Raw genomic sequence first — 57,671 nt, 5'->3', positions numbered from 1 at the left:
CGTGCATTTCGCAGCATTCAAGCGAACCGGGTTATTCGTCATGAGCAAGAGCAATTCATTCTTCATGGTAAACTTAGCCATTTAGATGAACAGCGAAACGACCTTTCACTAGGTTTAAGCAAAAACCGTGATGGTGATAGTAAAGTTCGAATAGACGGTACTGATGGCCATAAAATTGCAGAGCTAGCAAAATTATTGCCAATGCAACTGATTACCCCTGAAGGGTTTACTTTGCTAAATGGTGGTCCTAAATATCGACGTGCTTTTATTGATTGGGGTTGTTTTCACAATGACCCGCTGTTTTTTTCAGTATGGTCAGATTTAAAACGGTTATTAAAACAACGCAATGCCGCTTTACGGCAAGTTACTCGTTATGAGCAAATTCGTCATTGGGATAAACAACTGGCACCGCTTTCTGAGCAAATAAGCCAATGGCGCCATGACTATATTGCAGGTATTGCCGAAAATATCGAGCAAACTTGCCAACAATTTTTACCCGAATTTTCACTCTCAGTATCCTTCCAACGCGGTTGGGATAAAGAAATTGATTATTCAGAACAATTAGAGCGCCAATTTGAGCGTGATAGAGCGCTAACCTATACCGCTTCAGGGCCACATAAAGCTGATTTGCGTATTCGAGCAAATGGAACACCTGTTGAAGATATGCTTTCACGAGGCCAATTGAAGCTACTTATGTGTGCATTAAGATTAGCGCAGGGTGAGTTTTTCACCCATCAGAGCGGGCAACGATGCCTGTATCTACTGGATGATTTTGCTTCTGAACTTGATGCTGGCCGTCGCCAATTACTGGCAGCCCGCCTCAAAGCTACACAAGCGCAAGTGTTTGTCAGTGCCATTACACCTGAGCAAGTTAATGATATGATAGATGCAAATAGCAAGATGTTTAGTGTAGAACATGGCAAAATAGAAGTTCAACCTCAGGAATAGAAAGAGCAGGAAACGTTGATGTCGAATACATATGACTCCTCAAGTATCAAGGTATTAAAAGGACTGGATGCGGTGCGTAAGCGCCCGGGCATGTATATCGGTGATACAGACGATGGAACAGGTCTTCATCACATGGTTTTCGAGGTTGTCGACAACGCTATCGACGAAGCCCTCGCAGGCTTTTGTGATGATATCGTGATCACTATCCATGCCGATAACTCTATCTCCGTACAGGATGATGGACGTGGTATCCCTACAGGTATCCACGAAGAAGAAGGTGTATCAGCCGCAGAGGTTATCATGACCGTTCTGCACGCAGGCGGAAAATTTGATGACAACTCCTATAAAGTCTCCGGTGGTTTACACGGTGTTGGGGTTTCCGTTGTTAACGCCTTATCTGAAAAATTAGAATTAGTTATCCGCCGTGATGGCAAAGTTCATGAGCAAATCTACAAACACGGTGAGCCTCAAGGGCCTCTGACTGTTGTCGGTGAAACTGACCAAACAGGAACACGCGTTCGTTTTTGGCCAAGCATGGACACCTTTAAAGGTGTGACTGAATTTGAATATGATGTCTTAGCAAAACGCTTACGTGAGTTATCGTTCCTAAACTCAGGTGTTTCTATTAAGCTCGTCGATAAACGCGATGGCAAAGAAGACCATTTCCATTATGAAGGCGGTATCAAAGCCTTTGTTGAGTATTTAAGCCGTAATAAAACCCCTATCCACCCTTCTGTCTTTTATTTTTCAACTGAAAAAGACGGTATTGGCGTTGAAGTTTCAATGCAGTGGAATGATGGGTTCCAAGAAAATGTATACTGCTTCACCAATAACATTCCTCAGCGCGATGGGGGTACTCACCTCGCTGGTTTCCGTGCAGCAATGACACGCACATTAAATAACTACATGGAAAAAGAAGGCTATCAGAAGAAAAGCAAAGTCAACGCAACCGGTGACGATGCACGTGAAGGCCTGATTGCAGTTATTTCAGTAAAAGTTCCCGACCCTAAATTCTCATCACAAACCAAAGAAAAATTGGTCTCTTCCGAAGTGAAAACGGCGGTTGAAACGATGATGAACGAAAAACTGGTTGAATATTTACTGGAAAACCCGAACGATGCAAAAATCGTTGTGGGCAAAATTATTGATGCCGCACGCGCACGTGAAGCGGCGCGCAAAGCTCGCGAAATGACTCGTCGTAAAGGCGCATTAGATTTAGCTGGCTTGCCAGGTAAACTGGCTGACTGCCAAGAACGTGACCCTGCACTATCTGAACTGTACCTTGTGGAAGGGGACTCCGCGGGCGGCTCTGCAAAACAAGGCCGTAACCGTAAGAACCAAGCCATTTTGCCACTGAAAGGTAAAATTCTAAACGTAGAAAAAGCGCGTTTCGATAAAATGCTATCTTCACAGGAAGTTGCAACCCTGATTACGGCATTAGGCTGTGGTATTGGCCGTGATGAATACAATCCTGACAAACTGCGTTATCACAGCATTATTATCATGACGGATGCGGACGTCGATGGTTCGCACATTCGTACGTTACTGTTGACCTTCTTCTATCGCCAAATGCCTGAAATCGTTGAACGTGGCCATATCTTTATTGCTCAACCACCACTGTATAAAGTGAAACGTGGTAAACAAGAGCAGTACATTAAAGATGACGATGCGATGGACGATTACCTGATTTCTATCGCCCTTGATGGCGCAGAGCTGCATTTAAGTGCCGAAGCGCCAGCTATGAAAGGTGAAGAACTCGAAAAACTGGTTGTCGAATATAATGCCGCACACCGTATTATTCGTCGTCTTGAGCGCCTTTATCCTCAAGCCCTACTTAACAGCCTGGTTTATCAGTCAACCTTGACTGAAGATGATTTAAAAGTCAGCGAAAAAGTGGAAGAATGGGCTAAAACGCTGGTTAAGCGCTTAGAAGATAACGAACAATTCGGTAGCACTTATAGCTATGTCATTAATGAAAACCGTGAACGTCAATTATTCGAGCCAACAATCCGTATTCGTACCCATGGTGTTGATACCGACTATAACCTCGATTTTGACTTTGTTCATGGCAGCGAATACCGCCGTATCACTCATTTAGGCGACTTAATCAGCGGCTTAATTGAAGAAGGTGCTTATATCAAGCGCGGTGAACGTCGCCAAGATATCAGTAACTTTGAAGAAGCTCTGGCTTGGTTAACACGTGAGTCTCGTCGTGGCCTATACGTACAACGTTATAAAGGTCTTGGAGAAATGAACCCAGAACAACTTTGGGAAACCACCATGAACCCAGAAACGCGCCGTATGATGCGTGTGACGGTGAAAGATGCGATTGCAACAGACTTACTATTCACCACATTAATGGGTGATGCTGTTGAGCCACGTCGTGCATTTATCGAAGAAAATGCCTTAAAAGCAGCGAATATTGATATCTAATTATTCAGCTAACTAAATAATATTTAATAACCCCATCCGAAAGTTTGGGGTTATTTTTTTGATTTTTTCTATAATTATTATCTTATTTTTATGATTTAATTAAACCAATAATAAAAAACAAAAAAAACGAAACTAATCAATACAAAACCACTTTACAAAGGAAAAAACAATTAAAAATAAAGCTTAACGCTCTAATTAATAAGATTTTTTTATTTTCAAAACTGTCATAAAAAATAAACATATTATAAATAAACTCCGCAAAATAAAATTTTTACCAATAGCATCGGCGGAATTATAATGAGAAAAACTTTTATTTCAGCATCAATGACTTTATTGCCATTCATATTCATGAATACTCTAACAGCTAAAACTAATATTTTAGAATTAGAGAAAAATATTATTGATACAAGAGGTGTATGGCTTGAAGACATTAAAAATAATATTATTAATAATACGCCTAAAGAAGGCAGCGAAGTTGCTGAGCAAGATAGGCTTATTAGTAACGAATACATCAATATCACTGGTGAGCGGGAAAGTTTAGCACTCGCAGATAAATCCCAAGACTCAGGTTATTTATTTAACAGTTATCAAACGATACTGTTTGGTAAACATGATATTAATCTAAGAGATCATAACCAATATAAAGCAATCAGCTTATTACATGATACAAGTACTCGTGCCTATGATGAAAAAAAACAACGTACTAGGTCAATTGATTTTATTCTAAAAGATCATTTTAAACGCGGTCGTCCTTATCAAGTATTGGATGAAGAAGGTCACTATATTGCAGGCTATTCACAAATACAGGGCTCATCTTACCCTAGTGGCCATACGTGGAATGGTTTTAAGCAAGCTGCGGTATTGGCGATGATTTTTCCTGAAAAAGGCAGTGAAACTTTCAATCGAGCTATTGAATATGGTGAAAGCCGTGTGATTGTTGGCGCACACTTTGCCACTGATACAATCGCTTCTCGTGTAGGTAATTATTATTTATTGTCACAGCTCCTATCCGATGAGAAAAATACCAAATTCATTGTTGATTCGGCAAAAAATATTCGTAATGATATTTCATCATCATGTTCAAATAACATACTAAATTGCCTAACAGCTTCTACTCCTATAACCAATGACCACATGGGTTATTATGGAAAAAAAGAAATACAAAATATATCAATGATCGAGCCTAAAAATATACCTAAAACGGCAGGTTATTTACTTCGATTACGTTTCCCTTACTTGAATAATGCACAATGGGATCATATTTTAGCCAGTACCGCATATCCAAGCCAATCAATTGCAGGTTGGAATATCAAAGAAAATGACCCAAACTCCTATTGGGGATTAATTAACTTACCTGCGGCTTATCAGGGTCCCTCTTATTTATATGAAAATTTTATCATTAATCAAGATACTAATGACTTTGATATTGCCAATTTTGGAAAGTTAGATGAATGGAAAAATAATATTCAAGGGACTGGAAAGTTAACGAAACAAGGCCAAGGGACATTAGTATTGTCAGGTAATAATACCTTTGCTGGCTTCACAGTAAATCAAGGCCATTTAGTCTTAACCGGCGAAAATAAATATTCGCAAAAATCCGACATTAATGGCGGAATGGTTACCCTTAAAAAACACTTAGACTCCGCAGTTGATATCCAAAAAGGAACGTTAGTTCTAGATGATGGAAAAATCGGTGCTTCTGTTAATATTAACCGCCACGGTTTACTTATGGGCAATGGAAGCATTCGACAATTAACCGCCAACCAAGGTGCTGCCGTTGCACCCGGCCACTCAATTGGCACAATTAACATTGTTGATTCTGTGACTTTTGCTCCGGGCAGCCATTATGTGGTTGAAATCAATCCAGCAGGTCAAAACGATCAGATCATCAGCCAAGGCTCTGCTTCATTAAAAGGCGGTACCGTCAGTGTCACTCTTGAAAATCATAATAGTCCGCTCTCTAAACAAGATATCAACCGCTTATTTAATACAGAATATACAATATTAAGTGCTCAAAAAGGGGTTGATGGCCAATTTGATGGCGTTGTGCCTAATTACCAGTTTATTGGAACGACACTAAATTACACTCCCAAAGAAGTCACTCTTAAAATAGGGCGTAATAACACTGCATTTTCTAGTGCAGCTGCAACGCAAAACCAAATCGCCGTGGCTAAGGCTATTGAAACGCTTCCTACGTACCATACGCTTTATGACCGCACATTGAAAAGCCAAACAAAACAACAAGCTCGAGCAATATTTCACGATGTCACTGGGCAAATATACGCTGACATATTATCCAACCAAATAAATAATAGCCGTCAGATTAAAGAGGCACTCCTTGATCAAGCTCGATTGTCTGAATCATGGAGTAGCGAAAACAAGGGCAATGTATGGGCAAAAATGCTCTATGATTGGGATAAAACAACTGGCGATAACAATGCCTCTGGGTATCAATCATCAAATTATGGTCTATTGCTTGGGGCAAATAGACGTTTTATTAACGACAAAATGACTTTCGGTATCGCCGCAGGCTTTAGCCAAAGTGACTTATCTGGCCATCTTGGCCACGGTAATAGTAATAACTACCATGCTGCCATTTATGGTAGCGCTTTATGGCAGCCGCTTGCGGTTCGTGCAGGGCTTAGTCACACTTCACACCTCATTCATACTGAACGTACAATCAGTAATGGTACGAGTCACTCTGCAAGCTATTACACTAATACCCATCAGGCATTTATGGAGCTGGCCTATCCAATCCAATCAAATTGGATGAATATTGAGCCATTTACCAATTTCACTTATATTAGTGCGATGAACCATGCAATTAATGAGAATATTAGCAGCACATCACTGCAGGCGCGTAAGCAACGCATCAATACAACGCTTTCAACTGTTGGGCTACGTCTTGATAATCAATGGAAACTAGGTAAAACATCAAATATTGGTTTGCATGGTGAGCTTAACTGGCAATATCAATATGGGAATCTGAATAGAGGTATAAAACTGAATTTTTCCGATACCACGAGCTCATTTATGACACAAAGTGTTCCTACATCACGCCATGGAATGGCATTAAAAGTCGGTACCGATATCAATATAAAAGAAAATACTAAGCTATCAATTAATTATAATAAATTTTTATCAAAAAATTATAGCGATAACAATATTGATGCCAAAATTGCGGTAACTTTCTAAATCAATATCTCACCTCCCCTCGCAAGTTGTGAGGGGCAGGTCATGACTAAACATCACGAGATTTTACAGTTTTTTACGCCATTATTTTGATTACCTTACCTTTTTTTATGTTATAAACGAACAATGTCTTAAGTTAATTAGATGTTAACTTATTATTTTTAATTGCCTCTATAACCTCAGGTAAGGTCAAAAATACTTAAAATAACACTATGATACGCCAAATTATTATTTTAATTTATGCATTATTGATATCTATAACTCCTGTGTTTTTCAGTGGAGATGTTAGCAATATCGCGGATATTGCCATCGTAATTTCAGGAGCGCTGATAATACTGTTATGTGCAGGTATCTATCGTTTTTTGCTTGGCAAAATTTTCACGGTGTTTGTTTCACTCCTGTGGGCTCTCAATTTATCTGTTTCATTTTTCTTTTATCAAAAGCACGATATCCGCTTTTCTTCTTCGATTGCAGAAACTTTTATCAATACCAATAGCAGTGAAACGGTAGGAATGCTTTCCTATAACATTGGTTATGTTATATTTTATCTTTTTGTTTTTTCAGCTTATTTAGTATGTATTCATCAATGCGCAAAATACATGAATCGCCGTATCACAGCGATAAGTATGGCGCTAATTTGTGGCTATCTATTAGCCATTCCAGCCTATTACGCATCATTATTTAATAAACCTGATAGCGCGTTATTGATCACGGAAAAATACTTCTTAAATACTCCCTTCTACAATGCCGCGGCTTTAGTCAAAAACTTATATGAAAACCGGGGGATAAAAAAAATATCATCACAGAAAGTTGCTTTTAATTACCAGAAAAAAACCTCTGATACTGAAATCTATGTACTTGTCATCGGTGAATCATTACGCCGTGACCATATGGGCTTTTATGGCTATCAATATGATACAACACCTAATTTAAATCAGCGCAAATCTCAGATATTGGCTTTTCAACAAGCGTATTCTCCAGCACCAGTGACTATCTTGTCGGTTCCTATTTCACTGTCTAATATTCGCTTTGAACAAATGCAGGATAAATCACACTATTCAGACAATATCATTTCATTGGCCAATCATGCGGGCTTTAAAACCTACTGGATCAGCAACCAAGGCAAAACCAATAAACGTACCAGTATCATTTCTGCTATTGCCTCTATGTCGCAAAAGAAAACTTGGAACGAATTTGTCGGCTATGACGAAGAGCTACAAGATGACTTCAAGAACGCTATCAATGACCCCACTGATAAGAAAAAACTTATTGTTTTACACACTTATGGTAGCCATGAACCAGCCTGTAACCGCTTTCCTGAAACTGAGCTAAAAACATTTAGTGGCCAAGAAGATGACGATTGCTACGACAGTTCAATTGCTTATACCGATAAATTTATCGAAAATCTTATGCAGCAACTCGAAGGTAAACCTGCAACTTTGATGTACTATTCAGATCACGCATTGCAACGCTTAGACAGTGATAACAATATTCACTACCATCATGGTGTTAACAACCCAAGAAAAGAAGCCTATGAAATCCCCTTGCTGATTTGGTACAGCCAAAGTGCGAGTAAACCAAGTATCAACCCAGAAAATTTGCAGTCCTCCTATTCTACGGCGAATAATTATTGGCTAATCAGTGATTGGCTTAATATACAACAAGGCGCAGAGCAAGCTTGCTTATCGCCTTTACGTAAATGTTATCAACCCAACAAAAATATTCAGGTAATCGATGGAAATCGAAATATTTTATCCATTAGTCAATTACCTTCAGAAACCATAGACCCACAATAAAACTCGATATTTTGCCAATATTTGCTCATAGTTAACAAATATGAATCCAGCTTACTTATCGAGTCGAGGTCTTAATGTTCGATTTAGTTTTTTTACGTGAATTACTGGTGTCTAGTGTTCACGTACTCCAGTTACTTTTAGAAGCTATTTCAGTCATCTGCGTGGTGATTGGGTTAGTAAAGACCCTGATAGTCTGGATACGCACCCAGAAATCACGTAAGGCTCGTTATTGTTTTGGTGATTGGTTAGCAACTGCATTAGAGTTCCAGCTCGCTGCTGATATTTTAGCAACGACCGTCGACCCAGATTTAGATAGCCTTATCAAATTAGGTATCATTGCCGTGATCCGTACATTCTTAAACTACTTCTTAGCAAAAGAGTTAGAACATCAGCCTCCGCAGAATGACCCCGCTCGTCATTAATTTAGACACAAAAAAACCTGCACATTTTAGTGTGCAGGTTAATATAAAATTACTGATTACAGTTCAGAAACTATAGCAAAATACGTAACATACGACGAAGCGGCTCAGCGGCGCCCCACAGTAATTGGTCACCAACCGTAAAGGCAGATAGGTATTCAGGGCCCATATTCAGTTTACGTAAGCGACCAACAGGGGTGCTAAGCGTACCAGTTACTGCCGCAGGTGTTAACTCACGCATGGTGATTTCACGGTCATTAGGAACTACTTTCACCCAGTCATTATGTGAGGCAAGTAATTGCTCAACTTCATTCAACGGAACATCTTTTTTCAGCTTCAATGTGAAAGCTTGGCTATGGCAACGCAACGCACCAATACGTACACATAAACCATCAACAGGAATAATATGACTTCCTGTCGCAAGAATTTTGTTAGTTTCTGCTTGGCCTTTCCACTCTTCGCGGCTTTGGCCGTTTTCTAATGCTTTATCAATCCATGGGATCAGGCTACCTGCTAATGGTACGCCGAATGCATCCGTTGGCATTGTGCCACTACGAGTGAAGTCTGTGACTTTTTTCTCGATATCTAAAATAGCTGAGGCCGGGTCTTGGAGTTCTTTAGCAACTTGTGTGTGCAAAGACCCCATTTGAGCCAGAAGCTCACGCATATTACGTGCCCCAGCCCCTGATGCCGCTTGATACGTTGCCACAGATGCCCATTCCACTAAATTATTAGTGAACAGCCCACCTAAAGACATCAACATCAAACTTACCGTACAATTCCCACCGACAAAGGTCTTAATGCCTTTATTTAAGCCGTCTTGGATATGTTGGTTGTTCACAGGATCAAGAATAATAATCGCATCATCTTTCATACGTAATGAAGACGCAGCATCAATCCAATAGCCATTCCAACCTGATTCACGAAGTTTAGGATAAACTTCGTTGGTGTAATCGCCACCTTGGCAGCTAATAATGATATCCAATGCCTTTAGCGCATCAATATCAAAAGCATCCTGTAAAACACCACGATGACCACCGTAGACAGGGGCTTCTTCACCCTGTTGTGATGTGGTAAAGAAAACAGGATGAATCGCATCAAAATCACGTTCTTCTACCATTCTCTGCATCAATACTGAGCCGACCATTCCTCGCCAGCCAACAAACCCGACATTTTTCATTTTTACTCACCCTGTTCGTTTAAATTTTCACCAAAAAATTTCCAGTTCCGACTTTACAACATGGATACTGTCATTTTTGTCATTCACCCAAATTGAAACTAGAAATTTTTCGGATGTATCTTGCGTTATATCATTCGAGTTGCAGGTAAGCGACAAGTGAAGAGAGTCCGAATCACATACATATGTATGTGATTCGTCAGTCTGAGCGCAGTCAACACCCATGCAACTTGAAGGATGATAAGTATAAACTTGACAAAATATGCACCAGTGCGCAAGTGAATTTCATCACTAATAATAAGAAGATTAGTAATCATGCTAATAATCGAAGAAATCAGTGGATAAAAAACAAATAAAAAAAAGCCACGGCAGAGAGCAATAATCTGCAATGGCTAAGCAAATAAAATATAAAGCGATACAGGAAAAATTTTATAATTATGTGTGAATCAAATAGCTAGCGTTTTTTCTTACAACCTTGCACCGCTTTAAAGCGCGGGTTTGTCTTGCATATCACATACACTCGACCACGGCGGCGAACAACTTGGCAATCTGGATGACGGGTTTTTGCCGTTTTTAATGAACTCAGTACTTTCATCTTTATTTACCCTCTGACTGTAAAAAACGACCAAAACGCTTCTGGAACTGTGCCGTTTTACCTTCCTGAGAAATCATTTTCTGTTTACCGGTATAAAACGGATGTGACTGAGAAGAAACATCAAGCGTGACATATGGAAATATTTCACCTTCATATTCAATTGTTTTTTCAGTCTTTATTGTTGATCCTACTTTGAAATAGGCATCAGCACTTGTGTCATGAAAAACCACGGTACGGTATTGTGGATGGATCCCCTGTTTCATAATAACCACCTAAATGTAATGTTATAATATAACAATAGCTCATTTAAAATAGTGGTGCAATTATTTTTTATTCAAAAATATTTAAGACGAAAAATGATGAAAAAATTTCACATAAAAAATAAATACCAAAACAGTAATTTATCCTCCAATGAACTTTTGTATAATTAGATTAGTAGATTCCATCATTTATTATTTATCAAATAGATACATTATCTTTTTAATAAATAAACCATTAGGGGAAGATGAAAATGTATTACGGCTTTGACATGGGCGGGACAAAAATTGAACTTGCCGTCTTTGACAACGAACTAAATCAGGTCTGGCAAAAACGTGCCCCCACACCTAAAGATGATTACCAAACGCTCTTAAATACGTTTCTCGAACTCACACTGGAAGCAGATGAAAAATTTAACTGCCAAGGAAAAGTGGGTGTTGGTGTTCCTGGTATCGTAAACCACGCTGAAGGAACCGTTTTTACAACCAATGTCCCTACCGCTCAATATAAGCCTTTAATTCATGATCTTGCTAATATATTACAGCGCCCAGTAAAAGTGGAAAATGATGCCAATTGCTTTGCATTATCAGAAGCTTGGGATCCTGATTTCAAACGCTATCCAACTGTACTTGGCTTAATTTTAGGTACCGGTGTAGGCGGTGGGTTCATTATCAATGGTAAAGTTTTATCCGGTAAAAATGGAATTGCAGGGGAAATAGGCCACATGAACCTCAGTGTTCGTGGAGCAAAATTGTTAGGGGAAAAAGTTCCTGAAATAACTTGCGGCTGTGGCCAAACTGCTTGCTTTGAAACCTACCTATCAGGCCCAGGTTTTGAGCGCATTTATTCCTCATTCACCAATGAAAAACGTTCAGCTATCGAAATTATCGAGCAATATAAACAAGGCGATATTCAAGCAAAAGAACATGTTAACCGCTATATGTCATTACTTGCGATGTTTATGGGGCAAATTGTCACTGTTTTTGACCCCGATTTAGTGGTGATTGGCGGAGGATTATCGCAGTTTGAAGAGATCTATAAACAACTACCAGAAGTGCTTCCACAATACCTCTATGGCATAGCGACATTACCAGCAATCGAAAAAGCACGTTATGGTGACTCTGGAGGCGCAAGAGGTGCTGCATTCCTCAACTTGATAGACTAATCTTACTTTTTTGCGCTTCATAACGGTTTTCATCCATGAAGCGCGAATTTATCACTTTAATCTTATTTATTTTCCCCATTTTGTACTTTAAACACGCTTATTATAGTTGAGAATGATTATCATCAACTTAGTTATTAATGGTAAAATCCTATCTCATTAATGGCTTACTATTATTGATAACACTTTAGGAATAACTTCATCAAATAAAACTGGATAAACAACCAGTGCTATAAGAGACTTCAAAAAATTAAAAGTGCTTATAGACTAGTCTGATACTGCTATTAATTAAAAAATATATTATTAAGCTAAATTATTTTATGGTGATAAATTAAACAAACATTCCTTTTCGCATAAGCTCAATAATGCATTAATAATAAAGAGAAAACCCTATGAGTTTGTTTTTCCATAACAGTTTGATGTTCCCAACAATTATCTTTAGTGGTTTACTAATCATTGTTTTATTTTATTGGTTATGTGCCGCTTTTGGCTTATTGGATATCGACGTATTTAATCTTGATACTGAATTTAATGCTGGTATTGATGCAACTGGTTTTGCTGGCTGGTTAACCAAGCTTGGCTTAGCCGGAATCCCTGTCACCATTATTGTCACACTATTTACTCTTTTTGGTTGGATAATCAGTTATTTCAGCGTACATGTCTTCATTCGCTTCATTGATACTGATTTATTACGCTATCTCGTCAGCTTCGCCGTTTTTGCGATCACCCTATTTATCTCTCTTCATTTAACCGCTTTGTGTTTAAAACCTGTGCGCAAAAAATTGGTGAGTCTCAATAAACCCAAAACAGTACAACAGCTTATTGGTAAATACGCCACTGTACGTTCGGGAACAGTAAGTGAACAAAATGGTGAGGCGCTATTAGAAGATGGTGGAGCTGGGTTAATTTTACAAATACGAGCGCCATCTTCCGAACAGTTAAAACGCGGTGATCATGTTGTCATCATTAGCTATGACGCAGCATCGCACAGTTATCAAGTTGTCAGTGAAAATGAATTTCGCCACGGATAACTTCTCTTTTTAAAAATAAATATCTTGCTTGCATAATCGAAATGACGTCATCGTCAGAACCAATGGAGAATCAATATGGACTTGGCTGCACTAATGCCCTTTTTAACAATTATCGGGGGGATCATCCTAGTTATTTTAGGGTTCTTTGGGTTATTCAAAGCCTTCTATATCAAAGTTCCACAAGGTACTGCTTTGATTGTCAATGACATGTCATCACAACCTAAAGTGCATTTTACAGGGGCATTAGTTTACCCTGTCATCTACAAAAAAGAATTCATGCGCATTTCATTGTTAACACTTGAAGTTGACCGTCGAGGTAAAGATGGCTTGATTTGCCACGATAACTTACGTGCTGATATCACAGTTGCTTTCTATTTGCGTGTAAACGAAACGACGGAAGATGTCCTAAAAGTTGCGAAAGCTATCGGTGTTGACCGTGCATCAGACCATCAAGCAGTCAGTGCTTTATTCAGCGCAAAATTCTCTGAAGCCTTAAAAACAGTAGGTAAGCAACTGGATTTAGCGACCTTATTTGAAAACCGACAAGATTTCCGTGATCGCATTGTTGATGTGATAGGAAAAGATCTTAACGGCTATGCTCTTGAAGATGTGGCGATTGATTACCTAGAACAAACACCAAAATCAGCGTTAGACCCAAACAATATCTTTGACTCCGAAGGTATTCGTAAAATTACTGAAATCACTGCGATTCACAATATTGAAACCAACCAAAAAGAACGTGACCAAGAGCTGGCTATTCAAAAGAAAAATGTTGAAACTCGCGAAGCAAGTTTGGCCCTAGAGCGCCAACAAGCCGATGCCGAAGCGCGTCAAAAACGTGAAATTGATAATATTCGTGCGCGTGAACAAGCTGAAACTTTACGTGTTCAAGAAGAAGAACGTCTAAAATCAGAACAAGCTCGTATCCAAACTCAGCAAGAGATTGAAATTCGTGAAGAAAACCGCATGCGCGAAGTTGAAGTCGCCCAACAAAACCGTACTCGTGCAGTCGCCATCGAAGAAGAACGAGTGAGCCGCGCACGTGAGCTCGAAATTGTTGCCCGTGAAAGAGAAGTTGAATTACAGCGTATAGAAAAAGAAAAAGCTCTCGAAGAAGAACGTAAAAATATCTCCAACGTTATACGTGAACGTGTAGCCGTTGAAAAAACCGTGGCACAAGAAGAAGAACGAATCAAAGAAGTTCGTGAAATATCTGAAGCTGAACGCATGCGCCAAGTCACCGTGATTAACGCACAAGCAGAAGCCGAAGAATCATTAGTTCGCCAAGTGAAAAAAGCCGAAGCGGATGAGGCCAGCGCTAAGCACCGTGCAGAAGAAATAAGCACCATGGCACAAGCAGAGTTAGAAGCATCGGCAAAACAAGCCGAAGCCAAAAAACGCTTAGCTGAAGGAGTAGAAGCCGAACACGCGGCATTAGGTTTAGCAGAAGCTCGAGTTCGCCAAGCAACCGCAGAGGCAGAAGAAAAAGAAGGGCTTGTTCTTGCCAATATTACGGCTGAGAAACTGTTAGCAGAAGCTCGTGGGCTGAAAGAAAAAGGCTTAACGGAAGCTCAAGTAATGGAAGCCAAAGCCAAAGCAGAACAACAACAAGGGTTTGCTGAAGCAAAAATCCTTGAAGAGAAATTAGCCGCCCAAGCTCGTGGTGAAGAACAACAAGCAAATGCCAAAGAAAAACTAGGCTTGGCTGATGCGAAAGTACTGGAAGAAAAACTGGCAGCACAAGCTCGAGGGGAAGGCCAATTAGGTTCGGCACAAGCAGAGGTTATCCGCCAACGCCTGAAAGCTGAAGCCGATGGTTTAACTGACAAATTTAAATCAATGGATCACCTCAGTGATACCGCTCGTTCTCACGAAGAGTTCCGCATGCGCCTTGAGAAAGAGTTTGAACAAGCCATGGCCTCTATCGACGCTAATAAAGAAATTGCCCGAGAGCAAGCTGATGTATTGGCTGCAGCACTTAGCAAAACTAATATTGAAATTGTGGGTGGCGATGGCAGCTTCTTCAATACTTTCTCTAAGGCACTAAGCCTCGGCAAAGCCGTTGATGGTTTTATGGATAAAAGCAGCTTTGCAAAAGAAAATGTAGAAAAACTCATTAATCGTAGCAAAGAAGACAAAAAAGTTGATATTGCCACATTATTGAAAAATCCTGAAGTTCAAGATCTTATAAACGGTTTTATGGCAGCTAAAGGGGCTAATCAGCCAGCAAAAAATGTCATATCAAAACCGATTCCACCAACGGATGACCAACTGTAAACCTTTGGTACATTGGGGTAGTGAACCTACCCCTCATTGTTTTCCATTTTTATTGTCTTAGTTAAGGGAATTCGCTGCGCAATGTCAGATATTCAGGATACGGATCGCGAACAAGAAATACTCGATAGTGCCGTTGCAGAAGGTGGTGCTTATGAAATATTACGCAAACGCCTGACCGACCAAGGGCAACAACTTCATCAAAAAGCTGCACAACTCAATGAAATGCGGTTAGATGAATTCGGCCAAAGCCAAATGGATATTATTGGTCGCATTCGCATTCGTACTGAAAATAATTGCCAAGCAAGGGATATTGTCCGCGTAGGTAAATGGCTTTTATTTGGCTATAATGTCTTCCTCGGCCTGAAAAAAGAGACACACCTCGAAGATGTGTTTTCACTATATCGGTTAATTGAAAACGACGATGAATTTGATGTTGAAGCTGTCCCTTATGAAGATACCTTCTTAAGCAATAATCGCTTTGTTCAAGATTTCACTGAACTCTATACCTACTATAAGAACACACAGTTACTGCAACTTGTTGAACGGGACGGCAAACTTCTTGCTAGTTTTCAAATTGGCGATCGCATCACGGACGTGCGAGTTTTTCGCTGGTCAATCTCCAGCGACAAGCGCAAAATTGAGTATATTGATAACCGGGGTGAACGCGATATTGCCCTCCCTCCAGCCTATGACTTTGAATGGCAAAAAACCACACGAGAAGACACTGTTAACGGTCGATACCCTCACATCAATATTCTTGACACTGTATTCATTGAAACTATCGGCGGTGATCTAACCATAAAGTGTGAAAATAATACTGAAGACGGTTTAGGGATTTACCGAGAGGCGGTTCTTGATAAAAACCAATCACTAGACGACGCGCAAATTGAATATGCACAAACCGGCAGTTTAATTATCCTAAAAGTATTACCTTATCGGGAAGAAACTTGGCGTTACTTAGTTTACAACACGCTATCTCAATCAGTACAACGCATTGATGCCATCGGGCAAGCTTGTGTCCAGTTACCAGAAGACCACGGCATTATTTTTCCTGGCGGCTATTACTTACAAAATGGTGACTATAAAACGTTTGAACAACCTATGGATGGAATGCGTTTTCGCCGTTTGCGCCGCTCTCCGAATGGGGAAGATGTTCTATATGTTTTTTATTCACCAAATCAAGGGCGCATAGCTCTATTCAATTATAATTTAATTGAACGAACACTTTCAATTCCACTCATTGGCCATGGTTACGCCATGCTTGAAGATGGAAAAATGGTACTATTTGAAGGTGAAGGGGAAGAAGCGACTCGCGTTCACCCTATGCAAGTTTGGCAAACCCCGTTTTACTCAGAAGAATTTGCCGATCAACAGCCGACTCGTAGCGGTTTTTTAGGACGTATAGGCAATGCAGACTTAGTTCGTGGTATTTCTGAAATATTACATGTTTCCAAAGAAATAGAAGGCAGCCAAATTTCTATCGCTCGCTACGAACAACTCAGCCAACAAGCAAAAAATTTACTGGATATTTATTACTGGTTTGGTGATGAGCAATGCCTTGGTATTGGCAAATTACTCAAAGAAATCACCCAAACCAGTGAACTGGTTCTTGATGAATATGAAAAGGTCGAAAGCATACGGCAGCAATCTGCCAAATCAATGAATGAGGCCATTAACCGCCAAAAATCACTGATTTCACTTACGTTGCCTGAAAGCTGGGCCGATATTCAACAATTTGTTGATGGCTTAAATGCCCTAAGTGCTCAACGCGGGCACTTGATTTCACTACGTGAATTTCGCTATATGGATTTAAAAAAGCTTAGCGAAATGGAAGCTGAAATAGAAAAAAATCAACAATATGTCTCACAAGAAACCGCTGTTTTCCTTGCGAGTGATAAAGCTTTACACCCCTTTAAAACACAGTTAACTGTTTTCGAAGAACAAATAGAAAAAGCCCAAAACAGTGCCCAGTTAGACATTCCCATGAAAGATATGGAAAAAATGTCTGCTGACTTAGATATGCTTTCAAACCTAATGGCTTCACTGAGTTTCAATGATGTCACACAACAAACTCACATTATTGATGCTATTTCGCAAATCTATGCTCAACTAAACCAATCCCGAGCCCGCTTACAACAAAAACGAAAATCACAAAGCAGTGTGGAAACTGTCGCACAATTTGGTGCTCAATTCCGGCTGTTTAGCCAAGGCATTACCAATGCACTGTCTCTTGCTACTGACCCTGAACGTTGTGATGATCAGCTATCAAGATTACTCGTTCAGTTAGAAGAGCTCGAAAGCCAATTTAGTAGTCATGATGAATTTCTTGATGATATCTTATCTAAACGGGAAGAATTACTCGAAACCTTTGAATCTCATAAACAAGTTCTTATTGATGACCGCCAACGACGTGCACAAAATTTAGTCACTGCTGCAGATCGTCTACTAGACAGCCTGCAACGACGAACAACTCGTTTACAGTCTCAAGATGAACTCAATGCCTTCTTTGCTTCCGACCCTCTCGCAATTAAAACGCGTGAAATCATTGAAAAATTAAGGGAAATTAACGATAACGTTAAAGCTGATGATATTGATGCACGACTCAAATCCTCTCGGGATCAAGCCATTCGAGTTTTACGCGATAAAACAGATATTTTTGAAGATGGTGGGAATGTCATTAAACTCGGGCGCCACCGATTCAGTGTCAATACCCAAGAGCTAGACCTCACCATTTTACCGAAAAATGAACAACTATGGATTTATCTCACAGGGACAGATTTCCAAGAACCAATAGAAAATGAACGACTATCACAGCTCAAACCCTATTGGAGCGCCTCATTAGAATCTGAATCTGATACAGTTTACCGTGCCGAATACCTTGCCTATTCAATTATCTATGCTGCAACAAAACGCCAAGAAGGACTAGATTTTGGCGTACTAAAAAACGCGTTAACATCTACGGAAAAACTTGAAAAAATTGTCCGTGATTTTGCTAGCCCCCGTTATAAAGAGGGCTATGAGAAAGGTATCCACGACCATGATGCCATTGCTTTACTGAAAAAACTAATTCCAATCGGTGAAAGTGCAGATTTATTACGGTATAGCCCAACAGCTCGTGCTATCGCAGCTATTTATTGGCAGCAAGTTCAAAACGATGATTTTCCTGCACTATGGCCTGAACGAGCAAGAACAGCCATGAATATTCACCAGTTATTCCATAATGACAATGCATTACTTGACCTACAAGCCGAAATTGAAGCTGGAGTTAGCTTGTTTTTGCAAGATAACCCCATTCAATGTCAAACCTATGAGCAAACTCAAGCTGCTGAATACCTTAGCTTTGCACTAGCAAGAACCCCGATAGAACTCGTCTATAGCAAATACGCGAGGGAGTTAGTTTTAGCACTCCAAAGCCGCTTAGAAGAAGCTCATATGTGGGTTGATTTTAATCGCTCACAACAAAATTTAGGGACTCGTTACGCCCAGCGCTGGTCATTAGTTCAAAACTGGTTACAAGGGCTGTGCTCGACCCCTGAATTTGCTCATCTTGTTCCATACATACCGGGTGCTATTGCTATTATTATCTTAGATAAAGTAGCTTCAGCACGCTTTAGTGAAGTTGATCTTTACTTTAAAGTTAACGGGTTACTTGGTGAACACCCGACTATTGAAAACCAAACTCTATCATTGAGCTTAGATAACTACTTCAGTCGGATGCGCGGACAACGGAAACGTTTTATTCCTGAATTTCGTCAATATCAATCCCTGCGCCAACAGATTGTTACTGAAGAGCGTAGCCGTTTAAAACTGCATGAATATAAAGCAAAACCATTAAGTTCTTTTGTGCGTAACAAGCTGATAAACGATGTCTATTTACCTATCATTGGCGATAATATGGCAAAACAAATTGGCGCTTTAGGGGAAGGTAAACGCACAGATCTCATGGGGCTGCTATTAATGATTTCACCTCCCGGATACGGTAAAACCACCTTAATGGAATATACCGCTGATCGTTTAGGGCTCATTTTTATGAAGGTCAATGGCCCTGCACTTGGCCATGATGTACTCTCTCTTGACCCTGAACAAGCACCTAATGCAACAGCAAGACAAGAGTTAGAAAAACTCAATCTAGCCTTAGAAATGGGTAATAATGTCATGTTATACATCGATGATATTCAGCACACCCACCCTGAGTTTTTGCAAAAATTTATATCCTTATGTGATGGAACAAGGCGAATTGAAGGCGTTTGGAAAGGCAAAACCAAAACGTATGACATGCGGGGTAAAAAATTCTGCGTCGTGATGGCGGGTAACCCCTATACCGAGTCAGGGGAAGTTTTCCGAATTCCTGACATGCTTGCAAACCGCGCCGATATTTATAACCTTGGTGAAGTATTAGGCGGTATGGATGAAGCATTTGCTCTAAGCTATATCGAAAACAGCCTGACATCAAACCCAGTATTAGCCCCTCTTGCATTACGAGACCTGAACGACCTGTACTTATTTGTCGATAAATCAATGGGGAAATCTGTCTCTACCAACACTTTAAGTTACCCATATTCTGACGCAGAAATTAATGAAATTACTTCGGTAATCAGTAAATTAATCAAACTACGGAATGTTGTATTGAAAGTAAATCAACACTATATCGCCAGTGCTGCGCAATCCGATAAATACCGAACAGAACCTGCATTTCGCTTGCAAGGTAGCTACCGTAATATGAATAAACTCAGCGAAAAAGTCTCTTCTGTTATGAATGATGATGAACTGGAGAGGGTACTGGATGACCATTACCTTGGAGAAGCACAACTTTTAACGACTGGCGCAGAAGAAAACTTATTAAAACTTGCAGAGTTACGTGGCACGTTAACAGAAAAAGACGCAGCACGTTGGCAACAAATTAAGAAAGACTTTATGCGTAATAAGGCTCTTGGCGGTGATAATGCAGATATTGGTGATCGCGTTGTGGGGCAATTGGCCTCATTAGTCGAAAGTGTTCAAGCGCTTGGTAACCCCTAATGAACTATTTACAAGGGCATCCTCGCATTAAGCTATTAGTCTGTATTGTTGCAATTTTTATTATTGCTCAACTAATTAACAGTTTAACCGCGGGGGGACTCATTCAATTTGGTCTCATTCCTCGCACTGAATGGGGGCTATTAGGTATCTTCTTTGCCCCATTTATCCATGGCAGTTGGCAGCATTTAATCAGTAACTTACCCCCATTTATCATCTTAAGTGCGCTATTACTGCATCGCACCATAAAAGCTTACGTATTGGCATCACTGTTTATCATCGTTGCTGGGGGTTTAACTGTTTGGTTATTTGGCCGAAATGCAGTTCATATTGGTGCCAGTGGCTGGGTTTTTGGGTTATGGGGCTTACTCATCGCCCAAGGTTTTTTCCGTCGAAACTGGGTTGATATAGCTATCGCGTTATTAGTGCTATTCTATTTTGGCACAATGGCCAGCGGCTTATTACCTACTCACTTATACATCTCAACAGAGTCACATATAGCTGGGGCTATTGCTGGAGTTATCTATGCATGGCTAAGTCATCATTACCATAAAAAAAACAGCAATCACTCACCTTAAAATAGTATCCAATACAGTTATGACACGTTTTTTGTAATTTATTTAAATTTATGTATCTTTTTCTGTGATCGTGATTCGCATATTAACAATCAACCATAAATTAACCATTTATTAACAACACAATAGTGCTAGTCTCAAAAAAATAATAACAACATGAGACTCAATAAATGAAAAAACACCTCATCTCTACCGCTATTGTTTTAAGTTTAAGCTCACTATCACTCTCATCATTTTCTCAGTCAATTCAAATTAAAATTGAACGAGATAACTATGGTGTTCCTCACATCTATGCGAATGATACTTATAGCCTTTTCTATGGATATGGCTATGCTGTGGCACAAGACCGATTATTCCAAATGGAAATGGCTAAACGCAGTACCCAAGGAACAGTTTCCGAAGTGTTAGGTAAAGATTACATTTCTTTTGATAAAGAAATCAGAAACAACTATTGGCCTGATTCTATCCACCAGCAAATCACGCAATTATCCCCTAAAGAACAAGATATTTTGCAGGGTTATGCGGATGGCATGAATGCATGGATTAAACAAATCAATGCTAAACCGGATGACTTAATGCCTAAACAGTTCATTGATTATGATTTTTTACCATCCCAATGGACGAGTTTTGATGTTGCGATGATAATGGTCGGTACAATGGCAAACCGCTTTTCCGATATGAATAGTGAAATTGATAATCTAGCATTACTCACTGCGCTTAAAGATAAGTATGGTGAACAAATGGGAATGGCGTTTTTTAACCAAATTAATTGGCTTAATAACCCCAACGCACCAACAACAATCTCATCAGAAGAATTCACCTATTCAAATTCACAAAAAACAAAAAATATAGCGCAATTGAATCAAATTAGTGATTACCGACTTACTGCTCCCATGTTTGAACGCACGGCAAAAGATGCAACAGGAAAATTAATAGCGCTTTCTTCCCAGGAAAATAATGCGTTAATCGCTAAACAATATGAACAAAGCGGTGCTAATGGCCTAGCAGGGTATCCAACCACCAGTAATGTTTGGCTTGTTGGAAAAACAAAAGCGTCTGGCGCAAAAGCCATTTTACTTAATGGCCCACAGTTTGGTTGGTTTAACCCTGCCTATACATACGGTATAGGGTTACATGGAGCCGGGTTTAATATTGTTGGAAATACACCGTTTGCTTATCCCGCTATTTTATTCGGTCATAATGGGCAAATTTCTTGGGGCTCTACAGCGGGTTTTGGTGACGGCGTTGATATTTTTGCAGAACAAATTTCACCTGAAGATCCAAATAGCTACTTCCACCAAGGGCAGTGGAAACAAATGCTATCGCGCCAAGAGACATTAAATGTAAAAGGTGAAAAACCCATTACTTTTGAAGTATACCGCACTGTGCATGGTAATGTAGTCAAGCGTGATAATACCACTCACACCGCATACAGCAAAGCTCGCACATGGGATGGCAAAGAGCTTACATCCTTAATGGCTTGGGTAAAACAAGGGCAGGCGCAAAACTGGCAGCAATGGCTAGACCAAGCACAAAATCAAGCACTGACGATTAATTGGTATTATGCGGATAAAGACGGAAATATTGGTTATGTCCATACCGGGCACTACCCTAAACGCCAAACTAACCATGACCCCCGTTTACCCGTATCAGGCACGGGAGAATGGGACTGGAAAGGGATGCAGCCCTTTGCAAATAATCCTAAAGTCTATAATCCCAAATCCGGTTACATCGCTAACTGGAATAACTCCCCAGCTAAAAATTATCCTGCTAGCGACTTATTTGCCTTCTTATGGGGAAGTGCAGATAGAGTAACAGAAATCGATAACCGCATTGAGGCCTATGATAAGTTAACAGCTGATGATATGTGGACGATTTTACAACAAACTAGCCGTGTCGACCTCAATCATCGCTTATTTACCCCATTTTTGGCTCAAGCGACACAAGGTTTGCCATCAAATGACAATACCGTCAAATTAGTCTCCTTGCTCCAACAGTGGGATTGTATAAACCAGTTATCAGGTGATGGAAAACACTATGTTCATCCAGGGTCTGCAATCCTCGATATTTGGTTAAAAGAAATGCTTAAAGCCACTCTAGGCCAAACGATCCCCGCACCATTTGATAAATGGTATCTAGCAAGTGGTTATGAAACGACACAAGAAGGCCCTACAGGGTCTTTAAATATCAGTACAGGCGCAAAATTACTGTATGAGTCTCTCTTAGAAGATAAATCGCCAATACCCCAGCCTATCGATCTATTTTCAGGACAATCGCGGAATGATGTAATTAGAAAAGCACTGAATGCGACCTACCAAAAAATGAGAGTAAAATACGGTGATAACCCAGCTAATTGGCAAACACCCGCCACAGCATTAACCTTCCGTGAAAATAATTTCTTTGGTGTGCCACAAGCCTTACCTCAAGAAAATGTCCATCAAAATGAATACCATAATCGGGGAACTGAAAACGACCTAATTGTGTTTACCGAAAAAGGGGTGAGTGCATGGGACATTGTTGCTCCAGGGCAAAGTGGCTTTATTTCCCCGCAAGGAAAACCTTCACCTCACTACCAAGACCAACTCTCGTTATACCAGCAGTTTGGTAAGAAACCGTTATGGCTTGATAACGAAGAGCTAGCACCACATATAGAGTCAACTGAAACATTGATGATTGAGAGATAATACTATTACTAAACTAAATACCAAGGTGTCTTGGTATTTAGTTATTAACCTTTACACGATAGACACAACGCCCTGCGCTATTTAATAAGTACTGTTCACGCTCAATACTAGCATCATCCCCCACAATATCACTGAACAACGCCAATTCCGAACGACAAAAATTTTGGCAAGCGGTGGCTGCAGCACAAATTGGACAATGGTTTTCGATGAATAACCAACTGTCATCATCTTGTTCAACCTTCGCCATATACCCTTCTTCGCTACGCACTTCAGCCAACGCCTCAAGCCGCTCAGCTAACGGTAAATTTTTACAACGAGAAAAATATTTTTCTCGGCTTTCCGTTTCCCTTTGGCTAATCAGCTTTTCTAGACCTTCATCACCAAAAATAGTCCGAACAGAATCAATCAATTGAAGAGCAAGTTGCGCATGAGTATCCGGAAAACGTTGATGCCCCAGTTCTGTTAACACCCAATTTTGCCGAGGGCGCCCAGCCCCTGTTTGCGATAAGCACTGCGCCCCCTCAACTAACCCCAACGAAGTCAGTTTTTGAATGTGTTGCCTTGCTGCTTCCCCTGTCATATTTAAATCATTTGCGATCACTGCGGTAGAAATAGGCCCTTTAGTTTTGATACAAAAAAGAACCTTATCCACAGCCTGTGTTAAATTTAGATTATCAAAGTAATTACTTGCATTAATCATTATGCGACTCTATTATCCAAGCTATTACTTGGATAATACCTCTTTTTCCACCATTCCGTCTAGCGGGTCTCTCTATGAGCAATGAAACTTCAACCGTACCTCAAGCCAAGTGGGCTGATTTACTCAGTGGCACCAATGCGTTACTCACTATTGCTTTAACTGGCGGTGTTGCACTACATGCTATCAATATTTATATCGTAACAACCATATTGCCCAGTGTCGTTAACGATATTGGCGGCCTTGAATATTATGCATGGAATACCACTTTATTTGTCGCAACATCCATTGTTGGTTCTGCCCTTTCCAGTAAAGTATTAGACAGTTTTGGGCCTAAATTTTCTTATTTATTCGCGCTCATTCTATTTTCTTTAGGGTCTATTTGGTGCGCAGCTTCCCCATCAATGTTGGTATTACTAGGCGGGAGAGCATTACAAGGACTTGGTGGCGGTATTTTATTTGCTCTTAGCTATGCATTAATTCGCATTGTTTTTACTGAAAACTTATGGTCTCGAGCCATGGGTGTTGTTTCAGGTATGTGGGGAATAGCAACACTCTGTGGCCCTGCAATTGGTGGTATTTTTGCTGAAAGTGGCCACTGGCGTTGGGCGTTTTGGGCTTTACTTCCTGTCGCGGTTTTTCTAGCGCTCATTGTCATCAATCAACTCCCTAAAAAACAAACTCAAGCACCAAAAACCAGTAAAATTCCATTCTTAGCGATTTCTCTGTTAGTGATATCCGTTCTTGCTATCTCAATTGGAAGTTTGTCTGATAGTTTATTCATGAACCTAATTGGCTTGTTAATTGGCCTAGCCATACTGCTGACTATTGCTTTACTCGATGGTAAAAATGACAAACGTTTATTACCAACAGGAGCCTATTCACTCAAGAATCCCCTTGGCGTCATATTTTTAACCATGTGTTTGTTAGTTGGTGGCATGACAACCGAAATTTATGTCCCTTATTTCTTACAAACCATCCATCTGTTTTCTCCGCTCACAGCCGGTTATTTAACTGCAATAATGGCAGCGGGTTGGACCATTGGGGCACTCTTTAGTGCCAATAAAACGGGGGCTATTGTTATCCGAATTATTCGAACAGGCCCGTTCATCATATTTATTTCTTTAATTGTACTTGCTGTTCTAACGCATAATCAACAGCTTATCGAATCATGGCCATTGTTCGTTATTTATCTCATCGCCATGGCTGGGGTTGGTCTAGGAATTGGTGTGTGTTGGCCTCATCTCGTACTACGTGTTTTTAAGAATGCGCCAGAGGGCGAGGAAAATCTCGCATCATCTTCAATTATTACCATTCAATTGTATGCAACCGCGCTATCTGCCGCCTTAGTGGGAGTCGTCGTCAATAATAGCGGGTTAATTAGCCCCGGAGGGATCGCGGGAGCACAGCAAGCTTCAATCTGGTTATTCGCCCTATTTGCAATTAGCCCATTACTCGCAACGGTATTAATCCGCAAAATAAAATAAAGAGCAAAAGGGAGTAAAAGCTCCCTTTTTGCGGGAAAATCAACCTAATTAATTTACTAATGCCTTTTTGGAACGTAACAAATAAGGCAGAACAATAATACTGATCAGCAGAACAAAAATAGTTGCTACCATCACCCCTAAGAAAGCATGGTCAAAGGCAATATTGGCCTGATTTATCAATGCTGATGCAGTATTTTCTGGTAGTGATTCAGAAACTAATAAGGCCTCATCAATACTGTCATAAACTTTATCGCTGACAGTCATGTCTTCAGGTAATGAGAGTTTTAACGTATAGATAGCACTCATTAATCCCCCCATAAAGGTGACACCTAAGACACTGCCAATTTCATAAGCAATTTCTTCAATTGATGCTGCCATTCCTGCTTTTTCATCAGGGGCATTTAACATCACTGTCGTTGACGCCGTCGTGAATATCGCACCAAGGCCAAACCCAATAAGAAAGAGGAATGAAAGTAACAAAATACCTGTCGAAGTTTGGTACACCATCGTTAAACCAACGACACCAATTAACGTACAAGTAAACCCGAAAACAGTGAGTTTTATCTCACCAAATTTATGAAGGTACATACCTGCCAATGGTGCAGCTATCACTGAAGCCAATGGAATTGGAATGATATATAAAGCCGCTTCAAACGGAGTATAACCTAAAACCAGTTGCAGCCGTTGGCTGAGCAATAATTCAACACCAACGATAACCACGATAGATAACACAGCCATCATCAGCCCTGCATTGAATTTAGGATGCTTTAATAGCGTAAAATCAATCATTGGGGATATTGATTTAACTTGTCGATTTCTAAATACCACCAAAAAGAAAACACCAATAACGCCTGAAGCCCATACCGCAGGCCAGTCTGTATAAGGTTTTCCGAGCTCCTTCAACGCATAAATAACGCCAATTAAGCCAATTAAGACTAAAATAGAACCGAAAATGTCGATTTTTTTGTCGCTGTTACCACCACACTTAGGGATCAAGTAACACGCAAACGGAATAACCAATAAAACGACTGGAACATTAATTAAAAAAACAGAGCCCCACCAAAAGTGGTTAAGTAAGATACCGCCGATCAAAGGGCCTATTGCCGCTCCACCTGAAGCAACCGCAGACCATATTCCAATAGCTAATGCCCTTTCTTTTGGATCTAAAAAAACATGCCTGACAATAGCAAGGGTGGCAGGCATACTTAACGCTGCGCCAACAGCTAAAAAACCTCGAGACAAAATCAAACTTGTTGCTGTTGGTGAAAAAGCAGCACACAACGAGGCTAAACCAAATAACGGTAGCCCCAATAAAAACATTTGCTTGTGACCAACTTTATCACTTAGCATCCCTGCAGCAGGTAATAACCCAGCGACCACCAGTGGGTAAGCATTCATTATCCACAGTTTTTCAGATGACGTAGCGCCTAAATCATGGGTTAATTTAGGTAACGCGGTATACAGTACAGTGACATCAATAACGATAAGAAACAGTACACTTGAAACTAATAGAAGCACTATCCAGCGCTTATAATCGGTTAACATAAAATTCTCTCAATGAGTTTATTTGATCATGATTTTTGTGCTGATCGTGCTACAATATAAATCCATACGTACGTATTGAAAAGAGGTTTTTCTAAATGGGACGTCAACGAACAATCGATAGAGAAAAATTACTTGATGCCGCTGAAGATATTGTTCTACAACAAGGTGCTACCGCTCTCACTATCGATGCAGTTGCCAAAGCGATGGGGATCTCCAAAGGCGGTGTTCAGTACTGTTTTGGCAATAAAGATGCCTTAATTGATGCAATGTTTGAGCGTTGGGGCCAGTCTTACGATGAAATTTTTAATCAAGTGACGCTGCAAGATAACTCTCCTGAAGGGCAAATTTTTGCTCATATGCAAGCTACCCACCAGCACGATAAAGTTGCAATGGCAAAAGGCGCTTCCTTAATGGCATCCTTATTACAAACCCCTGAATATCTGGAAAGTACGCGTACTTGGTATCGTGAACGGCTTGCGAGACTAGATACTTCAACAGAAAAAGGCAAACAAGCAAGAATTGTATTTCTAGCAACAGAAGGCGCTTTTATGCTGCGCTATATGGGATTCATGGAAATTGATGATAATGAATGGCAATCTATATTTAGTGATTTGAAAAATTTATTAAAGGGTTAGCCTTAGTCTCTTTTTTTGATATAGATAATGACTCCACTCCAATAAAATAATTATAAACCAAATGGAGATCATTAAAAATGAACATAGATAGATTAAAATATTTTATAGAAATAAATAATAACAATAGTATTATTAATAATAAAAAATCATTCAGCTACAATATAAAAGAAAAACCCATCAACACTAACTGTGTCTCTTTATTAAAGATGAAATTTGAAAAGATAGATACAAACACAAAAAATTTAAAAAATACACACAAAAATAAAGCACAAAACCTCATAAAAAAAGAATCATTAGAATACGATATTAGCGCATTTAAAAATGATTTAATGAAAAAAAACCTTTATTTTATTTATAGTTCACCAAACTCAAAAAAAATAGAGTTAATACACAATCATAATGAAAACAAAATAAATAGTGAAAATGCAATTTTTATCAATATGTTTGATTTATTAAAAAATGAACCGGATGGTTCCATATATAAAATAAATAATTACATCATCAAAATAACCAATAAAAACAAAAAACTAACAATAAATGATAATCGATTTACTCACAACATCACTTTAAAAAATGGGAAAGACATATTAATAGAAAGATATAATAAAAAAAGTAAATTTTCATTTTAATAAAGAATAACCCGGCAAAAACAGATTGTCGGGTTATTCTTACCATCAGTATATTACGGATTTATTTCCCAATACATTTACATATTTAATTTAAATAAAAAACACTAAACATAATAATTAAGGTGGATTTAAGAAGAAATAATAATACTTAATTTTATCATTCTTGGTGCTGATATTATTTTAAAATTATCTAGTATGAAAAATGTGTTTTACTTTCCTATGCAGCAAGATTAGGTGATTGAATCATTAAGACATAAAATCAGTTTTAATGATTCAAGAAAATCCCCTTATCATCGTCAGTTATAATTTGTTTTAACGATTTATGAATACCGCCATCATCTGTTTGCAAGATAAATACAAATAAAACCTGACAAAGTACCGATTGAGGGCAATGACGAGGCCGATATTTTGAATAGGGAGACCATCCATTAGCAAGATACCTTTCATGCATTCGCTTCATTGCATCAACAACAGAGTTCGCAGCTTGCCCTTTGTTGATTTTAGTCGATTTTTTTTGGTGATATAAAAAAGCATCAGTAACCGTTTTAGATATAATATAGAAAACTTGCCCAACAGATAATTTTTCTAATAAATAGGTGATGTTTTTTGTTGTTTTTTCACCAATCTGAAAAGATGTAAAATTATATTCATCCATTTCATAATTCAAATAAAAAAAACACTCAAATAGATTATTTTTCTTACATAACTCAATCAGTGATTTTTTATTTTCTTGTAAGTAATAAATATTGGCTAACTTTAGCTCTAGTAGGTCAATAATCGTAGATAAACTATTAGTTTCTTTAAAAATAACTTCCCAGCACATAAATATATTATTAAAATAAATATAATCTTCACTAACACTTATATACTTTAAATTAGTAACTGAACTTACTGCAATCACACCTGCAGTATAAAGCTGTTCTATGATTAACAGGTCAAACTTATAATTCGGTGTTAATTTTTTATACCTTTGATTATCCAAGCTATCTAAATACATTAGATTTTCATCAGCACAACACCGTATAAGTGCAAGTAAAAAAACACTATTTTCAAAAGAAAGATCATTGATACTTAAAGCATTTTCTTTTTTTAAAAATAATAGATTATCAATATATTCAATTTTTTCTTGCCTTTCTTTTTCATTCTCTATACGAATACAATCAACACAAATATGTTCAAAATTAATTAAATGTGAAAAATGGCTCCTATCTCGTAAAAATTCCATTTCACCACATGCTACACATTTTAGTTTTAAACAATAAGCTTTGCAGCTTCTAGCCACAATAGCTTTTATTTCTTTGGATTTTAATTGTGTTTTTTCTTCTATCTTAATCATTGAATATGAAAATCGGCCATTTTCTTCAAGCTGCCAATATAGTTGGCATACAAATTCATATTCCTTATCAATAATATCAATAAATATAATTTCCATATGTTTATTTCCTTGTTTTTTATTATGTTATATTAAAAAAAACAAAAAATAGAAATTATATTATGACAAAAAAATAAAAAGGCTCATTACGGTTAAATAATGAGCCCTTTATTAATCAATTTATTGATTACTCAACTGTCACCGACTTCGCCAAGTTACGGGGTTGGTCTACGTCTGTACCTTTAATCAATGCAACGTGATAAGACAACAGTTGCAGAGGAACGGTGTAGAAAATAGGTGCGATGAGCTCTTCAACATGAGGCAGAGAAACAATTTTCATATTTTCACTGGCTTCAAAGCCCGCATCTTGGTCAGCAAATACATACAGCAAACCACCACGCGCACGAACTTCCTCGATGTTTGATTTCAGTTTTTCTAACAGTTCATTGTTAGGTGCAACGATGATAACAGGCATGTCGGCATCAATTAACGCTAATGGGCCATGCTTTAACTCACCAGCAGCATACGCTTCTGCGTGAATGTAAGAAATCTCTTTTAATTTCAGTGCTCCTTCAACGGCAATAGGGAACTGATCACCGCGGCCTAAGAACAACGCATGGTGTTTATCTGAGAAATCTTCTGCCAATGCTTCGATAACTTTATCTTGCGATAACATGCTTTCAATACGCGCAGGCAATGCATGTAGAGCGTGAGAAATGTTTTCTTCGAGCTCAGGGTTGGCGCCTTTCAAGCGACCCATATACGCCACTAGCATCAGTAAGACAGTTAGCTGAGTAGTAAACGCTTTAGTGGATGCCACACCAATTTCAGCCCCTGCTTTGGTCATCAGGGCAAATTCAGATTCACGTACCAGTGAAGAGCCCGCAACGTTACACACTGCTAAAGAGGTCAAATAGCCTAATTCTTTAGATAAACGCAGGGCTGCGAGTGTATCTGCGGTTTCACCTGATTGAGACAGTGTTATCATTAAACTGTTTTTACGGTGTGCAGGGTTGCGATAACGATACTCAGAAGCAATTTCCACATCACAGGGAATACCGGCCAAAGACTCAAACCAATAACGAGCCACCATGCCAGCATTGTAAGATGTTCCGCAAGCTACGATTTGGATATGTTCAACTTGAGATAAAATTTCACTCGCACGAGGGCCTAATTCGCTTAAATCGATACCATTGTCTTTGCTAAAACGCCCTTCAAGGGTGTTTTTAATCGCCATCGGCTGTTCATAAATCTCTTTTTGCATGTAATGACGGTAAACGCCTTTATCGCCCGCATCATATTGAACGTTTGATTCAATTTGCTCACGGTCAACAGCTTCACCATTTTTATCAAAAATACGAACAGTACGACGAGTAACTTCAGCAACATCCCCTTCTTCAAGGTAGATAAAGCGGCGAGTCACAGGCAACAATGCTAATTGGTCTGATGCTAAGAAGTTTTCACCGACACCTAAACCAATAACCAATGGGCTACCAGAACGTGCAGCGACTAATAATTCAGGAATACGGCTATCCATAATTACCGTACCGTAAGCACCGCGTAATTGTGGGATAACACGTTGAACCACTTCCACCAGCGAGCCACCTTTTTGTTGTTCATGGTGAACAAGATGGGCAATCACTTCAGTGTCTGTTTCTGAACTAAAGACATAACCGAGTTTTTTCAGTTCATCTTTCAGTTCTAAATAGTTTTCAATAATGCCGTTATGAACAACGGCAATATAACCAGAGGTATGTGGGTGAGCATTACGTTCACTTGGAATACCATGAGTCGCCCAACGGGTATGTGCAATCCCCGTTCCACCCGATACTGGGTTTTTCTCCGCTTCTTCCGCTAACATTTGCACTTTGCCGACTTCACGTAAGCGTTGCAAATGACCTTCGTGATCAACTACAGCCATACCCGCTGAGTCATAACCACGATATTCAAGACGACGAAGACCTTCTAACAGAATTTCTGCAATATCACGTTGTGCAACAGCACCTACAATTCCACACATATTTTTTTGATTCCTAGACAAAAGGTTTCTTTCTTGAGAAACCTTTATTTGTCGCAACCTAATTGTTGTACAGTTTTCACTGCTCCCCAGCCTTGTAGAAAATGGGGATATTATTTTTATATTGCTACCTTGGGTAGCTATTTTAATTTTTGCTATTTAAATAGCTTTTTTATCATAGGAGAGATAACGCTACCTCTCCTCAATATTTACTTATTTTTTCTTAACTGGACGTTGCCAGTTTTTAATATGCATTTGCTTTACACGGCTGACAACGAGTTCGTCTTCATTCACGTCACGAGTTACCGTCGTACCCGCGCCAATTGTTGCACCTTTTGCTACAGAAACTGGAGCGACTAATTGAGTGTCTGAACCTACAAATACATCATCACCAATAACAGTTTTATGTTTATTGGCGCCATCATAATTACAAGTGATGGTACCTGCGCCAATATTGACGTTATCACCGATTTGAGCATCGCCTAGGTAACTTAAATGACCCGCTTTAGAACCTAAACCTAAAGAGGCATTTTTCATTTCGACGAAATTACCGACGTGTGCTTTGGCTGCTAATTTAGCACCTGGACGTAAACGCGCAAAAGGACCAACCGTACATTCAGCTGATAATTCAGAGTTTTCTATGACTGAATACGGGCTAATCACTGAGTTATCACCGATTACACAATCTTTCAAAATACAGCCAGATTGAATATGTACGTTATTCCCTAATGTAACGTTACCTTCGATAATCACGTTAGTATCAATAATAATATCGCGACCATGAGTTAGATTTCCGCGCAGGTCAAAACGTGCAGGGTCAATTAGCATCACACCGGCTAATAACAGTTTTTCCGCTTGTTCTTTCTGATAAACTCTTTCTAACGCAGCCAGCTGTAGGCGGTTATTCACCCCTTCCATCTCACTTAAATGTTTAGGATGAACGGTTGCAATTTTATTACCTTCTTTATGTGCTAATGCAATAATATCAGTAATATAGTATTCGCCTTGTGCGTTATCGTTGTTCAGCTGTGCCAACCAACGTTTGAAATCTTTACCACTGGCAACCATGATCCCAGTGTTAATCTCTTGGATTTTACGTTGCTCTTCAGTCGCATCTTTTTGCTCAATAATACCGACAACTTCATTATTTTCACGAATGATACGGCCATACCCTGTTGGGTTATCTAAAATAACCGTCAGCAAGCCAATACCACCTTCTGGCTTCACTTCAATTAAGCGATCTAAGGTATCTTTAGCAATTAATGGTACATCGCCATATAACATGACAATATTTTCATCGTCTTGAAAGCTTGGCGCGGCTTGTTGCATCGCATGGCCAGTGCCGAGCTGTTCGGCCTGCAATACCCAATTGAGGTTTTGCTCACCTAGTTTTTCTTTCAGTAAATCACCGCCATGTCCGTATACCAGATGAATATCTGATGCACCAATGGATTTTGCTGTATCTATAACATGCTGAACCATTGGTTTGCCTGCAAGCAAATGCAAAACTTTAGGTAGCTCTGAATACATCCGTGTGCCTTTACCGGCAGCTAAAATCACGACACTTTTTCTTTGCACAGTCATTTTTCCTGAAACTCCAACTTAGGGATGAAAGTAAACCTATTTCCTTTATAAATTACTACATATTTCGCTCAAATAAAAAAGCCAGTTAGACTTAACCAACTGGCTTTTTTTACTATACCGCTATCATTACATTAGCTTTTTAGTTAACTCGATGACTCGAAGTTTCGCTATTGCTTTTGCAAGTTCTGCTGATGCCTGAGCATAATCAACATCGCCGTGAGCTTTACGGACGTGTTCTTCCGCTTTGCGTTTAGACTCCACTGCACGAGCTTCGTCTAAATCTTTACCACGGATCGCTGTATCAGCGAGTACGATAACACCATTTGGTTGTACTTCTAAAATACCGCCGGAGAGGTAAATTAGCTCTTCTTCACCAAACTGTTTGGTAATACGTACCATGCCCGGTTTTATGGCAGTCAGCAGCGGGGTATGCTGCGGGTAAATCCCCAGCTCACCTTCACTACCTGTCACCTGAATTTTCTGTACCATGCCTTCAAACATTTGTTTTTCAGCACTCACTACAGTCAGGTGGTATGTCATTGCAGCTACCATATCAACCTCCTGTCAGCTGGATTAAAGCTTTTTCGCTTTTTCCACAGCTTCTTCAATGGTACCAACCATATAGAACGCTTGTTCTGGCAGGTGGTCGTAATCACCGTTCAGGATCCCACTGAAGCCACGGATAGTGTCTTTCAGAGAAACGAACTTACCTGGTGAACCGGTAAATACTTCAGCAACGAAGAATGGTTGAGACAGGAAGCGCTGGATCTTACGAGCACGAGCAACAACCAGTTTGTCTTCTTCAGACAGTTCATCCATACCCAGAATTGCAATGATATCTTTCAGTTCTTGGTAACGTTGCAGAATAGACTGAACGCCACGAGCAACATCATAGTGCTCTTGACCAACAACCAGTGGGTCAAGCTGACGGCTAGTAGAATCCAGAGGGTCAACCGCAGGGTAAATACCCAGTGATGCGATTTGACGGCTCAGAACAACTGTCGCGTCTAAGTGAGCAAAGGTAGTTGCTGGTGATGGGTCAGTTAAGTCATCCGCAGGAACGTAAACCGCTTGAACGGAAGTGATAGAACCCGTTTGAGTTGAGGTAATACGTTCTTGCAGAACACCCATCTCTTCCGCCAGCGTTGGCTGATAACCTACCGCTGAAGGCATACGACCTAACAGTGCTGATACTTCAGTACCTGCCAGTGTATAACGATAGATGTTGTCAACGAACAGCAGTACGTCACGACCTTCGTCACGGAATTTTTCAGCCATAGTCAGACCAGTCAACGCAACGCGTAGACGGTTTCCTGGTGGCTCATTCATCTGGCCATAAACCAGTGATACTTTATCCAGAACGTTTGAGTCGGTCATTTCATGATAGAAGTCGTTCCCTTCACGAGTACGCTCACCAACACCTGCGAATACTGAGTAACCTGAGTGCTCAATCGCGATGTTACGGATCAGTTCCATCATGTTTACTGTTTTACCAACACCCGCACCGCCGAACAGACCAACTTTACCACCTTTAGCGAATGGACAGATTAAGTCCATTACTTTGATACCGGTTTCCAGCAGTTCTGTTGAGTTAGCTAATTCTTCATAGCTAGGTGCAGCACGGTGAATTGACCAGCGCTCTTCTTCGCCGATATCACCTTTCATATCAATAGGTTGACCCAGAACGTTCATGATACGTCCTAAAGTTGCTTTACCTACTGGTACTTCAATTGGGTGCTCTAAGTTTACAACTTCTAAACCACGGCTCAGGCCATCTGATGTACCCATTGCGATACAACGGACAACACCACCGCCTAACTGTTGCTGAACTTCCAGCACCAGTTTTTCTTTACCGTTAACAACCTCAAGAGCGTCGTACACTTTTGGTACGTCATCTTGAGGGAACTCGACGTCCACAACGGCGCCGATTACCTGGATAATCTTTCCAGTAGCCATCTTGAATCCTCTACGTAATTCGTAAACCTAGCTGTTAAACCGCGGAAGCACCCGAAACAATTTCGGTAAGCTCCTGAGTAATGCTGGCCTGACGAGCTTTGTTGTAAACCAACTGCAACTCTTTGATCAGGTTTCCACCATTATCAGTAGCGGCTTTCATCGCTACCATTCGTGCGGCCTGCTCACTAGCCAGGTTTTCAACGACGCCCTGATAAACCTGCGACTCGATATAACGACGTAGCAGGGTATCCAGCAACGCCTTAGGATCGGGTTCGTAAATGTAATCCCAAGACTTCTTCTTCAGTGTTTCATCATCGCTTGCAGGCAATGGTAACAATTGAAGAATAGTTGGCTCCTGAGACATTGTATTGATGAACTTATTCGTCACCACATACAGTTTATCCAAACGCCCTTCATCATAGGCTTGTAGCATTGTGTTAACTGGACCAATCAAGTCCGAAAGCGTTGGGTTATCCCCCATTCCGGTAACTTGAGTCACGACATTGCCGCCCACAGAACCGAAGAATGATACCGCTTTAGAACCGATTAAAGCCAAATCAACCTGAACGTTTTTCTCAGACCATGACTTCATATCTGCTAATAGTTTTTTGAACAGGTTAATGTTCAAGCCACCACACAGACCGCGGTCTGTTGAAACAACCAGATACCCGACACGCTTAACTTCACGCTCTTCGAGATATGGATGTTTATATTCCAGATTACCTAACGCTAGGTGACCAATCACACTGCGCATGGTTTCTGCATAAGGACGGCTGGCCGCCATGCGTTCCTGCGTTTTACGCATTTTGGACGCAGCGACCATTTCCATCGCTTTAGTGATCTTTTGTGTATTTTGTACACTTCCGATCTTGGAACGTATCTCTTTTGCGCCGGCCATTTCTGCTTCTCCTTATTAACCAGACGGCCCTAGGAACTGGGCCGAATAGTATTACCAGGACTGAGTTGCTTTAAATGATTCGAGCAGTTTTTTCAACTTGCCTTCGATATCATCGTTATAGCTACCAGCCGGGCCAATTTCGTTCATAAGGTCAGCATGCTCGCGCTGTGCAAAAGAAACTAAAGCAGCTTCAAACGCACCAATTTTCGCTAACTCAACATCATCCAAGAACCCACGTTCTGCCGCGAACAGAGACAGTGCCTGCTCTGCTACTGACATTGGTGCGTACTGTTTCTGTTTCAGCAGTTCAGTTACTTTCTGACCATGACTTAACTGTTTACGAGTCGCGTCATCGAGGTCGGAAGCAAACTGAGCAAACGCTGCCAGTTCACGATACTGAGCAAGTGCGGTACGGATACCACCAGACAGTTTCTTGATAATTTTAGTCTGAGCAGCACCACCAACACGAGATACTGAAATACCTGGGTTAACCGCTGGACGAATACCAGAGTTAAACAGGTTAGATTCCAGGAAGATCTGACCATCTGTAATCGAAATTACGTTTGTTGGTACGAATGCAGAAACGTCACCAGCTTGGGTTTCAATGATAGGCAGAGCTGTCAATGAACCTGTTTTGCCTTTAACTTCGCCTTTAGTAAAGTTTTCTACGTATTCAGCGTTAACGCGAGCAGCACGCTCAAGTAAACGTGAGTGCAGATAGAAAACGTCACCTGGGTAAGCTTCACGTCCTGGTGGACGACGCAGCAACAGTGAGATTTGACGGTATGCAACAGCCTGTTTAGACAGGTCATCGTATACGATCAGTGCATCTTCACCGCGGTCACGGAAATATTCACCCATCGCGCAACCAGCATATGGCGCTAAGTATTGCAGAGCAGCTGATTCAGATGCTGTAGCAACAACAACAATAGTGTTTTGCAGTGCGCCGTGTTCTTCCAATTTACGAACTACGTTAGAAACGGTAGACGCTTTCTGGCCGATAGCCACGTACACACATTTGATGCCTGAGTCGCGTTGGTTGATGATTGCATCGATAGCCAAAGCAGTTTTACCTGTTTGACGGTCACCGATAACAAGCTCACGCTGACCACGACCGATTGGGATCATGGCATCGACTGATTTATAACCAGTTTGAACTGGTTGATCAACGGATTGACGGTCGATAACACCTGGCGCAATAACTTCTACAGGAGAGAAGCCATCGTTATCAACAGGACCTTTACCATCAATTGGTTGACCCAGTGTATTCACAACACGTCCTAGCAGGCCACGGCCTACTGGAACTTCAAGAATACGACCAGTACATTTAACTTTCATGCCTTCTGCCAAGTCGGCATAAGGACCCATAACGACCGCACCAACAGAGTCACGCTCTAAGTTCAGTGCGATAGCGTAACGGTTGCCAGGCAGCGCGATCATTTCACCCTGCATGACTTCGGCTAAACCGTGAATACGAATAATACCGTCATTAACGGATACAATCGTACCTTCATTGTGAGCTTCACTCACAACATCGAACTGAGCAATACGCTGTTTGATCAGTTCGCTGATTTCGGTGGAATTCAGTTGCATATGCTCCAGTCCCCTTAAGACTGCAAGACGTCAGTTAAACGCTCTAAGCGACCGCGGATACTCCCGTCAATAACGAGGTCTCCAGCACGAATGATCACTCCAGCAATAACAGACTTATCAATTTTGCAATTCAGCTTAACTTTGCGTGACAGACGTTTTTCCATCGCTGCAGAAATTTTAGCTGACTGCTGTTCACTCAGTTCGTTAGCAGAAATCACATCAACTTCAATGGTTGATTCCAGAGAATCGCGCAATTGGATAAACTGCGTCAACACTTCTGGCAGCGTCGTTAAACGCCCGTTATCTGCCATAACACGAATCAGATTCTGAACATGCTCGTCAATTTCATCTCCACAAACAGAGATAAACGTTTTAGCTAATGTTTCTGGTGCAATAGAACCAGAAAGCAGCTCCCCAACCTGTTCATTGCGCGTCACCTCAGCGGTGAAGGCTAGCATTTCCTGCCATTTAGCAACAGCTTGGTTTTCCACAGCAAAGTCAAAAGCTGCTTTGGCGTAGGGGCGAGCTACAGTAGCAATTTCAGACATGCCCCTCCCTCCTTACAGTTCAGCGACTAGTTTATCAACGATGTCGCTGTTAGCAGCTTCATCCACGGAACGTTCGATGATCTTCTCGGCACCTGCGATAGCAAGCATCGCAACCTGTTTACGTAACTCTTCACGTGCACGTTTACGCTCAGCATCAATTTCAGCTTGCGCTTGTGCGACGATTTTTGCACGTTCTGCTTCCGCTTCTGCTTTTGCTTCATCAATCATTTGAACGCGTTGTTTATTCGCTTGTTCAATGATGACTTGAGCTTCAGCTTTCGCTTTTTTCAGTCGGTCGGTTGCGTCGGTTTGCGCCAGTTCCAGGTTCTTTTTAGCACGTTCTGCGGAAGATAAACCGTCAGCAATTTCTTTCTGACGCTTTTCAATGGCCGCCATAATCGGTGGCCATACATACTTCATACAGAACCAAACAAACAGGACAAACGCGATAGCCTGGCCGAGGATTGTTGCATTTAGATTCACAGACAATACCTCATATTCATTAGTGAATTAATGTTCTTACAGTGTTCCGTAACGTTAATTAGGCAACAGCGAACATTACATACAAGCCCAGACCAACAGCAATCATCGGAATAGCATCGACCAGACCCATTACGATAAAGAACTGTGTACGCAGCAGAGGAATTAAATCTGGCTGACGAGCAGCACCTTCTAAAAATTTACCACCTAGGATGCCGATACCGATCGCAGCACCGATCGCCGCTAAGCCCATCATCACAGCGGCAGCCATGTACAGCAGATCCATACTCAGGTTTTCCATGACAGTCTCCAGTTTGTTTCAGTTAATACAATTATTGATAAAATTAAATTAGTGTTCTTCAGATGCCATCGACAGATAGACAACCGTCAGAACCATAAAAATAAAAGCTTGTAGCGTAATAATCAGTATGTGGAAGATAGCCCAAGGTAGGCTTAACAACCACTGTGACCACCACGGTAGCAGAGCCGCGATAAGAATAAAGATCAATTCACCTGCATACATGTTACCAAACAGTCGCAGACCGAGTGATACAGGTTTTGACAGCAGGCTTACCCCTTCAAGAATCAAGTTGACTGGAATGAAGACAGGATGGTTAAAAGGCTGCATTGTGAGCTCTTTTGTAAATCCGCCAATTCCTTTCATTTTGATGCTGTAGAAGAGGATTAGGATAAACACACCAATAGCCATCGATAATGTGACACTAACATCTGCGGTTGGCACTGCACGTAATGCAGGTAACCCGAGATAATGCTCAGCAATATACGGAAGGAAATCAATTGGGAGTAAATCCATTAGGTTCATTAAGAATACCCAGACGAACACCGTTAATGCTAAAGGAGCAATAACTTTGCTCTTGCCGTGATACATATCACGGACTGAGTTATCAACGAAACCAATGATCAGTTCTATTGCAGTCTGTAACTTACCGGGTACGCCACTAGTCGCATTAACTGCAACTCTTCTAAATAGCCACAGGAACAGAGCCCCGAGAACTACCGAGAAAAAAAGCGAGTCAATGTTCAACGTCCAAAATGTTGGACTAGCGTGGGGATCGACCAACTTAAAGGTACTCAGGTCCAACTGAAGGTTTCTCAGATGGTGGCCTATGTAATCCTCTGTAGTCATCACTTCTCCTGATGCAGACATGATGCCTCTTACCCTTTTGTAGTTTAAAAATACTTACCGTTTAAAAACGGCTGGTGCAACAATCTGAACAATTAGCACCGCTAAATAGGTCAAACCCAGTGGTGTTAATGACGCTTTGAACACACCGAAAGCAACAACTAAGACAGCGATAGTTGTAACAACCTTTAGCCCTGCTCCTAATGCTAAGAACCAGGCAATGCGGACAGGTTCATCCTCTCCTTTTGCTTTCTGAAATTGTGCTAGCAGCATAAATACGATATTTGGTAACCAGCATGCTAACCCACCAGCAAGAGCAGAGGCCCCCCATTCTATACTATTTGCACAGAAAGCCCCACTGAGGATCACTAAAGTTATAAACTGAACAGACAACTGCTTTGCAGCGTGTTTGTTGTCATAAAGGGATACAGACATAACTTTTTGTTTACTCCCAGCTCTTCTCAGCCTCAGAAACGCTAAGTGTTGTATAAAACTGCCTTTGCGTAAATGTGTCAAGAGACAAAAACGTGCAAATTATACGGGCAGGCGAAATGAATTCAATCAGTAAGTAGCGAAAAGGTGAATAAATATTTAATTTTTTCGAGTTGGCGCAGAATTGTCGCTGTAATAATTAATAAATAGTTAATGAATTGCTGCATATATTCACATTAATGTGATAAATATCACATTTAGCTTTATTCTCTTTATTTATTCTTTCAACTTTACTGACAACAAAAAATAGATTTAATCTGTAAATCAAACAATTAAAGAAGTAGATTTTTAAGTTAAATTTAAAAGTGATAAATCAAATATTTCACTATTAACTATTTATCTAGCTAAATCGATTAAGTCAAAATTGCCAATTTCCCTATATTTTTTCTTTCAACACCTTATTTTTGAAACTTATTCGTTATTTCTATGTAAATAACACGTGAAATATAAATATTTACTCTCTAGCTAAAAACAAGAATAGCCGGTGCTTTGTAACACACCGACTATCGCTCTAAAAGACAAAATATTTTGACAGAAAGCAACTTTATTTTATAGAAACTTTAACCAAATGCCGCTGTTCATCAAGTTCAGGCACTTCAAGCTCTGTGATAGATTCAATCACAAAACCTTCTGGTAGCGCCATTTCATCATCACGAATGACACCTTTAAGTGCATAAAAACGACCGCCAGATGAAGGTAAATGATGGCACCAACTCAGCATATCGTTCAGTGAAGCAAATGCGCGGCTAATCACCCCATCAAAACCATTTTCAATTGGGTACTCTTCAACACGCGATTGAACAGGTTCGATATTCGTTAGCCCTAGTTCATGTTGAACCTGTTTTAAAAAGCGTATCCGCTTCCCTAAGCTGTCCAATAAAACAAAATGGGAATCAGGCCGAACAATAGCTAAAGGAACGCCAGGTAAGCCTGGCCCCGTTCCTACATCAATAAATTTTGTTCCGTTGAGTTGACCGTTCACCACTATGCTGTCCATGATATGACGGATCAACATCTGTTGTGGGTCACGTACTGAAGTCAGGTTATAGGCTTTGTTCCATTTAGCTAATAACCCAACATAGTCAACTAACTGCTGTTTTTGCTTTTCCGTTAAGTCAATATCGGTTTTTGCTAACAATTGATTAAGTTTCGATAATAAATCCATGTTAAGCACTCCGGCGTAGCATGCCTTGTTTTTTCAGCCAAACAAGTAAGATAGAGATTGCTGCAGGCGTAATCCCTGAAATTCGTGATGCTTGACCAATAGATGTCGGTTTATGGTCGTTCAGTTTCGCCATCACTTCGTTCGACAACCCTTTTACTTGTTTGTAATCGAGGTCAACAGGCAACAAGGTATTTTCATTACGTAGTTGTCTTTCGATTTCTTCTTTTTGGCGAGCGATATAACCTTCGTATTTAACTTGGATTTCCACTTGATCCGCAGCTTGAGGATCGTCAATACCTGGGGCAAACAGGTTAAGCGAGGTTAGCATTTGATACGTCATTTCTGGACGACGCAGTAAATCTTCCCCATTTGCTTCTTTCGATAATGGAACGGTTAAAATTCCATCTATCTCAGTATGGTTATCTGATTTAGGATGAACCCAAATATCTTTTAAGCGTTGACGTTCTTTTTCAATCAGTTCAACTTTTTTATTAAAGTGAGCCCAACGTACGTCATCAACTAAGCCTAACTCTCGGCCTTTTTCAGTGAGTCGCAAATCGGCATTGTCTTCACGAAGCATCAAACGGTATTCCGCACGTGAAGTAAACATACGGTAAGGTTCTTTTGTCCCTAAAGTACAAAGGTCGTCAACGAGAACACCGATATAAGCTTGGTCACGACGAGGGAACCAACCGTCTAAACCAAAGGCATGTTGTGCAGCATTAAGGCCCGCTAATAGCCCTTGAGCTCCGGCTTCTTCATAACCTGTTGTGCCGTTAATTTGGCCAGCAAAGAATAAACCTTCAATAAATTTACTCTCAAGCGTTTGTTTTAGATCTCTAGGGTCAAAGAAATCATACTCGATAGCATAACCAGGACGAATGATCCGTGCATTTTCCATTCCTTTCATGGAATGAACAATTTGCATTTGAACATCAAATGGTAAGCTGGTGGATATCCCGTTAGGATAAATTTCATTGCTCGTTAAGCCTTCTGGCTCTAAAAAGATCTGATGTGAGTCTTTATCTGCAAAACGCATGACTTTATCTTCGATCGAAGGGCAATAACGTGGGCCGATCCCTTCAATAACCCCTGCATACATAGGGCTACGATCTAGGTTATTTCTGATCACATCATGGGTTTTTTCATTGGTATAGGTGATATGACAAGGCATCTGTTGTGGATGTTGATCTTGTGAACCTAAGAATGAAAAAACGGGCATTGGGTCATCACCTAGCTGTTGAGCTAACTGACTGAAATCAATAGTTCTTGCATCAATACGTGGTGGCGTTCCTGTTTTTAAACGATTAACACGTAAAGGCAATTCTCTCAAACGTTGAGAAAGTGAAATTGAAGGGGGATCCCCTGCACGACCGCCACTGTAATTTTCTAAACCAATATGAATTTTGCCATCAAGGAAAGTACCAACGGTTAATACCACGGCTTTGGCTTTAAATTTTAAGCCCATACGGGTAATTGCCCCTGTAACTCGATTGTTTTCAACAAGCAAGTCTTCTACGGGTTGTTGGAAAATCATTAAATTAGGCTGATTTTCTAAAGCCATTCTGACAGCTTGGCGATACAGAACACGGTCAGCTTGCGCTCGGGTTGCACGAACAGCTGGCCCTTTGCTGGCATTTAATGTTCTAAATTGAATACCCGCTTTGTCTGTAGCGATGGCCATTAGACCACCTAGGGCATCAATTTCTCTAACCAGATGTCCCTTACCGATCCCACCGATGGCTGGGTTGCAAGACATCTGGCCCAATGTATCAATATTGTGAGTCAGTAATAGGGTTTGACGCCCCATACGTGCAGCTGCCATTGCTGCTTCAGTACCGGCATGACCACCACCAATTACGATGACGTCAAATTGCTCTGGATAAAACATGTGTGGACCTTAAACGTTAGAAAATGCGGATTGTGCATTTGAGGAGAGAATTCTACTCAAGTTTGAGGAAGAGACCAAGCTTTAGGTTTCCCCCTTATATAATATAAAGATCTTTTTATTTAAAGATCTCTTTATTAGATCTTTTATTAGGATCACCGGTTTCTGTGGATAAGTGGATTTTCACTTTAAAGATCATAAAACTGTAAAGGATCATATACTGTGAATGATCCGTGATCCATTTGCGTATAAGCTGGGATCAAAATGGGTACTTATACACAGGCCTTGGGAGCCTAAAAACTTATACTCTGGATAACTACGGGTTAATACCGGGATCTTCCCTGAGTTATCCACAGTTGATTGCTGGTTTTTTAATCAGATTAGAGTTCGTTTGCCCAAATTTTAACCCATTCTCCTGCGGGATCTTCCGGTATTTCGTGTTGTTGGACATCAATTTCCAAACATTCACCGATCCTTTTAGCCCCTTGCTTGATTAATAACGCATCTATTTTGTGGATAGCACCACAGAAAGTGTCATATTCAGAGCTACCGATCCCAACAGAGCCAAATTGGACTTCGCTTAGATCAGGAGCGCTTTCTTCTATTGAATCAAAAAGAGGTTGAATATTTTCAGGCAGATCACCTGCACCATGTGTTGAGCTCACCACCAGCCATATGCCTTCAAGTGTTAAGTCATCAAGCTCTGGGCCATGTTGAATTTCAGTTTCATGACCGAGTTCTTCTAAAATCTCAGCCATGTGCTCGGCAACATACTCCGCACTGCCCATTGTACTGCCACTTATTAAGGTTACTTTTGTCATGGTGATTCTCTTTCACAATAATAGGGCGCTATTGTACGCTGTGAATGAGCTGGGATCTACCTGTGGATAATGTGGTTATATCATTTTTTTTCTACGGGTTGATTGTTCGTAAGATCGGGTTTTGTAAGGAGATCAGTGTTTCTGTGGATTGTATCTCATCAATGGTCTGAATTTTGTTGATAAGTACGTCTTGTAAAGAATCGATAGAACGGCACATGACTTTAATAAAAATGCTGTATTGCCCTGTTGTGTAGTACACCTCGACAACTTCTTCTAAGGCATCTAATTTTTTTAGTGCGGTTGGGTAATCTTTTGCACTTTTTAAAATAATGCCAATAAAGCAACAAACATCGAACCCTAATTGTTTTGGGTTTATATCAATACGTGTGCCTTTAATAATTCCTGCTTGCTTCATTTTTTCGACTCGGACATGAATTGTTCCGGGGCTAACTGCGAATTTTTTTGCTAATTCAGCATACGGTATGCGCGCATTTCCCATTAATTCGTGAAGTATGTCACGATCGAGATTATCGATTTGATAATTTTCCGGCATTATTTCACCTCTATTTTAACGATTCTTCATTTTTATACCTGTTTTTTTATTTAAAATAAACAGTAAAGGCTTTTTTTAATGATGGATATTGAATTTATACCTCATTTTGTTGCTTAATCTATACATCAGCTAACACAGCTAACAAATTATGGGAATAAATTATGGACAAGTCATTTATCGAACATCAGCAACAAATTAGTTTTGTGAAATCGTATTTCTCACGTTTACTTGAAAAAGAATTAGGGTTAATTGAAGTTCAAGGACCAATCCTAAGCCGTTTAGGGGATGGTACTCAAGACAACTTATCGGGCAGTGAAAAAGCCGTTCAAGTAAAAGTGAAATCAATTCCAGGTGCAACCTTTGAAGTGGTTCATTCTTTGGCTAAATGGAAACGTAAAACATTAGGACGTTTCGGTTTTAGTAAAGGCCAAGGTCTATACACGCATATGAAAGCGTTGCGTCCGGACGAGGATCGCTTAACCCCAATCCACTCCGTCTATGTTGATCAGTGGGATTGGGAAAAAGTGATGGCAGATGAGGAACGTACACTTCCTTATCTGAAGCAGACAGTGGGTAAAATCTATAAGGCAATAAAAGAAACAGAAGCTGCCGTAAGTAAAGAGTTTGGGTTGGCACCGTTCCTGCCAGACCAAATCCACTTTATTCACAGTGAAGAATTGTTACAGCGCTATCCTGATTTAGATGCGAAAGGGCGTGAACGCGCAATCGCGAAAGAATTAGGTGCAGTATTCTTAATTGGTATCGGTGGTAAGCTATCTAGTGGTGAATCACATGATGTTCGTGCGCCAGACTACGACGATTGGACAACAAAAAATGAAGACGGTTTTTGTGGTTTGAACGGCGACATCATTGTGTGGAACCCTGTTTTACAGGACGCATTTGAGCTTTCTTCAATGGGAATTCGCGTAAGTCCTGAGTGTTTGACCCGTCAATTAAAGTTAACTGACGATGAAAAACGTATGGAATTAGAGTGGCACCAAGCATTAGTGAAAGGTGAAATGCCGCAAACTATCGGTGGTGGTATTGGCCAATCACGCTTAGTTATGCTACTTCTCCAACGCCAACACATTGGCCAAGTGCAATGTGGTGTATGGGGTGCTGAAATGCAAGAATCCGTTGAAGGTATGCTGTAATTAGCGACTAAATCGGCGTAACAACCTGCTTTTTAACCCAGTATCAAAACGCCAAATATGGTCAAAGATTTTCATGATGCTGGGTTTCCCATAATTTGATACAGATACCGCATGGAAGCGGTATTTACCTTTCTTCTGCATGGCTTTTATTTTTTGAATCAACTCATCAGGTAAACGCTGAGCAACAAAATCAGAAATCACTACGGCATCTGCATCTATCCACTGCTTTGATTCCAATTTTACTGCTGTTTCTTGCAAACAAGCCGCAAGATCAGTCCCACCTTTAAATGTTTGATGTAAAAATCGAATACATTGCTCTAGGCCATCAATAGAAAGTAAATCGTAATGCACAATTTCTGTGGAAAATAACATCACATGACATGAGCGGTTATCCGCCAGCGCAATTTTCATTAATGCGAGGCAAAAAGCCTTTGCACAGCGTTCATTTAAACCGCCCATCGAACCGGAAGTATCAATACATACAACAAATGGACCTCTCGGTTGTTCTTCATCATGGTGATGTGTTATTGGGCGAAGAACTTTCCTTTCTTGCCAGCTATCTCCTTGTAATCGATAAGTTAGAAGCTGTTTTTCAAGTAATTTTCGATAGAACTCAAATTCAATATCTTCAAGACCTAACATAGCGAGTTCTGCAGGTAATAACCGTAAAATATCGTCACTTTGATTTAAGCCATTAACTTGCTCAGGAACAGTTTCAGGCACTTTTTCCATGATAGTCATCGGTTCTAGCACCACGCTATCATCAGGGATTGCTTGTGCAGTTTGGCTACGGCCTAATAATTGTGCTATTTTTTCTAATTCAGGCTGCTGACGTAAAAATTCACTGTATCGGCTTAATAATTGGTCATTATAAGCGGAAGTCATGTTCACACCTTTGGTTAAATCCCACAACCGGCCTGCAGCACGTTCATTTTCACCTAAGATATCCTCTAAATTGCCACTTAGTGCTAATCGGCGCTGTAGTTCCGCCAGCAATTGTTCTTTTTCTTGTTCTAACATTTCTTTATGTAGAGTCGTCACTTGTAAAATTAAACTGACTCGCCATTTTTGTACAAACAGTGATTGCCTTGCACTGCGATTTTCTATTTTCCCGCTCTGTAACTGATGTGCTTCACGGTAAAAAGGAGAATCCAGTTGGTGAAGTTTTGCTATGACACTTGGTAATTGGATAAAAAAGGCATCTGTCGATATGCCAAGAGATTGACGATAAAGTTCAAACTCTTCTGAAAGTTGAGCAGGAACAAGCGCATCTTGCATACGCTGTTTGAGATCTTTTTTCCAACCGGATAAATCTTTTAGTAACGCTTTTTTTAATCTAGGGTGTTTTTCAAAAAAGACCGCCAATTGAGGGGTTGCTAACAAAGAGATAATTATCTCCTCGATTAATTGACCTTCATTAACCGAAAGCAGCATTTCTAGTGTGGCTAAACTTATCATCGTTATTCAGCCACTTTACCCGTGATTTGGTTACGTAATTGGTTTAGTTTCTCTGTGAGTTTCATGAAGCTTTGTTCAATATCTGCAAGCCAGTGTGATTCAATAAATAAGTTGGGCTGTTGTTTTTCAAACTGATAGCGTGCGGCTTGAATTTCTCCTTGAATTTTATCTAGCTTGTCTAGCCATTCTTGATTATTTGTATTTGGCGTGAGTGATGAGGCTTTATCTTGAATATATAAAGTAGATGATTGATGACTTATATCTAATAACTGTATCTGGTTTAAATTATTCACCTCAGCGGCAATGTCTTGTGCAAAACCAATCCCATTTAGGTGAGCGGATAGTGTCGTTCCTTTATTTAAAAACGTTATCAGGGATTTTTTATCAGTAGTTACAAAAGTCACTTTCATATTATGTAGTTGCAGTGGACGATGTAAAAATAGGGTAATTCGACCATCACTGATATTTTCGGGCAATACATATGACGCTTTACGAGCAAACATCGCATTGTTTTTATTGACTTTAAATGCATCTTGGTTGTTTTGGTCTTGGGTCGATGACATCCATTGCTGATAAGTCTGCTCTATTTCTCGAGTCAACTTTCGCTGCTGCCAGCCATCTTCTTGTAATAATGACTGTAATAGTTGTGGTAACGCATTCATAGATTGCATGTCATGCCAGAGGCAATCTTTTAATAACACAAGATCTAGAGGAGATACACTATTACGACCATTAAAGAAAGCACTTGCTTGTAATAAATAAACCGCTTTCTTCCAGCGCCTATCTGAAACATAAACCCGTTTGTCTGTTGCATCTAGTTGCTGACGTAATTGGTAAATTAATTCAAAACAGTGATCGGGTAGCGTAATTTTGGGTATTTCTTGTTGCCACTGTTGGTATTCTTCATCGCTGATTTTTAAATGTTCCGGCATTTGAGATTCATTCAGTGATGATTTTCCTGTTAATAGTGCGCGAAAATTTTGTTTTTCTTGCACTTTATCCAGCCAAATACGTACTAGCATTCTGTCGAATAGCGCTTCAAGGCTATTATCTGCATCAGGCAATTCATTGGATGCCGTTACTAATAACCGCATCGGGATAGATTTTTCTTCATCACCATTACGGAACTTGCGCTCATTTACCGCGGTTAATAAAGTATTTAAGATGGCAGGGCCTGCTTTCCATATCTCATCAAGGAATACGACTTCAGCGTCAGGTAAATAACCTTTAGTTAAACGTTCATATCGCCCTTCATCTTTTAACGCTTGTATTGAAAGAGGGCCAAAGATTTCTTCGGGTGTTGAAAATCGTGTCATTAAGTACTCAAAAGCATTCGCATGACGAAAAGCATATTTCATTCTTCGTGCAATTAAGCTTTTGGCAATACCCGGAGGGCCTAATAGAAATACGCTTTCGCCGCTTAATGTGGCTAATAAGCACAAACGAATAGCCTGCTGGCGTTCATATAAACCGCTTTCAAGGTAATTGCTTAGTTGGGCAATTCGTTCAGCAAGCTGCATTATTCATTCCTTTTATTAATAGAGGTGTTGATATCAAAACTATCAATTTCTTTTATTACATACTGCGACCTATTTTTCCATTTTTCTTTGACATGCCCCAATAAATAAGAAAAAACGATTCAGCTACAAGTGATTCAATAAGTTATTGTTTTTAAGTATTTCTAATGCGAACGAAACGTTTCGATATTGATCACAAATATCAACCATCAATATTGAGTTGTGACTTATCTTTACTATGATTACATGAGCGAAACGTTTCGCTTACTAGAATGGCGGTGAAAAATGAAAAAGGGTGTTTTACTTAATGCCAACGTTACCTCTGTAATTGCCAAGTTAGGTCATACGGACCAAATAACGCTTGCTGATGCAGGTTTGCCTATTTCTCAAGGAACGGAGCGTATTGATTTAGCCATTACTCAAGGCTTACCCGATTTCATGTCAGTTTTAAGTGTCATTACTCAAGAGATGCAAGTCGAAAAAGCCATTCTAGCTGAGGAAATCAGTACCATTAACCCACAAATGGAAGACGCTATTTTAGCTCACTTACAACAGTTAGAAGTCACCCAAAATAATACGATTGAAATTATTTATTGCAGCCATGAACGTTTTAAACAGCTGACTCATGACAGTAAAGCGGTGATCCGTACCGGAGAATGTTCACCGTTCGCTAACATTATTCTTTGTTCTGGTGTGACTTTCTGAGGTGATTATGCAACCTTTATTAGAACTTATCGGGATCGATAAATCATTTCCAGGGGTAAAGGCCCTCAGTGGTGCGACATTAAATGTCTACCCAGGAAAAGTCATGGCGCTGGTGGGGGAAAATGGGGCTGGCAAATCAACCATGATGAAAGTGCTGACGGGTATTTATAAAAAAGATGCTGGTCAAATCCGCTATTTAGGTAAAGAAGTCGCATTCAATGGCCCTAAAAGCTCCCAAGAAGCAGGAATAGGGATTATCCACCAAGAACTTAATTTAATACCTGAATTAACCATCGCAGAGAATATTTTTCTTGGTCGAGAGTATGTTAATGCGTTTGGCAAAATTGACTGGAAAAAAATGTTCAGTGAGTCTGACAAACTGCTTAAACGGCTTAACCTTGATTATGATAGCCATCAAACTATTGCGGAGCTTTCTATCGGCGAACAACAAATGGTGGAAATCGCTAAAGTCCTGAGCTTTCAATCACAAGTCATTATTATGGATGAACCCACAGATGCGCTAACCGACACAGAAACAGAATCCTTATTTAGAGTTATCGAAGACTTAAAAGCTCAAGGCTGCGGTATTGTTTATATTTCCCATCGTTTAAAAGAAATTTTTGAAATTTGCGACGATGTAACGGTGTTTCGCGATGGCCAGTTTATTGGTGAGAAACCCGTGAGTGAATTAGAAGAAGAAAAACTCATTGAAATGATGGTTGGTCGTAAACTTGAAGACCAGTATCCAAGAGTTGAGGTAGAAACCGGAAATATTAGGCTGCAACTTGAAGGCGTATCTGGGCCTGGTGTAACAAATGCCAACTTTACCCTGAGGAGCGGGGAAATTTTAGGTGTATCGGGTTTGATGGGCGCGGGGCGTACAGAGTTGATGAAAATCATCTACGGCGCGGCGACAAAAAAATCGGGCACGATAAAACTGGAAGGCAAACTCGTAACACTGAAAACACCACAAGACGGGCTGAATAATGGCATTGTTTATATTTCAGAAGACCGTAAACGTGATGGATTAGTATTAGGTATGTCAGTGAAAGAAAATATGTCATTGACAGCATTACGTTATTTCAGTCGTGCGGGAGGAAGCCTTAAGCATGGGGAAGAACAGCAAACCGTTAGCGATTTCATTCGGTTATTCAATATTAAAACCCCGTCAATGGACCAAATAATTGGCAATCTTTCAGGTGGTAATCAGCAAAAAGTGGCCATTGCGCGCGGCTTGATGACAAGACCAAAAGTACTGATCCTTGATGAACCAACTCGCGGTGTAGACGTTGGTGCTAAAAAAGAAATCTATCAATTAATTAACCAATTTAAAAAAGAAGGGCTGAGTATCATTTTAGTTTCTTCAGAAATGCCTGAAGTAATAGGAATGAGTGACCGCATTTTGGTGATGCACGAAGGTCATATCAGTGGTGAATTTTCAGCCAAAGACGCGACGCAGGAAGCCTTAATGGCAGCCGCCGTGGGTAAAAATTATGGCTCAGTTCAGGAGTTATCAGTATGAGTTCAACTACCGCATCATCAAAACGTTGGTTCAGCAAAGCATGGCTGATGGAGCAAAAATCATTAATCGCACTATTAGTTTTGATTGCCATCGTATCAACATTAAGCCCGAATTTTTTTACGGTTAATAACCTATTCAATATCCTACAACAAACCTCCGTTAATGCCATTATGGCCGTTGGAATGACATTAGTTATCTTAACGTCTGGAATTGACCTCTCTGTTGGGTCCTTATTAGCCTTAACGGGAGCAGTTGCAGCCTCAATGGTCGGGGCTGAAGTTAACGCATTAGTGGCTGTTGCGGGAGCACTAGCACTCGGTGCCGCTATCGGTGCATGTACAGGAGTGATTGTTGCAAAAGGAAAAGTCCAAGCTTTCATTGCGACTTTAGTCATGATGCTACTGCTGCGCGGTGTGACACGAGTTTACACAGACGGCAGCCCTATCAATACAGGATTTAGTGATAACGCAGACTTATTTGGTTGGTTTGGTATTGGCCGCCCATTTGGTATTCCTACCCCAGTCTGGTTAATGATCATCGTTTTTGCTGCGGCATGGTATATGTTGCACCATACTCGCCTTGGTCGTTACATCTACGCACTTGGTGGGAATGAAGCGGCTACCCGTCTTTCTGGTATTAATGTCGATCGCATTAAAATAGTGGTTTATGCCTTATGTGGACTGCTAGCGGCATTGGCGAGTGTCATTGAAGTTGCACGTTTATCATCAGCTCAGCCAATGGCAGGTAATGGGTATGAACTTGATGCTATCGCTGCGGTTGTACTTGGTGGTACCAGCCTTGCTGGTGGTAAGGGGCGTATCGTCGGAACATTGATTGGTGCGCTTATCCTTGGTTTCTTAAACAATGGATTAAACTTATTAGGTATTTCGTCAAACTACCAGATGATTGTTAAAGCTGTCGTCATCTTACTTGCTGTACTTGTTGATAATAAAAAGTAACCCTACAGGAAAATTATTATGAAACTGAACAAACTAGCAACGTTATTATCTGCAGTTGCACTGAGTGCAACGGTTAGTGTGAATGCGATGGCGAAAGATAGCATTGCACTCGTAATTTCTACATTGAATAACCCATTCTTTGTGACGATGAAAGACAGCGCACAAAAAGAAGCGGATAAACTCGGTTATGAGCTGATTGTTTTAGATTCTCAAGACAACCCAGCCAAAGAGTTAGCAAACGTACAAGATTTAACCGTTCGCGGTACAAAATTAATGTTAATTAACCCAACAGATTCAGATGCAGTGGGTAACTCAATATTAATGGCGAATAAAGCGAATATACCTGTAATTACTTTAGATAGAGCGGCTAACAAAGGTGAAGTTGTCAGCCATGTAGCATCTGATAACCGCATGGGCGGGAAGATGGCCGCTGACTACATTGCACAAAAAACAGGCAGTGAGGCTAAAGTTATTCAATTAGAAGGCATTTCAGGCACATCAGCCGCACGTGAGCGCGGTGAAGGTTTTAACACCGGTGCGAAAGAGCACAAATTCAATTTACTGGCGAGCCAACCGGCTGATTTCGATAGAACAAAAGGCTTGAACGTAATGCAAAACTTGTTAACGGCACATCCAGCTGTTCAAGCTGTATTTGCACAAAACGATGAAATGGCATTAGGGGCGTTAAGAGCTCTGCAAACCGCAGGCCGTACCGATGTTCTGGTTGTCGGTTTTGATGGAACAAATGATGGTATCAAAGCCGTTGAAGGCGGAAAATTAGGTGCAACGATTGCACAGCGCCCAGACCAAATTGGGATTGTTGGTGTTCAGATTGCAGATAAAGTCTTAAAAGGTGAAAAAGTGGCTCCAACGGTTCCGGTTGAATTAGAATTAGTGGTAAAACAATAAGATAAAAACCGCCGCGGCATACTGCGGCGGTTTATTTTAGTTTGCAATTCATTGGGTCATCAAAAAAGGAAATAAACGTTATGGGTACAGCAAAGCTGGTGGTTCTCGGTAGTATCAATGCTGATCATATATTAAATGTTAAGCATTTCCCTCAACCGGGTGAAACAGTTAGAGGTGATCATTACCAAGTTGCGTTTGGTGGAAAAGGCGCTAACCAAGCTGTTGCTGCTGGTCGCAGTGGTGCTGACATAACATTTATTGCCTGTGTTGGTGATGATGATATTGGGGTGAGTATAAAAAAACAGTTATCTCTCGATAACATTAAAACCGAATGTATTGATGCCATTGAAGGTGAAACGACAGGTGTCGCCCTCATTTATGTGAATCAACAAGGGGAAAATACGATTGGTATCAATGCAGGTGCAAATGCGCAACTTACTAAGGAAAGGTTAGGACATTATCAGCAAAAAATTGTGGAAGCGGATGCGGTATTGATGCAACTGGAATCTCCCATTGAAACAGTACAAATGGCTGCTGAAATAGCGAAGAAAAACAATACAAAAGTCATTTTGAACCCTGCACCCGCTCAATCTTTACCTGATTCATTATTATCATTAGTGGATATCATCACACCAAATGAAACAGAAGCTGAACATTTAACAGGTATTGCGGTTAATGATAATCAAGGTGCTCAGGATGCGGCTGAAGTCTTACATCAAAAAGGTATCAGTAAAGTGATGATAACACTCGGTTCTCGAGGCGTTTGGTATAGTGAAAAAGGTGCAGAAGGTAAAATAATTTCTGCATTTCGCGTAAAAGCAGTGGATACTATTGCCGCAGGTGATACATTCAATGGGGCTTACGTTACTGCACTGCTGGAAGGTAAGGCTGACGAAGAAGCGATTATTTTTGCCCATGCGGCAGCAGCGATAGCTGTGACTCGCCCTGGAGCTCAACCCTCTGTTCCATGGCGTAAAGAAATTGACCAGTTTTTGACTCAACAGGATTAACTTGTGGCAACAATGAAAGATGTGGCACGCCTTGCGGGGGTGTCGACATCCACCGTCTCTCACGTTATTAATCAAAATCGCTATGTCAGCGAGAGCATTACTGTACGCGTTAAAAATGCGATTGAAGAGTTAAACTATGCCCCCTCTGCGCTGGCACGTAGTTTAAAAATGAATCGCACGAATACGATTGGGATGTTACTGACAACAAGTAATAACCCATTCTACGCTGAGGTAGTGCGGGGTGTAGAACGTAGTTGCTACGAACGCGGTTATAGTTTGATTTTGTGCAACACTGAGGGCGACCTTCAGCGAATGAATCATAGCTTAGAAACATTGCTACAAAAGCGTGTTGATGGGTTACTGATTATGTGCACAGAAGTACAGGGGCCATCAAAACATGTTTTGGCTCGTTACCCCGCTGTGCCAACGGTTATGATGGACTGGTCTCCATTCGAGTCAGACGGAGACATTATTCAAGATAACTCTTTTCTTGGTGGGGAAATAGCCACTCGTTACCTTATTAAAGCAGGTTTCACTCGTATTGCATGTATTGCAGGGCCACAAGATAAATCACCAGCAAGAGCACGTCATCAAGGTTTTATTCAAGCCATGACTGATGGCGGCATTAATATTTATGATGATTATATCATTTTCAGTGATTTTGAATTTGCTGGTGGGTTTGAGTCCATGAATAAACTGCTCAGTTTACCTACCCCTCCCGAGGCTATTTTTGCAGGTAATGATGCGATGGCGGTGGGTGCTTATCAAGCTATATACCAAAAGGGCTTGAAAGTGCCTGATGATATTTCAATCATTGGTTATGATGATATCGATCTTTCGCCTTATATGATCCCACCACTTACAACAATTCATCAGCCAAAAGATAAGTTAGGCCAACAGGCTGTTGACCAACTTATTTATCGTATGGATAACCCAGAGGCAAAGGCGAGCATTTTGGTTCTTACCCCTGAGCTAATTGAGCGCCAATCGGTTAAAAAATATTAATTCTTCGCTTTTTTGGTTTTATTTTTTATTAAATTATCACCGTCTGTCTTACTTAATAATAAGAAGACAAAAGCTGAGATAAGCGTAATGACACCAACGGTAATAAAAGTATAGTGAAAATTATCGACCGTATTGCTATTAGGCTGTCCACCATAGAAGTTTAAGATTGCGGCACTGACTGCAATACCGAAGCTTATCGAGAGTTGCTGAGTCACCGCTAACATACTATTTCCCGCACTTGCATTATTGTCTGTTAAATCAGCCAAGCAAATAGTATTCATTGCGGTAAACTGTATTGACATCACCATTCCTAAAATGAATAAAGGTGCAATTAACAGGTAAATCGACATACTTGGTGATTGCAAGGAAAACTGGGCGATCATTAATCCAATAATTATGGTGATAACAAATAATGTATTACGGTAGCCGTATTTAGTCAGGATCCGAGTAACCCCAGATTTAGCAGTGATTGAACCTATTGCTAGTGGCGCCATCATCATTCCTGCCACAACGGCTTCGTAACCAAAACCCACTTGCAACATTAATGGCATTAAAAAAGGAATGCTGCCTGTTCCCAAGCGTGTTGCGATATTACCACTGATCCCAATAGAAAAAGTGCGCGTTTTAAATAGATTCAGTGGAATTATTGCATGCTTAACTCGCCTTGCGTGAAGAACATAAATAAATAAGAAGAGAAAACCCACTAAGACAATAATTGCAGGAACAGAGGTAGGAAGCGATTTATCACCAAATAAGTCTAAGCTGACAGATAGCATGACTAAGCCAAAGCCAAACAATAAGAACCCAAGCGTATCAAATTTACGTTTTGGCATTTTAAAGTCTGGCATATGTTTTAAGGCATAAAAAATACCTAAAACACCTATAGGAATATTAATAATAAATATCCAATGCCAAGTTGCATAGGTGACTAAGATACCACCTAACAGAGGCCCCAATATTGGGCCAACTAAACCTGGAATAGTGACAAAATTTAATATGGGTAGTAACTCACTTCGAGGGTAAGCCCTTATTAAGGCTAAACGGGCGACTGGCATCATCATTGCCCCACCAATACCCTGAATAACTCTAGAGGTTACTAAGAAATTTAAGGATGGCGAAAGGGCACAAAGTAATGAACCAAGAGAAAATAAGGAAACTGCTAAAATAAATATACGCCTTGTACCAAATCTATCAGCAAACCAGCCGCTTACAGGAATTAATAGCGCAACAGTAAGCGTATAGCTGACTACAGCTGATTGCATTGCAAGCGGCGAGTGATCAAGGCTTCTTGCAATATCGGGTAAAGCCGTATTCAAAATGGTGGCATCGAGCGCTTGCATGAAAAAGGCCATTGCCGCAATCCATGGAAGGCCAGACATATTTTTCGCTGTTTTGAACATCAGTTACCTATACAAATAAATTAAAGCTTCAATGGGATATTGTGTTGTTAGTCTTGTTTTTGGGTAATTGTTAGTAAGTTATAGCAAAGGTCGAGTGCTATTGTACTTTTACCATGAATAATTGCATTGGCAAGTTGTTGATGAATTTCGACCTCTATAACCTCATTATTAGTAATGACATCAAAGTAACGCTGATAAATAGAACGGAATAAATTAGCAAAAGAAATAAGAAAAGGATTGGCACAAGCTTTGTAAATAGTTAAATGGAAATGATAATCAACTTTTACCCAATGCTCTCTGTCAAATTCTTTGGCGAGTAGCTGCATTTCACTAGATAATAGTTGTAATGATTGTTTTTGCTCTTTTGTTGCATGTATCGCTGCAAGATAACAAGCCTGAGGTTCTATTGCGAGTCGAACCATTTTAAAGTGCTTCATTACAACAGATTGCTCTTCACTATTAGACCACCACGTTAAGAGATCTTGGTCTAAAAAATTCCAATTTGAAGGAGACATAACACGGGTGCCTATTTTGGGGCTTGCTAATACCATACCTTTTGCTGCTAATATTTTTATAGCTTCTCTTATAGCTGTTCGACTTGCTTGGAATTGTTCTGATAATTCTAATTCGCTAGGTAAAATGGAATCCGGTAAATAGGTGCTGGTTAAAATCAACTGGCCAAGATTTTCTGCAATAATATAAGAGCGATTTTTTTGTGAGGCTGTTTGTTGCTTATTTAATTCCATAATTCATCTCAAAGCATAATTCTTAGATACATATATTACGTGAGTAGATGTACAATTGCTGCTGAAATAGTCAATGCACAGACCAAATTTAACTTATAAATACCTTTTTGGCTAAAAAAAACACGAACAAAATAAAAACGTAAAAAAACACTTGCGAGAATTTTTCGACTCCCTATAATGCGCATCCGTTGTCACGACAAACCGGTTCGAAGAAAACTT

General features: G+C 40.2%; 46 protein-coding genes (1 of these 46 running past the window's edge). 21 read left to right on the top strand and 25 right to left on the bottom strand.

From position 1 onward, the window contains the following. From recF to PR683_RS16375, 5 genes are all read left to right on the top strand, one after another. Positions 1 to 948, top strand: the 3' portion of a protein-coding gene (gene recF, locus PR683_RS16395) for a DNA replication/repair protein RecF (RefSeq protein WP_004906804.1). Its footprint begins 147 nt before the window's first position; the window shows 948 of its 1,095 coding nt (coding positions 148-1,095); the start codon falls outside the window, past its left edge; the stop codon is at positions 946 to 948. Positions 949 to 966: 18 nt separating this feature from the next. Continuing rightward, entirely contained in the window at positions 967 to 3,381 is a 2,415-nt protein-coding gene (gyrB, locus tag PR683_RS16390; protein WP_004906802.1) for a DNA topoisomerase (ATP-hydrolyzing) subunit B, read from the top strand. A gap of 297 nt (positions 3,382 to 3,678) precedes the next feature. Beyond that, the gene (locus PR683_RS16385) at positions 3,679 to 6,576 is read left to right on the top strand and encodes an autotransporter domain-containing protein (RefSeq protein WP_110731525.1); all 2,898 of its coding nucleotides are present in this window, start codon (positions 3,679 to 3,681) and stop codon (positions 6,574 to 6,576) included. 209 nt (positions 6,577 to 6,785) lie between these two features. After that, entirely contained in the window at positions 6,786 to 8,369 is a 1,584-nt protein-coding gene (locus PR683_RS16380; protein ID WP_272513518.1) for a phosphoethanolamine transferase, read from the top strand. 74 nt (positions 8,370 to 8,443) lie between these two features. After that, a complete protein-coding gene (locus PR683_RS16375; protein ID WP_004906795.1) occupies positions 8,444 to 8,791 on the top strand; it encodes a DUF1622 domain-containing protein in 348 nt (115 codons plus the stop codon). A gap of 70 nt (positions 8,792 to 8,861) precedes the next feature. On the opposite strand, the gene asd is transcribed toward PR683_RS16375, so the two are convergent. The 3 genes from asd to PR683_RS16360 form a co-directional block, all read right to left on the bottom strand. Continuing rightward, positions 8,862 to 9,968 (bottom strand): aspartate-semialdehyde dehydrogenase, encoded by a 1,107-nt coding sequence (gene asd / locus PR683_RS16370; protein WP_004906793.1) that lies wholly within the window; start codon positions 9,966 to 9,968, stop codon positions 8,862 to 8,864. A gap of 451 nt (positions 9,969 to 10,419) precedes the next feature. After that, positions 10,420 to 10,560, bottom strand: a complete 141-nt coding sequence (ykgO, locus tag PR683_RS16365; RefSeq protein ID WP_004906789.1) for a type B 50S ribosomal protein L36 — start codon at positions 10,558 to 10,560, stop codon at positions 10,420 to 10,422. 2 nt (positions 10,561 to 10,562) lie between these two features. Next, positions 10,563 to 10,823 (bottom strand): type B 50S ribosomal protein L31, encoded by a 261-nt coding sequence (locus tag PR683_RS16360; RefSeq protein WP_004906261.1) that lies wholly within the window; start codon positions 10,821 to 10,823, stop codon positions 10,563 to 10,565. A gap of 248 nt (positions 10,824 to 11,071) precedes the next feature. Between PR683_RS16360 and nagK the strand changes: the two genes are divergently transcribed. The 6 genes from nagK to PR683_RS16330 all read left to right on the top strand — a co-directional run bounded on the left by nagK (position 11,072) and on the right by PR683_RS16330 (position 23,563). Then, positions 11,072 to 11,983, top strand: coding sequence for an N-acetylglucosamine kinase (nagK, locus tag PR683_RS16355; protein WP_272581898.1), 912 nt, complete (start codon positions 11,072 to 11,074; stop codon positions 11,981 to 11,983). A gap of 389 nt (positions 11,984 to 12,372) precedes the next feature. Beyond that, the gene (locus PR683_RS16350) at positions 12,373 to 13,011 is read left to right on the top strand and encodes an OB-fold-containig protein (RefSeq protein WP_196719893.1); all 639 of its coding nucleotides are present in this window, start codon (positions 12,373 to 12,375) and stop codon (positions 13,009 to 13,011) included. Between the two features lie 75 nt (positions 13,012 to 13,086). Further along, positions 13,087 to 15,288 carry a flotillin family protein gene (locus PR683_RS16345; protein ID WP_109912545.1) on the top strand — a complete coding sequence of 734 codons (2,202 nt, stop codon included), beginning with the start codon at positions 13,087 to 13,089 and terminating at the stop codon, positions 15,286 to 15,288. Positions 15,289 to 15,369: 81 nt separating this feature from the next. Further along, positions 15,370 to 20,307 carry a DNA repair ATPase gene (locus PR683_RS16340; RefSeq protein ID WP_272571523.1) on the top strand — a complete coding sequence of 1,646 codons (4,938 nt, stop codon included), beginning with the start codon at positions 15,370 to 15,372 and terminating at the stop codon, positions 20,305 to 20,307. Further along, positions 20,307 to 20,882 (top strand): rhomboid family intramembrane serine protease, encoded by a 576-nt coding sequence (locus PR683_RS16335; RefSeq protein WP_110731522.1) that lies wholly within the window; start codon positions 20,307 to 20,309, stop codon positions 20,880 to 20,882. Before PR683_RS16340 ends, PR683_RS16335 begins: the two co-directional genes overlap by 1 nt. A 167-nt stretch (positions 20,883 to 21,049) precedes the next feature. After that, on the top strand, positions 21,050 to 23,563 hold the full coding sequence (locus PR683_RS16330) for a penicillin G acylase (protein WP_272571522.1): 2,514 nt from the start codon (positions 21,050 to 21,052) through the stop codon (positions 23,561 to 23,563). 37 nt (positions 23,564 to 23,600) lie between these two features. On the opposite strand, the gene PR683_RS16325 is transcribed toward PR683_RS16330, so the two are convergent. Beyond that, a complete protein-coding gene (locus tag PR683_RS16325; protein ID WP_272571521.1) occupies positions 23,601 to 24,263 on the bottom strand; it encodes a helix-turn-helix transcriptional regulator in 663 nt (220 codons plus the stop codon). Between the two features lie 74 nt (positions 24,264 to 24,337). Here PR683_RS16325 and PR683_RS16320 point away from each other — a divergent pair, with 74 nt between their 5' ends. Further along, complete coding sequence (locus PR683_RS16320; RefSeq protein ID WP_211889141.1) at positions 24,338 to 25,747, top strand: MFS transporter; 1,410 nt, start codon at positions 24,338 to 24,340, stop codon at positions 25,745 to 25,747. Between the two features lie 48 nt (positions 25,748 to 25,795). Here PR683_RS16320 and PR683_RS16315 read toward each other — a convergent pair whose 3' ends face one another. After that, the gene (locus tag PR683_RS16315; RefSeq protein WP_123382688.1) at positions 25,796 to 27,292 is read right to left on the bottom strand and encodes an MFS transporter; all 1,497 of its coding nucleotides are present in this window, start codon (positions 27,290 to 27,292) and stop codon (positions 25,796 to 25,798) included. A 95-nt stretch (positions 27,293 to 27,387) separates the two neighbouring features. Here PR683_RS16315 and PR683_RS16310 point away from each other — a divergent pair, with 95 nt between their 5' ends. Both PR683_RS16310 and PR683_RS16305 read left to right on the top strand, forming a co-directional pair. After that, positions 27,388 to 27,927 carry a TetR/AcrR family transcriptional regulator gene (locus PR683_RS16310; RefSeq protein ID WP_272571520.1) on the top strand — a complete coding sequence of 180 codons (540 nt, stop codon included), beginning with the start codon at positions 27,388 to 27,390 and terminating at the stop codon, positions 27,925 to 27,927. A gap of 77 nt (positions 27,928 to 28,004) precedes the next feature. Next, positions 28,005 to 28,556, top strand: a complete 552-nt coding sequence (locus tag PR683_RS16305; protein WP_272524015.1) for a hypothetical protein — start codon at positions 28,005 to 28,007, stop codon at positions 28,554 to 28,556. Positions 28,557 to 28,821: 265 nt separating this feature from the next. Here PR683_RS16305 and PR683_RS16300 read toward each other — a convergent pair whose 3' ends face one another. The 16 genes from PR683_RS16300 to asnC all read right to left on the bottom strand — a co-directional run bounded on the left by PR683_RS16300 (position 28,822) and on the right by asnC (position 45,067). Continuing rightward, on the bottom strand, positions 28,822 to 29,988 hold the full coding sequence (locus tag PR683_RS16300; RefSeq protein WP_117162962.1) for a hypothetical protein: 1,167 nt from the start codon (positions 29,986 to 29,988) through the stop codon (positions 28,822 to 28,824). 127 nt (positions 29,989 to 30,115) lie between these two features. Beyond that, a complete protein-coding gene (gene glmS / locus PR683_RS16295; protein WP_004906751.1) occupies positions 30,116 to 31,948 on the bottom strand; it encodes a glutamine--fructose-6-phosphate transaminase (isomerizing) in 1,833 nt (610 codons plus the stop codon). 210 nt (positions 31,949 to 32,158) lie between these two features. Further along, a complete protein-coding gene (gene glmU, locus PR683_RS16290; protein WP_042851475.1) occupies positions 32,159 to 33,529 on the bottom strand; it encodes a bifunctional UDP-N-acetylglucosamine diphosphorylase/glucosamine-1-phosphate N-acetyltransferase GlmU in 1,371 nt (456 codons plus the stop codon). Positions 33,530 to 33,655: 126 nt separating this feature from the next. Beyond that, positions 33,656 to 34,081 (bottom strand): F0F1 ATP synthase subunit epsilon, encoded by a 426-nt coding sequence (locus PR683_RS16285; RefSeq protein WP_004906291.1) that lies wholly within the window; start codon positions 34,079 to 34,081, stop codon positions 33,656 to 33,658. 21 nt (positions 34,082 to 34,102) lie between these two features. Beyond that, positions 34,103 to 35,485, bottom strand: coding sequence for a F0F1 ATP synthase subunit beta (gene atpD, locus PR683_RS16280; protein ID WP_004906293.1), 1,383 nt, complete (start codon positions 35,483 to 35,485; stop codon positions 34,103 to 34,105). A gap of 34 nt (positions 35,486 to 35,519) precedes the next feature. Then, the gene (gene atpG, locus PR683_RS16275; protein WP_110731519.1) at positions 35,520 to 36,383 is read right to left on the bottom strand and encodes a F0F1 ATP synthase subunit gamma; all 864 of its coding nucleotides are present in this window, start codon (positions 36,381 to 36,383) and stop codon (positions 35,520 to 35,522) included. 51 nt (positions 36,384 to 36,434) lie between these two features. Further along, positions 36,435 to 37,976, bottom strand: a complete 1,542-nt coding sequence (gene atpA, locus PR683_RS16270; protein WP_004906297.1) for a F0F1 ATP synthase subunit alpha — start codon at positions 37,974 to 37,976, stop codon at positions 36,435 to 36,437. A gap of 14 nt (positions 37,977 to 37,990) precedes the next feature. Next, positions 37,991 to 38,524: a F0F1 ATP synthase subunit delta gene (atpH, locus tag PR683_RS16265; RefSeq protein WP_004906300.1), complete on the bottom strand. Its 534-nt coding sequence runs from the start codon at positions 38,522 to 38,524 to the stop codon at positions 37,991 to 37,993. A 12-nt stretch (positions 38,525 to 38,536) separates the two neighbouring features. Then, a complete protein-coding gene (gene atpF / locus PR683_RS16260; RefSeq protein ID WP_004906301.1) occupies positions 38,537 to 39,007 on the bottom strand; it encodes a F0F1 ATP synthase subunit B in 471 nt (156 codons plus the stop codon). 58 nt (positions 39,008 to 39,065) lie between these two features. Next, a complete protein-coding gene (gene atpE, locus PR683_RS16255; protein WP_004093904.1) occupies positions 39,066 to 39,305 on the bottom strand; it encodes a F0F1 ATP synthase subunit C in 240 nt (79 codons plus the stop codon). 48 nt (positions 39,306 to 39,353) lie between these two features. Then, positions 39,354 to 40,172, bottom strand: coding sequence for a F0F1 ATP synthase subunit A (gene atpB / locus PR683_RS16250; protein ID WP_004906738.1), 819 nt, complete (start codon positions 40,170 to 40,172; stop codon positions 39,354 to 39,356). A gap of 33 nt (positions 40,173 to 40,205) precedes the next feature. After that, on the bottom strand, positions 40,206 to 40,583 hold the full coding sequence (gene atpI, locus PR683_RS16245; RefSeq protein ID WP_004906317.1) for a F0F1 ATP synthase subunit I: 378 nt from the start codon (positions 40,581 to 40,583) through the stop codon (positions 40,206 to 40,208). Between the two features lie 601 nt (positions 40,584 to 41,184). Then, positions 41,185 to 41,805: a 16S rRNA (guanine(527)-N(7))-methyltransferase RsmG gene (gene rsmG / locus PR683_RS16240; RefSeq protein WP_004906735.1), complete on the bottom strand. Its 621-nt coding sequence runs from the start codon at positions 41,803 to 41,805 to the stop codon at positions 41,185 to 41,187. 1 nt (position 41,806) lies between these two features. Further along, complete coding sequence (gene mnmG, locus PR683_RS16235) at positions 41,807 to 43,696, bottom strand: tRNA uridine-5-carboxymethylaminomethyl(34) synthesis enzyme MnmG (protein ID WP_004906733.1); 1,890 nt, start codon at positions 43,694 to 43,696, stop codon at positions 41,807 to 41,809. A gap of 377 nt (positions 43,697 to 44,073) precedes the next feature. Next, entirely contained in the window at positions 44,074 to 44,514 is a 441-nt protein-coding gene (mioC, locus tag PR683_RS16230; RefSeq protein WP_109912554.1) for an FMN-binding protein MioC, read from the bottom strand. A gap of 91 nt (positions 44,515 to 44,605) precedes the next feature. Continuing rightward, positions 44,606 to 45,067, bottom strand: coding sequence for a transcriptional regulator AsnC (gene asnC / locus PR683_RS16225; RefSeq protein WP_004906728.1), 462 nt, complete (start codon positions 45,065 to 45,067; stop codon positions 44,606 to 44,608). 161 nt (positions 45,068 to 45,228) lie between these two features. Here asnC and asnA point away from each other — a divergent pair, with 161 nt between their 5' ends. Beyond that, positions 45,229 to 46,221 carry an aspartate--ammonia ligase gene (gene asnA, locus PR683_RS16220; RefSeq protein ID WP_004906722.1) on the top strand — a complete coding sequence of 331 codons (993 nt, stop codon included), beginning with the start codon at positions 45,229 to 45,231 and terminating at the stop codon, positions 46,219 to 46,221. On the opposite strand, the gene viaA is transcribed toward asnA, so the two are convergent. Together viaA and ravA are read right to left on the bottom strand one after the other, a co-directional pair. Beyond that, on the bottom strand, positions 46,222 to 47,679 hold the full coding sequence (viaA, locus tag PR683_RS16215; RefSeq protein WP_213637110.1) for an ATPase RavA stimulator ViaA: 1,458 nt from the start codon (positions 47,677 to 47,679) through the stop codon (positions 46,222 to 46,224). 2 nt (positions 47,680 to 47,681) lie between these two features. Beyond that, entirely contained in the window at positions 47,682 to 49,199 is a 1,518-nt protein-coding gene (gene ravA / locus PR683_RS16210) for an ATPase RavA (RefSeq protein WP_109912556.1), read from the bottom strand. A 282-nt stretch (positions 49,200 to 49,481) separates the two neighbouring features. On the opposite strand from ravA, the gene rbsD reads away from it, so the two are divergent. The 6 genes from rbsD to rbsR all read left to right on the top strand — a co-directional run bounded on the left by rbsD (position 49,482) and on the right by rbsR (position 55,306). Beyond that, positions 49,482 to 49,901, top strand: coding sequence for a D-ribose pyranase (rbsD, locus tag PR683_RS16205; protein WP_004906713.1), 420 nt, complete (start codon positions 49,482 to 49,484; stop codon positions 49,899 to 49,901). 7 nt (positions 49,902 to 49,908) lie between these two features. Then, on the top strand, positions 49,909 to 51,423 hold the full coding sequence (gene rbsA, locus PR683_RS16200; protein WP_109912557.1) for a ribose ABC transporter ATP-binding protein RbsA: 1,515 nt from the start codon (positions 49,909 to 49,911) through the stop codon (positions 51,421 to 51,423). Next, positions 51,420 to 52,382, top strand: a complete 963-nt coding sequence (rbsC, locus tag PR683_RS16195) for a ribose ABC transporter permease (RefSeq protein ID WP_004906340.1) — start codon at positions 51,420 to 51,422, stop codon at positions 52,380 to 52,382. Before rbsA ends, rbsC begins: the two co-directional genes overlap by 4 nt. Before the next feature lie 18 nt (positions 52,383 to 52,400). Continuing rightward, positions 52,401 to 53,291 carry a ribose ABC transporter substrate-binding protein RbsB gene (gene rbsB / locus PR683_RS16190; protein WP_004906703.1) on the top strand — a complete coding sequence of 297 codons (891 nt, stop codon included), beginning with the start codon at positions 52,401 to 52,403 and terminating at the stop codon, positions 53,289 to 53,291. Between the two features lie 80 nt (positions 53,292 to 53,371). Further along, the gene (gene rbsK / locus PR683_RS16185) at positions 53,372 to 54,301 is read left to right on the top strand and encodes a ribokinase (RefSeq protein ID WP_272581897.1); all 930 of its coding nucleotides are present in this window, start codon (positions 53,372 to 53,374) and stop codon (positions 54,299 to 54,301) included. A 3-nt stretch (positions 54,302 to 54,304) separates the two neighbouring features. Continuing rightward, positions 54,305 to 55,306, top strand: coding sequence for a ribose operon transcriptional repressor RbsR (gene rbsR, locus PR683_RS16180; protein ID WP_369127911.1), 1,002 nt, complete (start codon positions 54,305 to 54,307; stop codon positions 55,304 to 55,306). Here rbsR and mdtD read toward each other — a convergent pair. Beyond that, entirely contained in the window at positions 55,303 to 56,706 is a 1,404-nt protein-coding gene (gene mdtD, locus PR683_RS16175) for a multidrug transporter subunit MdtD (protein WP_109912558.1), read from the bottom strand. The two genes, rbsR and mdtD, sit on opposite strands and share 4 nt — an antisense overlap. A 47-nt stretch (positions 56,707 to 56,753) precedes the next feature. Further along, positions 56,754 to 57,452, bottom strand: a complete 699-nt coding sequence (locus tag PR683_RS16170; RefSeq protein ID WP_272581896.1) for a FadR/GntR family transcriptional regulator — start codon at positions 57,450 to 57,452, stop codon at positions 56,754 to 56,756. Positions 57,453 to 57,671 lie beyond the last annotated feature (219 nt).

It is taken from the genome of Providencia sp. PROV269 (genome assembly GCF_028477785.1).
GTDB classification, from domain to species: domain Bacteria; phylum Pseudomonadota; class Gammaproteobacteria; order Enterobacterales; family Enterobacteriaceae; genus Providencia; species Providencia rettgeri.
The sequence above is the reverse complement of the archived record's forward strand: the minus strand, read 5'-3'. Positions and strand labels throughout refer to the sequence as shown.

Coding starts and splice junctions, on each gene's coding strand:
- atpD (WP_004906293.1), bottom strand. CDS start 35,485: ATGGCTACTGGAAAGATTATCCAGGTAATCGGCGCCGTTGTGGACGTC.
- rbsA (WP_109912557.1), top strand. CDS start 49,909: ATGCAACCTTTATTAGAACTTATCGGGATCGATAAATCATTTCCAGGG.
- glmS (WP_004906751.1), bottom strand. CDS start 31,948: ATGTGTGGAATTGTAGGTGCTGTTGCACAACGTGATATTGCAGAAATT.
- rbsD (WP_004906713.1), top strand. CDS start 49,482: ATGAAAAAGGGTGTTTTACTTAATGCCAACGTTACCTCTGTAATTGCC.
- PR683_RS16305 (WP_272524015.1), top strand. CDS start 28,005: ATGAACATAGATAGATTAAAATATTTTATAGAAATAAATAATAACAAT.
- PR683_RS16310 (WP_272571520.1), top strand. CDS start 27,388: ATGGGACGTCAACGAACAATCGATAGAGAAAAATTACTTGATGCCGCT.
- glmU (WP_042851475.1), bottom strand. CDS start 33,529: ATGACTGTGCAAAGAAAAAGTGTCGTGATTTTAGCTGCCGGTAAAGGC.
- PR683_RS16325 (WP_272571521.1), bottom strand. CDS start 24,263: ATGATTAATGCAAGTAATTACTTTGATAATCTAAATTTAACACAGGCT.
- PR683_RS16380 (WP_272513518.1), top strand. CDS start 6,786: ATGATACGCCAAATTATTATTTTAATTTATGCATTATTGATATCTATA.
- PR683_RS16315 (WP_123382688.1), bottom strand. CDS start 27,292: ATGTTAACCGATTATAAGCGCTGGATAGTGCTTCTATTAGTTTCAAGT.
- viaA (WP_213637110.1), bottom strand. CDS start 47,679: ATGATAAGTTTAGCCACACTAGAAATGCTGCTTTCGGTTAATGAAGGT.
- atpA (WP_004906297.1), bottom strand. CDS start 37,976: ATGCAACTGAATTCCACCGAAATCAGCGAACTGATCAAACAGCGTATT.
- PR683_RS16335 (WP_110731522.1), top strand. CDS start 20,307: ATGAACTATTTACAAGGGCATCCTCGCATTAAGCTATTAGTCTGTATT.
- rbsB (WP_004906703.1), top strand. CDS start 52,401: ATGAAACTGAACAAACTAGCAACGTTATTATCTGCAGTTGCACTGAGT.
- PR683_RS16340 (WP_272571523.1), top strand. CDS start 15,370: ATGTCAGATATTCAGGATACGGATCGCGAACAAGAAATACTCGATAGT.
- mioC (WP_109912554.1), bottom strand. CDS start 44,514: ATGACAAAAGTAACCTTAATAAGTGGCAGTACAATGGGCAGTGCGGAG.
- atpB (WP_004906738.1), bottom strand. CDS start 40,172: ATGTCTGCATCAGGAGAAGTGATGACTACAGAGGATTACATAGGCCAC.
- gyrB (WP_004906802.1), top strand. CDS start 967: ATGTCGAATACATATGACTCCTCAAGTATCAAGGTATTAAAAGGACTG.
- atpH (WP_004906300.1), bottom strand. CDS start 38,524: ATGTCTGAAATTGCTACTGTAGCTCGCCCCTACGCCAAAGCAGCTTTT.
- PR683_RS16375 (WP_004906795.1), top strand. CDS start 8,444: ATGTTCGATTTAGTTTTTTTACGTGAATTACTGGTGTCTAGTGTTCAC.
- PR683_RS16320 (WP_211889141.1), top strand. CDS start 24,338: ATGAGCAATGAAACTTCAACCGTACCTCAAGCCAAGTGGGCTGATTTA.
- PR683_RS16385 (WP_110731525.1), top strand. CDS start 3,679: ATGAGAAAAACTTTTATTTCAGCATCAATGACTTTATTGCCATTCATA.
- ravA (WP_109912556.1), bottom strand. CDS start 49,199: ATGCAGCTTGCTGAACGAATTGCCCAACTAAGCAATTACCTTGAAAGC.
- asd (WP_004906793.1), bottom strand. CDS start 9,968: ATGAAAAATGTCGGGTTTGTTGGCTGGCGAGGAATGGTCGGCTCAGTA.
- PR683_RS16300 (WP_117162962.1), bottom strand. CDS start 29,988: ATGGAAATTATATTTATTGATATTATTGATAAGGAATATGAATTTGTA.
- PR683_RS16170 (WP_272581896.1), bottom strand. CDS start 57,452: ATGGAATTAAATAAGCAACAAACAGCCTCACAAAAAAATCGCTCTTAT.
- nagK (WP_272581898.1), top strand. CDS start 11,072: ATGTATTACGGCTTTGACATGGGCGGGACAAAAATTGAACTTGCCGTC.
- mnmG (WP_004906733.1), bottom strand. CDS start 43,696: ATGTTTTATCCAGAGCAATTTGACGTCATCGTAATTGGTGGTGGTCAT.
- PR683_RS16350 (WP_196719893.1), top strand. CDS start 12,373: ATGAGTTTGTTTTTCCATAACAGTTTGATGTTCCCAACAATTATCTTT.
- atpI (WP_004906317.1), bottom strand. CDS start 40,583: ATGTCTGTATCCCTTTATGACAACAAACACGCTGCAAAGCAGTTGTCT.
- asnC (WP_004906728.1), bottom strand. CDS start 45,067: ATGCCGGAAAATTATCAAATCGATAATCTCGATCGTGACATACTTCAC.
- asnA (WP_004906722.1), top strand. CDS start 45,229: ATGGACAAGTCATTTATCGAACATCAGCAACAAATTAGTTTTGTGAAA.
- atpE (WP_004093904.1), bottom strand. CDS start 39,305: ATGGAAAACCTGAGTATGGATCTGCTGTACATGGCTGCCGCTGTGATG.
- mdtD (WP_109912558.1), bottom strand. CDS start 56,706: ATGTTCAAAACAGCGAAAAATATGTCTGGCCTTCCATGGATTGCGGCA.
- PR683_RS16345 (WP_109912545.1), top strand. CDS start 13,087: ATGGACTTGGCTGCACTAATGCCCTTTTTAACAATTATCGGGGGGATC.
- rbsC (WP_004906340.1), top strand. CDS start 51,420: ATGAGTTCAACTACCGCATCATCAAAACGTTGGTTCAGCAAAGCATGG.
- rsmG (WP_004906735.1), bottom strand. CDS start 41,805: ATGGATTTATTATCGAAACTTAATCAATTGTTAGCAAAAACCGATATT.
- atpG (WP_110731519.1), bottom strand. CDS start 36,383: ATGGCCGGCGCAAAAGAGATACGTTCCAAGATCGGAAGTGTACAAAAT.
- PR683_RS16330 (WP_272571522.1), top strand. CDS start 21,050: ATGAAAAAACACCTCATCTCTACCGCTATTGTTTTAAGTTTAAGCTCA.
- rbsK (WP_272581897.1), top strand. CDS start 53,372: ATGGGTACAGCAAAGCTGGTGGTTCTCGGTAGTATCAATGCTGATCAT.
- ykgO (WP_004906789.1), bottom strand. CDS start 10,560: ATGAAAGTACTGAGTTCATTAAAAACGGCAAAAACCCGTCATCCAGAT.
- PR683_RS16285 (WP_004906291.1), bottom strand. CDS start 34,081: ATGGTAGCTGCAATGACATACCACCTGACTGTAGTGAGTGCTGAAAAA.
- PR683_RS16360 (WP_004906261.1), bottom strand. CDS start 10,823: ATGAAACAGGGGATCCATCCACAATACCGTACCGTGGTTTTTCATGAC.